At 74.5% G+C, this 43,340-nt stretch carries 40 protein-coding genes; 17 read left to right on the forward strand and 23 right to left on the reverse strand.

Annotated features, from left to right (window positions below):
* Nucleotides 1–71: 71 nt before the first annotated feature.
* Nucleotides 72–2,819 carry a M4 family metallopeptidase gene (locus tag ACFVHI_RS29735; RefSeq protein ID WP_380344550.1) on the reverse strand — a complete coding sequence of 916 codons (2,748 nt, stop codon included), beginning with the start codon at nucleotides 2,817–2,819 and terminating at the stop codon, nucleotides 72–74.
* A gap of 238 nt (nucleotides 2,820–3,057) precedes the next feature.
* On the opposite strand from ACFVHI_RS29735, the gene ACFVHI_RS29740 reads away from it, so the two are divergent.
* Complete coding sequence (locus tag ACFVHI_RS29740) at nucleotides 3,058–3,711, forward strand: class I SAM-dependent methyltransferase (RefSeq protein ID WP_063352855.1); 654 nt, start codon at nucleotides 3,058–3,060, stop codon at nucleotides 3,709–3,711.
* A 91-nt stretch (nucleotides 3,712–3,802) separates the two neighbouring features.
* Here the strand turns inward: ACFVHI_RS29740 and ACFVHI_RS29745 are convergent, their stop codons facing one another.
* The 6 genes from ACFVHI_RS29745 to tgmA all read right to left on the reverse strand — a co-directional run bounded on the left by ACFVHI_RS29745 (nucleotide 3,803) and on the right by tgmA (nucleotide 8,231).
* The gene (locus tag ACFVHI_RS29745) at nucleotides 3,803–4,279 is read right to left on the reverse strand and encodes a hypothetical protein (protein ID WP_380344553.1); all 477 of its coding nucleotides are present in this window, start codon (nucleotides 4,277–4,279) and stop codon (nucleotides 3,803–3,805) included.
* A 10-nt stretch (nucleotides 4,280–4,289) separates the two neighbouring features.
* Nucleotides 4,290–5,033, reverse strand: coding sequence for a helix-turn-helix domain-containing protein (locus ACFVHI_RS29750; RefSeq protein ID WP_380344556.1), 744 nt, complete (start codon nucleotides 5,031–5,033; stop codon nucleotides 4,290–4,292).
* Nucleotides 5,034–5,105: 72 nt separating this feature from the next.
* Nucleotides 5,106–5,759, reverse strand: coding sequence for a hypothetical protein (locus tag ACFVHI_RS29755; protein ID WP_380344558.1), 654 nt, complete (start codon nucleotides 5,757–5,759; stop codon nucleotides 5,106–5,108).
* Between the two features lie 107 nt (nucleotides 5,760–5,866).
* Nucleotides 5,867–7,009, reverse strand: a complete 1,143-nt coding sequence (gene tgmC, locus ACFVHI_RS29760) for an ATP-grasp peptide maturase system methyltransferase (protein ID WP_380344561.1) — start codon at nucleotides 7,007–7,009, stop codon at nucleotides 5,867–5,869.
* Nucleotides 7,006–7,971, reverse strand: a complete 966-nt coding sequence (gene tgmB / locus ACFVHI_RS29765) for an ATP-grasp ribosomal peptide maturase (RefSeq protein ID WP_380344563.1) — start codon at nucleotides 7,969–7,971, stop codon at nucleotides 7,006–7,008. Before tgmB ends, tgmC begins: the two co-directional genes overlap by 4 nt.
* The gene (tgmA, locus tag ACFVHI_RS29770; protein WP_380344565.1) at nucleotides 7,971–8,231 is read right to left on the reverse strand and encodes a putative ATP-grasp-modified RiPP; all 261 of its coding nucleotides are present in this window, start codon (nucleotides 8,229–8,231) and stop codon (nucleotides 7,971–7,973) included. The genes tgmB and tgmA overlap by 1 nt, the downstream gene beginning before the upstream one ends.
* A 338-nt stretch (nucleotides 8,232–8,569) precedes the next feature.
* Between tgmA and ACFVHI_RS29775 the strand changes: the two genes are divergently transcribed.
* From ACFVHI_RS29775 to ACFVHI_RS29785, 3 genes are all read left to right on the forward strand, one after another.
* Entirely contained in the window at nucleotides 8,570–9,403 is an 834-nt protein-coding gene (locus ACFVHI_RS29775) for a Scr1 family TA system antitoxin-like transcriptional regulator (protein WP_380344568.1), read from the forward strand.
* A complete protein-coding gene (locus ACFVHI_RS29780; protein ID WP_380344571.1) occupies nucleotides 9,396–9,596 on the forward strand; it encodes a DUF397 domain-containing protein in 201 nt (66 codons plus the stop codon). Before ACFVHI_RS29775 ends, ACFVHI_RS29780 begins: the two co-directional genes overlap by 8 nt.
* Nucleotides 9,597–9,813: 217 nt before the next feature.
* Nucleotides 9,814–10,275, forward strand: coding sequence for an SRPBCC family protein (locus ACFVHI_RS29785; RefSeq protein ID WP_380344574.1), 462 nt, complete (start codon nucleotides 9,814–9,816; stop codon nucleotides 10,273–10,275).
* A 44-nt stretch (nucleotides 10,276–10,319) separates the two neighbouring features.
* On the opposite strand, the gene ACFVHI_RS29790 is transcribed toward ACFVHI_RS29785, so the two are convergent.
* The 4 genes from ACFVHI_RS29790 to ACFVHI_RS29805 form a co-directional block, all read right to left on the reverse strand.
* The gene (locus tag ACFVHI_RS29790; RefSeq protein WP_380344577.1) at nucleotides 10,320–10,997 is read right to left on the reverse strand and encodes a response regulator; all 678 of its coding nucleotides are present in this window, start codon (nucleotides 10,995–10,997) and stop codon (nucleotides 10,320–10,322) included.
* Nucleotides 10,994–12,394, reverse strand: a complete 1,401-nt coding sequence (locus ACFVHI_RS29795; protein ID WP_380344580.1) for a sensor histidine kinase — start codon at nucleotides 12,392–12,394, stop codon at nucleotides 10,994–10,996. Before ACFVHI_RS29795 ends, ACFVHI_RS29790 begins: the two co-directional genes overlap by 4 nt.
* Nucleotides 12,395–12,594: 200 nt before the next feature.
* Complete coding sequence (locus tag ACFVHI_RS29800; protein ID WP_063352846.1) at nucleotides 12,595–13,446, reverse strand: ABC transporter permease; 852 nt, start codon at nucleotides 13,444–13,446, stop codon at nucleotides 12,595–12,597.
* Nucleotides 13,443–14,411, reverse strand: coding sequence for an ATP-binding cassette domain-containing protein (locus tag ACFVHI_RS29805; protein ID WP_380344583.1), 969 nt, complete (start codon nucleotides 14,409–14,411; stop codon nucleotides 13,443–13,445). Before ACFVHI_RS29805 ends, ACFVHI_RS29800 begins: the two co-directional genes overlap by 4 nt.
* 335 nt (nucleotides 14,412–14,746) lie before the next feature.
* Between ACFVHI_RS29805 and ACFVHI_RS29810 the strand changes: the two genes are divergently transcribed.
* The 4 genes from ACFVHI_RS29810 (at nucleotide 14,747) to ACFVHI_RS29825 (ending at nucleotide 18,641) form a co-directional block, all read left to right on the forward strand.
* On the forward strand, nucleotides 14,747–15,685 hold the full coding sequence (locus ACFVHI_RS29810; RefSeq protein WP_380344586.1) for a hypothetical protein: 939 nt from the start codon (nucleotides 14,747–14,749) through the stop codon (nucleotides 15,683–15,685).
* A gap of 87 nt (nucleotides 15,686–15,772) precedes the next feature.
* Entirely contained in the window at nucleotides 15,773–16,654 is an 882-nt protein-coding gene (locus ACFVHI_RS29815) for a hypothetical protein (protein ID WP_380344589.1), read from the forward strand.
* Entirely contained in the window at nucleotides 16,651–17,574 is a 924-nt protein-coding gene (locus ACFVHI_RS29820; RefSeq protein ID WP_380344592.1) for a hypothetical protein, read from the forward strand. The genes ACFVHI_RS29815 and ACFVHI_RS29820 overlap by 4 nt, the downstream gene beginning before the upstream one ends.
* Nucleotides 17,571–18,641: a hypothetical protein gene (locus ACFVHI_RS29825; RefSeq protein WP_380344595.1), complete on the forward strand. Its 1,071-nt coding sequence runs from the start codon at nucleotides 17,571–17,573 to the stop codon at nucleotides 18,639–18,641. The genes ACFVHI_RS29820 and ACFVHI_RS29825 overlap by 4 nt, the downstream gene beginning before the upstream one ends.
* Nucleotides 18,642–18,678: 37 nt before the next feature.
* Here ACFVHI_RS29825 and ACFVHI_RS29830 read toward each other — a convergent pair whose 3' ends face one another.
* Both ACFVHI_RS29830 and ACFVHI_RS29835 read right to left on the reverse strand, forming a co-directional pair.
* Nucleotides 18,679–19,722 carry an endonuclease/exonuclease/phosphatase family protein gene (locus ACFVHI_RS29830; protein ID WP_063352840.1) on the reverse strand — a complete coding sequence of 348 codons (1,044 nt, stop codon included), beginning with the start codon at nucleotides 19,720–19,722 and terminating at the stop codon, nucleotides 18,679–18,681.
* A gap of 75 nt (nucleotides 19,723–19,797) precedes the next feature.
* Nucleotides 19,798–20,448, reverse strand: coding sequence for a M15 family metallopeptidase (locus tag ACFVHI_RS29835; RefSeq protein ID WP_079136642.1), 651 nt, complete (start codon nucleotides 20,446–20,448; stop codon nucleotides 19,798–19,800).
* Between the two features lie 200 nt (nucleotides 20,449–20,648).
* Here ACFVHI_RS29835 and ACFVHI_RS29840 point away from each other — a divergent pair, with 200 nt between their 5' ends.
* Both ACFVHI_RS29840 and ACFVHI_RS29845 read left to right on the forward strand, forming a co-directional pair.
* Nucleotides 20,649–21,320: a response regulator transcription factor gene (locus ACFVHI_RS29840; protein WP_063353004.1), complete on the forward strand. Its 672-nt coding sequence runs from the start codon at nucleotides 20,649–20,651 to the stop codon at nucleotides 21,318–21,320.
* Nucleotides 21,317–22,450: a HAMP domain-containing sensor histidine kinase gene (locus ACFVHI_RS29845; protein WP_063352839.1), complete on the forward strand. Its 1,134-nt coding sequence runs from the start codon at nucleotides 21,317–21,319 to the stop codon at nucleotides 22,448–22,450. Before ACFVHI_RS29840 ends, ACFVHI_RS29845 begins: the two co-directional genes overlap by 4 nt.
* A 40-nt stretch (nucleotides 22,451–22,490) precedes the next feature.
* Here the strand turns inward: ACFVHI_RS29845 and ACFVHI_RS29850 are convergent, their stop codons facing one another.
* The 3 genes from ACFVHI_RS29850 to ACFVHI_RS29860 all read right to left on the reverse strand — a co-directional run bounded on the left by ACFVHI_RS29850 (nucleotide 22,491) and on the right by ACFVHI_RS29860 (nucleotide 25,248).
* Nucleotides 22,491–23,207 carry a hypothetical protein gene (locus ACFVHI_RS29850; RefSeq protein ID WP_380344601.1) on the reverse strand — a complete coding sequence of 239 codons (717 nt, stop codon included), beginning with the start codon at nucleotides 23,205–23,207 and terminating at the stop codon, nucleotides 22,491–22,493.
* A gap of 155 nt (nucleotides 23,208–23,362) precedes the next feature.
* Entirely contained in the window at nucleotides 23,363–23,968 is a 606-nt protein-coding gene (locus ACFVHI_RS29855) for an SGNH/GDSL hydrolase family protein (RefSeq protein WP_063352837.1), read from the reverse strand.
* Between the two features lie 176 nt (nucleotides 23,969–24,144).
* Nucleotides 24,145–25,248 (reverse strand): NADH:flavin oxidoreductase/NADH oxidase, encoded by a 1,104-nt coding sequence (locus ACFVHI_RS29860; protein WP_063352836.1) that lies wholly within the window; start codon nucleotides 25,246–25,248, stop codon nucleotides 24,145–24,147.
* Nucleotides 25,249–25,502: 254 nt separating this feature from the next.
* Here ACFVHI_RS29860 and ACFVHI_RS29865 point away from each other — a divergent pair, with 254 nt between their 5' ends.
* Nucleotides 25,503–26,828 (forward strand): cytochrome P450, encoded by a 1,326-nt coding sequence (locus tag ACFVHI_RS29865; protein ID WP_380344604.1) that lies wholly within the window; start codon nucleotides 25,503–25,505, stop codon nucleotides 26,826–26,828.
* 98 nt (nucleotides 26,829–26,926) lie between these two features.
* On the opposite strand, the gene ACFVHI_RS29870 is transcribed toward ACFVHI_RS29865, so the two are convergent.
* The gene (locus ACFVHI_RS29870) at nucleotides 26,927–27,202 is read right to left on the reverse strand and encodes a hypothetical protein (protein WP_063352834.1); all 276 of its coding nucleotides are present in this window, start codon (nucleotides 27,200–27,202) and stop codon (nucleotides 26,927–26,929) included.
* Nucleotides 27,203–27,556: 354 nt separating this feature from the next.
* Between ACFVHI_RS29870 and ACFVHI_RS29875 the strand changes: the two genes are divergently transcribed.
* A complete protein-coding gene (locus ACFVHI_RS29875) occupies nucleotides 27,557–30,967 on the forward strand; it encodes a BTAD domain-containing putative transcriptional regulator (protein WP_380344608.1) in 3,411 nt (1,136 codons plus the stop codon).
* Here ACFVHI_RS29875 and ACFVHI_RS29880 read toward each other — a convergent pair.
* The 3 genes from ACFVHI_RS29880 to ACFVHI_RS29890 form a co-directional block, all read right to left on the reverse strand.
* Nucleotides 30,950–32,218, reverse strand: a complete 1,269-nt coding sequence (locus tag ACFVHI_RS29880) for a serine hydrolase domain-containing protein (protein WP_380344611.1) — start codon at nucleotides 32,216–32,218, stop codon at nucleotides 30,950–30,952. The genes ACFVHI_RS29875 and ACFVHI_RS29880 overlap by 18 nt on opposite strands.
* A gap of 346 nt (nucleotides 32,219–32,564) precedes the next feature.
* The gene (locus ACFVHI_RS29885) at nucleotides 32,565–35,330 is read right to left on the reverse strand and encodes a M4 family metallopeptidase (RefSeq protein WP_380344614.1); all 2,766 of its coding nucleotides are present in this window, start codon (nucleotides 35,328–35,330) and stop codon (nucleotides 32,565–32,567) included.
* Between the two features lie 449 nt (nucleotides 35,331–35,779).
* Nucleotides 35,780–36,502, reverse strand: a complete 723-nt coding sequence (locus ACFVHI_RS29890) for a MarR family transcriptional regulator (RefSeq protein ID WP_380344617.1) — start codon at nucleotides 36,500–36,502, stop codon at nucleotides 35,780–35,782.
* Nucleotides 36,503–36,726: 224 nt separating this feature from the next.
* Here ACFVHI_RS29890 and ACFVHI_RS29895 point away from each other — a divergent pair, with 224 nt between their 5' ends.
* Nucleotides 36,727–37,914: a serine hydrolase domain-containing protein gene (locus tag ACFVHI_RS29895; protein WP_380344620.1), complete on the forward strand. Its 1,188-nt coding sequence runs from the start codon at nucleotides 36,727–36,729 to the stop codon at nucleotides 37,912–37,914.
* A gap of 72 nt (nucleotides 37,915–37,986) precedes the next feature.
* Here the strand turns inward: ACFVHI_RS29895 and ACFVHI_RS29900 are convergent, their stop codons facing one another.
* From ACFVHI_RS29900 to ACFVHI_RS29910, 3 genes are all read right to left on the reverse strand, one after another.
* Nucleotides 37,987–39,318: an RNA polymerase sigma factor gene (locus tag ACFVHI_RS29900; RefSeq protein ID WP_380344623.1), complete on the reverse strand. Its 1,332-nt coding sequence runs from the start codon at nucleotides 39,316–39,318 to the stop codon at nucleotides 37,987–37,989.
* Nucleotides 39,291–39,710, reverse strand: coding sequence for a YciI family protein (locus ACFVHI_RS29905; RefSeq protein ID WP_380344626.1), 420 nt, complete (start codon nucleotides 39,708–39,710; stop codon nucleotides 39,291–39,293). The genes ACFVHI_RS29900 and ACFVHI_RS29905 overlap by 28 nt, the downstream gene beginning before the upstream one ends.
* Nucleotides 39,711–39,856: 146 nt before the next feature.
* The gene (locus ACFVHI_RS29910; protein WP_380344629.1) at nucleotides 39,857–40,711 is read right to left on the reverse strand and encodes a LysR family transcriptional regulator; all 855 of its coding nucleotides are present in this window, start codon (nucleotides 40,709–40,711) and stop codon (nucleotides 39,857–39,859) included.
* A gap of 80 nt (nucleotides 40,712–40,791) precedes the next feature.
* On the opposite strand from ACFVHI_RS29910, the gene ACFVHI_RS29915 reads away from it, so the two are divergent.
* From ACFVHI_RS29915 to ACFVHI_RS29930, 4 genes are all read left to right on the forward strand, one after another.
* The gene (locus ACFVHI_RS29915) at nucleotides 40,792–41,298 is read left to right on the forward strand and encodes a cupin domain-containing protein (RefSeq protein WP_380344632.1); all 507 of its coding nucleotides are present in this window, start codon (nucleotides 40,792–40,794) and stop codon (nucleotides 41,296–41,298) included.
* A 42-nt stretch (nucleotides 41,299–41,340) separates the two neighbouring features.
* Nucleotides 41,341–41,703, forward strand: coding sequence for a DoxX family protein (locus ACFVHI_RS29920; RefSeq protein ID WP_380344635.1), 363 nt, complete (start codon nucleotides 41,341–41,343; stop codon nucleotides 41,701–41,703).
* 243 nt (nucleotides 41,704–41,946) lie between these two features.
* Nucleotides 41,947–42,249 (forward strand): hypothetical protein, encoded by a 303-nt coding sequence (locus tag ACFVHI_RS29925; protein ID WP_380344638.1) that lies wholly within the window; start codon nucleotides 41,947–41,949, stop codon nucleotides 42,247–42,249.
* A 102-nt stretch (nucleotides 42,250–42,351) separates the two neighbouring features.
* On the forward strand, nucleotides 42,352–43,257 hold the full coding sequence (locus ACFVHI_RS29930) for an aegerolysin family protein (protein ID WP_380344641.1): 906 nt from the start codon (nucleotides 42,352–42,354) through the stop codon (nucleotides 43,255–43,257).
* Nucleotides 43,258–43,340 lie beyond the last annotated feature (83 nt).

Below are 43,340 nucleotides of genomic sequence, written 5' to 3' on the forward strand. Positions count from 1 at the left end.
CCCGGCGCGGTTGGCTGTGAGCCGACCGCGCCGGGCCGGACCCCTGGGGGGTGGGGGTCAGGGAAAGGTGGTCAGCAGGTGCCCGCCGCGCGGTCGCGCACGACCAGGTCGGTGCGGCCGGGGGTGGAGTCCAGCCAGACGACCCGGGTGCCCTGGTCGGCGGCGGGCTGGTCCTGGCCGCCCCGGTCGCAGGAGAGGCGCTGCGGGGTGCCGCCGCCGGTCGGGAGCTGCCAGAGCTTGGGCAGCGCGGCGTTGGTCCAGCCGCCGGCGGGCTTGGTGCTCTGGACCTTGTAGGTGACGGCCTGGTCGGAGGCGGTGAGGTCGCTGCCGGGCGTCGGGGCGTTCGGCGAGTCGGCGGCCAGCACCTCGTTCACGCCGGAGCCGTCCAGGGCGCCGGAGCGGATGGAGGCGCGGGCGGCCGCGCCGGCCGGGGTGTCCAGCCACAGCAGCCGGCCGCCGGCGAGCCGGGCGGAGGAGGCGGTGGTCGCGGCGGCGCCGGGGGCGGCGTGCGCGGTGTACTGCGCGGTGACCTTGCCGGCGGCGATCGAGTAGACGGTCGGCGCGGTGACGTACTGCTTCCCGTCCTGCCAGGACTCGGTCCAGGCGAGGTAGCCGTCCTTGAGGGTGAGGTCGTCCGGGTGGTGCCCGTCGGCCAGCGGCAGTTCGACCGCGGGGGCCCCGTCGTGGGACAGCCACAGGCTGGTGCGGCCGGCGGCGGAGTCGTGCACGGTGAAGGCGATGTCGCCGCCGGAGACCTGCGGGTTGCCGGGCTCCTTCCCGTCGGCGCGGAACAGGCTGCGGACCGGGCCGGCGCCGGACAGCGGTGCGGTCAGCAGCTCCCGGCTGTGGTCCTTGGCGGTGGTGCCGATGGCCTTCCACACGGCGTTGGTGCCGTCGGTGGAGGGCCAGCTGTGGTAGCGGCCGTCGTCGGGGCTGAGCCGGACGGGGGCGCCGCGCCCGGTGGTGGAGCCGGTGTACAGCGCGGTGGTGCCGGGCAGGGTGCCGCCCGTGCCCTTGACCGGGTCGGGGGCGGGGGCCATCGCCACCCAGTGCCCGCCGCCGGCGGCCGGGGGCGCCATCGAGTAGGAGAGGTTGCGTGCCAGCGTGCGGCTGTCCATGCCGATCCGGCTCTCCCAGCCGGCCTTGATCCCGTGCGCGTCGAACGCGGCTGCCACGGTGCGCAGTTGGGCGTGGCTGAGGCCGAGGTCGCGGCCGGCCGCCAGTGCCGCGTTGCGCCCGGCCACGAAGTCGTCGAGCGGGGTGAGGTAGGCGGTGAGCGCCCGGTAGACCACCCGGTCGGCGGTGAGCGGGTCGAGGGTGCGCCGGATGTCCCACAGGGCGCCGCTGAAGATGGTGGCGTTGAGGTGCTGTCCGCCGTTGTCGACCGTGCCGCCGAGGTAGTCGTCCACGGTGGTGCGGTGGTCGTCCATCCGCCGGTCCGCGCAGGCCTGCGGGGTGCCGGTGCGGCACTTGCTCTCGCCGAGCAGCGCCGCCGCCGGGTCGTTCATGGACATGCCGCGGGCGGTGACCTCGATGGCGTTGCCGAAGTAGTCGGCGAGCCCCTCGTTCATCGCGCCGGCCTGGCCCATGCCGGCCAGGTCGGCGGTGTTCGATATGACGCCGTGGGTCATCTCGTGCCCGGCGATGTCGAGGGCGGCGGAGAACGGGTAGTAGTTGGGGCCCCCGCTGCCGTAGACCATCTTCTTCCCGTCCCAGTACGCGTTGGCGTAGGGGGCGCCGTCCTGGGTCACGTTGACGACGGAGGTGATCGCGCCGCCCTTGCCGTCCAGGCCGTTGCGGCCGAAGCGGTCGTGGTAGAAGTCGTACACGATACCGGCGTTGACGCTGGCGTCGGTGGCGCCGCTGGTGCCGGCGGAGGCCGGGAAGTCCGGGCCGGGGGAGTGGGCCGGGGGGAGGTCGGCGGGGATGCCGCCGCCGAAGTCCATCTCGTCCCGGCCGCCCGCGTCGTAGGTGGTGATGGTGGCGGGCCGGGTGAGGTCGGTGAGCTGGTAACTGCCGTCCGGCAGGCGGGCGATGTTCACCTTGGCGGAGTTGCCGCGGGCGTCCGGCGCGGTCCCGGTGGCGGGTTCGAGGCCGGCCGCGGCGGCGCGCTGGTCGGTGCCGCCCGCCGGGAGCGGGGCGCGGGTGTCGTAGGCGAGGGCGACCACGCCGACGGTGGCGTCCACGAAGACCTCGCGGGCCGCCGGGCCGCCGGTCGCCGGGTCGGCGGCGTGCACGGTGAAGCGCTGGGCGAGCCGGCCGGCGCCGTCCGGCAGGACGACCAGGCCGTGGTCCTCGGCGGTGGCCGCGGCCCGGGCCTTCGGGTCCTGGACGGAGCCGAGCGCCAGGTCCCGCAGGGCGGCGGCCGGGACGGTGGCGGTGGTCGGCACGGTCAGGCCGGTGAAGTACTTGCCGCCGACCGACTCGACGCGCTGCCCGGCGCCCTCGCCCGTCAGGTGCACCAGGTACTGCGCGCCGAACACGGGCACGCCGTCGTGGCGCTGCTCGAACCTGACGGTGCGCCGGCCGTCGGGGGTGCTCTCGGAGCCGACCTCGGCCAGCTCGCCGGGGTCGACGTGGTAGCGGTCGGCGTGGGCCGCGAGGTGGGCGCGGGCGGCGTCGGCGGGGCTGCCTACGGCCGGCTCGGCCAGGCCGGTGACCAGCTGCGGGGCGGCGGTGTCCTGACCGGCCACCAGGGAGGGCACCGGGTCGGGGGCGGTCGCGGGCCCGGCCAGCGCGGGCGGCGCGGCCAGGGCCAGCGCCACCACGGCGGTGGCGCTGATGCCGAGTGCTGTGGACGTGCGGGAACGACGGGGCACGGAGGTCCTCTCGCAGGGCCGAACGGTGGTCGCGGCGGACCGGCCGCGCCGGACCACCGCGACGATCACGATAAGTCATCCAACGTCATATGTCGATAGACTTTCTATGTGCCCTCGGAGGGCCGGAACCCGACCCCCGCAACCGGCCCGCAACCGGCCCCGGAAACCCCCAACCCGCCCCGCCCGGCGAGCGATTCGTTCAAGACGCCACCACACCCCCCGACCGACACTGACCCCCATGACCGATCGCGCCTTCACCCCCGCCGCCGGCCGCCTCGGCCCCGTACGCCTCTACGACCCCATCGTCTCCCTCACCCGCGAACGCCTGTGGCGCAGCCTGCTCGCCATGCACGTGGCCCCCCGCCCCGACGACGTGATCCTCGACGTCGGCTGCGGCACCGGCTCCCTGGCCGTCCTCCTCGGCCGCGTCGAACCACGCGCCCGCGTCATCGGCGTCGACCCCGACCCCACCACCCTCGAAGTGGCCCGCCGCAAGGCCGCCGCCGCCGGCGTCACCCCCGAATGGCACATCGGCATGGGCGACGCCGTCGCCGACCTCGTGGGCGCCGAAACAGCCGACACCGTCGTCTCCAGCCTCGTCCTCCACCAGTGCCCCATCCCCATGAAACAGGCCGTCCTCGCCTCCATGCACACCGCGCTGCGCCCCGGCGGCAAGCTCGTCATCGCCGACTTCGGGCGCCAGCGCACGGCCGCCATGCGCCTGGCGTTCCGCATCGTGCAACTGGCGGACGGCAAGGAGGACACCCAGCCCAACGCCGACGGCATCCTGCCCCGGCTGATCACCGAGGCCGGCTTCCACGGCGTGCGCGAGACCGAGACCGTCTCCACGCTCACCGGCTCGCTGTCGTTCTACGTCGCCCGCCGCGCGTAGGCCGCGCCCGCGCCGCCCGCCGGGTTCCCCGCCCGTTGGGTTCCCCGTGCGACCGGGGGAGATGACGCACCGGCAGGCCCGCACCTCCTGCTCAGCCGAGCGCCGTGTACTTCACCCGCTCCTGGAGCGGAGTCAGGCACTCCGTCAGCCGGCGTGCCTCGATGCTCTCCACGCGGTCGGGCGGTTCGTCCTCGTCCCCGGCCCAGCACATGTAGATGTCGACCGGCCCGTGCAAAAGGGCCGCGGACACCAGCGCCGCCAGGAACTCCCGTGAGTGCTTCTGCGCGAGGAACTCCTCGCGCTCCTCGTCCCGCATCGCGTCGACGAGCGCCATCGCGTCGGCCGTGTCGGTGAACCCCTCCCACTCGAACCGGGAGCTGTTGAACCCGCAGCCGCAGCCCTCGTGCGAGCCGACGCAGGTCACGTGCGGTGAAGTGAAGCGGGCTCGAACGGGCGCGTCGGCGGCAGTCTCGCGAACCCCGCAGTAGCAGGTCCCGAGCTGCGGACCGGCGGCGCAGGGGATCGGCAGCACGGGCTGTTCGGTTCCGATCCACACCATCAGACACATGCGGACGAGGCTACGCCCGGCCCGAGGCACCCGCCGGACTGCCTGCCCGGCCCGGGCCGCCCGCCGGGCCCGAGGCGCGCAGCACCGGGAGCACCGCCGACGGCGTCAGCCCCGTCATCTCCCGCATCTGGCGGCTGAAGTGCGCCTGGTCCGCGAAGCCGCCCGCCAGCGCCGCCTCGGCGAGCGTGCGCCCCTCGCCCAGCGCGTCGGCGGCGCGGGCCAGCCGCCGCCAGATCCGCCAGCGCGCCAGCGGCACCCCCAACTGCCGCCGTGCCAGCGCCCGCAGGCGCTGCGGCGACAGTCCCACCCGGGCCGCCAGCCCCGGCAGCGCGACCCGGTGGTCCGTCAGCGCCTCCATCGCCGCCCACAGCCGCACGTCCACCTCGGCCGACGGCAGCACCCCGGACGGACACAGGTCCTCCTCCGCCAGGTCCCGCCACTGGGGCGCCACGGTGACACCGTCACCGCACCCCGCCCGCAGCCGGTCCGCGAACGCGCAGTGCGGATCGACGAAGAACGCCGACACCCCCCGGACCGGCGCCATCCGGTGCCACACCATCGGCGCCACCACCACCGCCGCGCCCCGGTGGCGGACCCCGGCCCCGTCCACGATCGTCACCTCGCCGCCCGCCGCCGCGACGGCAACCTGGAACGCGGCGTGCCGGTGTGACGTACTGTCCGCCAACGGCCCCCGGTACAGCGCGTACCCCGCGCCCACGACGAAGCGCCGCCCGATCCCCTCCCACTGCCCCATCCGCCCGATGCTGCCAGAGCACCGCACCCGCCACCCCGGATTCCGGCCACCCCCGGGAACCGTCGGACCCGCCTACCGCCTCAGGCCCACGTCGCGGGCCTTCCAGGCCAGGAACGCCGAGAACCGGACCGTGCCCGCCAGCCCGGCCAGGGCGAGCACGATCCACAGCGGGATCCCGAACAGGCTCGGCCGGCTCGTGATCATCCGCTCGCCGGCGAGCCACACCCTGGTCTCGTGGCCGTCCGGATACAGCTTCCCGGTGGGCCGCTCCTCGCTGAACTCCCGGCCGCCGGCGCTCCAGTGGTACGTGCAGCCGTAGACGTCGTGGCCCTGGTTCTGGTCGTCCAGCTCCCGGCCCGTCGTCCGGCAGCCCGTCACGGTGGCCGTGACGCCGGGCGGCTCGTGCAGCCTGGTCCGGACGGCGTAGGCGGCCTGCGCCGCCGCGAACACCGTGCCCAGGGCGAGTACGAGCAGCAGCACCAGCGCCACGCAGGAGACGACGTAGTCGGTGGTGGAGACCCGACGCAGCAGCGGCAGCGAGGCGCCGACGGCCGCCACCAGCGCGATCCCGCACACCACCAGCCACCACCGCGGATTGCCTGGCAGGTCCTGCGACCCCGCCCACACCACCGGCCCGGCCGCGCCCCCCAGCACCACCACCCCCGCCACCACACCCACCGCACAACGTCGGTGCAGCGCCCCCCACGCCACGGAAGCCTCGCGCACCACCCCGCCCCCTCTGCCCGTTCACCCTCGCCACCCCGAGGACGCCCCCACCCGAAGCCACGGTTTCGGTCCGGTGCGACACGGCTCGGTGCGGGGCTGAGCCAGGCCTATACGGGCAGATCCCATCCGGGCCCGTCCTCGGTGCCGAGCCAGACCCGCTGTCCGGCCGCCGACACGGTGATCCCGAAGCGATCCTGGTGCGGCTCACCGGCCGCCTGCCAGGTCTCAACCGTCTGCTCGACCTGGTCCCACAGGGAGACGGGCCCGCGCTGAGTCACCGTCCACCCGCCGGCGGGGTCGGGCGCCGTCCGGGCCTGCGATCCGGTGGCCAGGTCCCAGAGGATCTGTTGAGCCCCCACACCCATGCGGATTGCCCCGGGTGCGGCAAGCTGGGCCACCCAAGCGCCCGTCCAACTGTCCAGCTTCGCCGGGTCGATGCGGGTCGGACGCTCCTTGCCGGGCAGGAGGTCCAGCGTCGGGCGGGGCGGTCGGTCGTGCGTGCGGGCGATCATGAAACCGGTTTGGCCGGTCAGGAACCGGCCAGCGGCCTCGCCAGGTCCGGTCACGTCGAGCAGCACGAGGGCGTTCGCGTAGCTCCACCCGGAGAGGGTGACCAGGATTCGACCGCCGGGCTTGACCTGGTGGAGCCAGGAGAGAGGGACGTACCGGACGGAACAGGTGGCGATGATCCGGTCGTACTGCCCGCCGTCCGGGTCGCCGCGCAGCCCGTCACCGATGATCAGCCGGGGGGAGAATCCCGCAGTCCTGATCGCCGCCGCCGCTGCCGCGCCGACTGCGGGGTCGTACTCGATGCTGGTGAGGTCGGCGTCCCCGAGGCGGTGCGCGCCGAGGGCGGTCGAGTACCCGGTGCCCGTACCGATCTCCAGTACCCGGTGCCCGGCCTCGGCGCCCAGCTGCTGCCACATGCGCAGTACGACGGACGGGAGGGTGGACGACGATGACGGGATACCTGTCACGGTCTCCCCAGCGGTGTCCTCGGGCCCGATGCGGCCGTCGAGTTGGGTCACCAGCGTCTGGTCGTCGTAGATCCCGGCCAGCCACCCGGGCTCGCCCTGACGGACGGACCGGTAGCTGGTCGGAACGCTGCCGGCGACCGGAGCGAAGTAGGTTCCGACGAAGAGCTCTCGCGGAACGGCCCTCGCCGCACTGTCCCACTCGCGTTCGGTCAGCGTGCCGTCCTCGGTGAGCCTGTCGGCCAGAGCGGTGCGGAGTTCAGCCGGCGTGCTCATGCGTCACGGCCTTTCTGTAGCTGGTCGGCGAGGGCGCGGGCAATCGCCTCGGTGGTCTCGGCCGGCTGCCATGCCCACTGGCCGTTCGGGTTGCATTCAAGGAAGTACCAGTCGCCCGAGGCGGTCACGGCGAAGTCGAACGCGCCGTAGACCAGCCGAAGTTCTCCGAGGTAGGCGGCGACCGAACGTGCGACCGGCTCGGGTACGCCGATCGGGGTGCACGTCATCCGGTCCTGGCGGCGCCGCCAGTCAAGGTCGGGGCTGTCGACCCGGACGCCGAACAGGCGGTTGCCGACGGCCGTCACCCTTGCGTCGAACAGCTTCGGCACCTTCGCCTGGAAGAGGTGCGGGCAGGCGGACACGGCGCCGGTGATGTCGGCCGGATCGACCTCGCGCACCCACACGGCGTGAGGCTGCCCGCCGACCGAGTAGGGGATGTTCCACAACGGCTTGTACACCGCCCCGGCGGCCTGGGCCGCCACGAACTCCCGTGCCTCGTCCGCGCTGTTCGTGATCACCGTGTCGGGGACCGGGAACCCGCAGCGCTGCGCGGCCGCCAATTGTGCCGGCTTGTGCTCGGCCGCACGGTTGGCCCAGGGGTGGTTCACGTAGTGCGCGGCGGGGAGCGAGGCGAGGATGCCGCCCGCACCCCACAGGGATTGCGAGGCGGCGAACCGGCGGTCCTGGCCGTCCAGTTCGGAGGGCCCTTCGTAGGGTGAGGCCCGGCGCACCCAGACGGACCGGACGGCGGAGAGGTCGAGCTCCCGGCTGGCCGTGCGCAGGGTGCCCCGCTGCTGGCCCGTGCGGTACGTGGCGATCAGCGAGGCACCCGTGTGCAGGTCGGCGCCGGGATCGAGCCGGACCGCCGGAACCCGGCGCTCGGCGAGCACCCGCAGTACCGCATCCGCGGTCACGTCAAGGGGATTGGTCAGCACCAGCACCGACCCGCTTCGGTCGTTCATCAGCCGTTGCTCTGGTCCTGGTCGTAGGACTCGGTGCTGTCGGCGTCGGTCGGCCCGCCCGGTTTTCCGTCGGGCGTGGTCGTGGTGGGCGTCAGGCCGCTCGTGCTGGTGCCGTGCCCGCCCAACTCGACCGTGCGCCCGTGCTCGTCCACGATCACCGCAATCTGCGTCTCGGGGTCGATGACGGGCGTGTGCTGCGGGACCGGGACGGTAGCCGTGAACGGCCCCATCCGGGTGGTACCCCACGGTGCGGTTGTCATCTGTACTGCGCCTCCATTTCGTGGTGGTGCTGACAGGATCAACAACTCGGCCGGTTGGCCGAGTTGTGCAATCCCACCCCGGTCGCTCGACCTGTCCGGGGTCGGGACGGCCGGGGTGGGGGCTTGGGAACCCGATCCGAGCGGAACGGACCTCAAGTCCGTGACGAGTTCGCCGACCTGCGGGCGGTATCGCGGCTTCGGGGACGCGGGGGTGCTTTTGAGCGCCACGACAGTGGCTCCGTTCCGTAGTTCGACGACTACCGGGGGTGCCAACTGTCCTCTAGGCTGCGGAGCTGTTCAACTTGTCCCACGGTGTCAGATTGGTAGGACGAACAGCCTTGAACAAGCGGGAACTTGCCCCCCCGACATCCCCGGCCGCCGAGTTCGGCGTACTGCTTCGCACGTCGCGCGAGCAGCGGGGCTGGACTCAGGAACACCTTGCCGAGCTGATCGGCTGTACATCGTCGTACATCTCCGCGCTCGAGCACGGCCGAAGGAAACCAAGTCAACAGATCTCAACGGCACTTGATCGAGTCTTCGAGTCGGGAGAGCAGTTCCTCAGGGAGTGGAGTACGTCCGGTCGGCGGGTCTTGTTCGAAGGCTTCGACGAGTACCTGCGCAATGAAGCGAAGGCCATCGCCCTGAGGCTGTTCGAGATCAACCTGGTTCCGAGTTTGCTCCAAACGCCCGAGTACAGCCGAGTTTTTCAGGAGGCGGCTGTCCTGCGGGGGGTTGCAACTCAGCAGCAGGCCGACGAACGAATCGAGAAGGTGCTGCTCCGACAGCAGGCCCTCGCCCGAGATCCGGCGCCGCACGTCCAGGTGGTGATGGACGAGGGGGCGCTACGGCGGCCGATCGGCGGTCGGGACGTCATGGTGGCGCAACTCAGGCACCTGGAAGCACTCGCTTCACGTCCCCGTTTCCTGGTGCAGGTGTGTCCTATCGCAGCAGGCGAGAACCGCCCGTTCGGGCATCCAATTACGTTGCTGACCATGCCGAACAGGGCCATCGTGGGGTACGGCGAGACGCAGCGGCGCGGCTACCTCGAACGCGATCCGGAGACGTTGGCTGAGTGGGCCGGTGAGTACGATCATCTCCAGGCCGAGGCGCTGCGCCGAGCAGCGAGCATCGAGTTCATTCGAAACGTGCGGAAGGGCTTTGAGCATGGATGATCGCAATGCCACCTGGCACAAGAGTTCCTACAGTACCCAGGGAGGGAACTGCGTCGAGGTCGGTGCGAACGTCGTCCACACTGTCCCGGTCCGTGACTCCAAGGATCCCCACGGTCCCGCGCTGGTCTTCCCGACCGACGCCTGGTCGAGCTTCGTCGCCGCCGTCCGTTCCGGACAGTTCGGCAACGCCTGACGTACGCGTGCCGCCCTGACGCCCCGCCACCCTGGAAACCGCCGGTAAGCCTGTCTCTCTCATGACCCGCACGCCCAAAGCCGAACGGTAGGCAAGCGGCATCGCCACCCCCGGGCCCGCCCCGCCCGATGTCACGGTTTCGGGCCGCGTCCGGTCTTCATCGGTGAACAGGGCGCGGCCGACACCCGCGCTCCCCGCTGCAGGAGAGGGACGAGCCATGGAAACCGTGACCGTGCGACGGGTCGTCGCGGCGCCGATCGCCGAGGTGTTCGACTGGTGCGCCACGAGCACCAACTACACCCGCTCCCCGTTCGTGCTCAGGGCGCGCCTGGCCCGGCCCGGGGAGGGCGCGCCCTACGGGGTGGGCGCCGTGCGGCTGCACACCTGGCTGATCGGCTGGTTCAACGAGCGGATCACCGCCTACAACGCCCCGCACGGCTTCGACTACACCGTCGACCGCAGCTTCCCGCCGGCCCGGCACGAGTTCGGCCGGATGACGTTCGAGGAGGTCCCCGAGGGCACCCTGGTCATCTGGGCGACCGGCTTCGCGATCCCCATCCCCCTGGTCGGCGCGGCCCTGGCCCGCAGGGTCGGCAAGCCCGTCATCGCCCACGTCTTCGGCGCCATCCTGGCCGCCGCCGCCACCGACCTCGAAGCCGCCCCGAAGAAGCGCCCCTGACACCGCGGCGCCAGGGGCGCCCCCCGCGGCAGGAGGGGGACGGCTCAGGCCGGCGGGTTCGGCCGGTTCAGGCCGCGGTCGTAGGCGAAGATCACGGCCTGCACCCGGTCCCGGGCGCCGATCTTCGCCAGCACCCGGCTGACGTGCGTCTTGACGGTCGACTCCGCGAGCACCAGGCGCTGGGCGATCTCGCCGTTGGTCCAGCCCCGGCCGACCGCGACCAGGATCTCGCGCTCGCGCTCGGTCAGGGCGTTCAGCCGCGGGTCGTCCTCGGCGGCCGCGCCGGGCGGGCGCACGGGCAGGTGGTGGGCGTAGGCGTCCAGGAGGCGCCGGGTGATGGCGGGGGCGACGACGGCGTCGCCCTCGGAGACGGCGCGGATCCCGGCCAGGAGGTCCTCCGGGCGGGCGTCCTTGAGGAGGAAGCCGCTGGCGCCGGCGCGCAGCGCGGCGTGGGCGTACTCGTCGAGGTCGAAGGTGGTCAGGACGAGGATGCGCGAGCGCCCGCCGGTGGCGACGATGCGGCGGGTGGCCTCGATGCCGTCCATGCCGGGCATCCGGATGTCCATCAGGACGACGTCGGGCCGCAGGTCGGCCGCCAGGCGTACGGCCTCGGCGCCGTGCGCGGCCTCGCCGACGACCTCCGTGCTGGGCTGGCTCTCCAGCAGCATCCGGAAGCCGTACCGCTGGAGCGGCTGGTCGTCGACGATGAGGACCGTGGTCACGTCAGGCCGCCTGTCGGGTCGGGGTCGGGGTCGGGATCGGAGGTGAAGGCGCCGGGTCCGCCGGGTCCGCCGAGGCCGTCGGGTCCGTCGGGCCCGTCGGGGGTGAGGTCGAGGACGGCCTCCACGGTCCATCCTGCCCCGGGCCCGGGCCCGGCGGTGACGGTGCCCCCGTACAGGGCCGCGCGTTCGCGCATGCCCGTGAGACCGTGCCCCTCCTCGCCCGCCGCACCGCCCCGCGCCGCCCCGCCGGGTGGACCGCCGGGCGGACCGCCGTCCCGCACCCGCACCCGCAGCCGGCCGCCCTCGGCGGCCAGCGTCACGTGCGCCCGGGTGTCGGGCCCGGCGTGCTTGAGGGTGTTGGTGAGCGCCTCCTGGACGATGCGGTACGCCATCAGCTGCACGCCGCGGTCCAGCCGCCCCACCTCGCCGCGCGCGGTGTACACGACCTGCGGCCCGGCGGCCCGGATGCGCGCGCACAGCCCGTCGAGGTCGGCGATGCCCGGCTGCGGCGTGAACTCGGGGCCCTGCTCGCCGCCCTGGTCGCGCAGGACGCCGAGCATGCGCCGCAGCTCGCCCAGCGCCTGGCGGCTGGTCTCCCCGATCAGCAGCAGCGCCTCCCGGCCCCGCTCGGGGGAGGCCTCGGTCGCGTACGCGCCGCCGTCCGCCAGGGTGATGATCACGGACAGGTTGTGGCCGATGATGTCGTGCATCTCCCGGGCCACCCGGGTGCGCTCGGTGGCGGTGGCCAGCCGGCTGCGCTGGTCGCGCTCGACCTCCAGCCGCGCCGCCCGCTCGCGCAGCCCGGCGAGCTGGGCCCGGCGGATGCGCACCGCGATGCCGACGGCCACCGCCGCCGTCGCCGCGCTGAACAGGAAGAACAGAGCGTCCCCGACCGGCAGCCCGCCGGACAGCTCCACCGCGACCAGCGCCGACGCGCCGGCCATCGCCGTGCACGCCCACGCCAGGTGCCGCAGGCTCCCGTGCAGGGCCAGGCTGTAGAGGGCGACGAGCAGCGCGACGTCCGCGCGCAGCGCCACCCCCAGCGACCACTGCAGGACGAACACGGCCGCGACCGCCGCGAACGCCGCCGCCGGTCGCCGCCGGCGCCACAGCAGCGGCAGCAGCAGCCCCGCCTGCAAGGCCAGCATCGCCGCCAGCGGCGGGCGGGCGAAGACGATCCGGTGCTCGCGCGCCCGCTCCCCGCCGTCGTGGAAGGGCAGCAGGTCCGGCAGGCAGAACAGCAGGAAGACCGCGGCCACCACCGCGGTGTCCAGCACCCACGGGTGGTCGCGGTCCGCCTGCCGCGCCCGCTGCCCCAGCCGGGCCAGGCGCGCGAACACCGGGTGCCCCGACAGCGGGTCGCCCCCCGCCCCCGCGGCGGTGTCGTGCTCGCTCACGGCGTCACCTTCGTCCAGCTCATCCGGAACAGTCGTCACCTTCGTCCAGCTCATCCGGAACAGTCGTCACCTTCGTCCAGCTCATCCGCAACGGACGTCACCTTCGTCCAGCTCATCCCGGAACGGATACGAAACGCGCCCGGTGCGGCACCCGACTCGAACGGGCACCGCACCGGGACGTCCACGCAGTCTCCCAGCCCTCAGGCGTCGCTGCGCACCAGCCGCACGGCCGCGCCCGCCAGGGCGAGCACCGTCCACAGCAGGAAGACCGCCAGCCCCGCGGCGGGCGACAGTGTGGTCGCGTCGTGGTGCAGGGCGAACATCGCCTCGCCCGCGTGGCTGGGCAGGTAGGGGCTGATGTGGTCCTGCCAGGACGAGGGCAGCAGCGAGATCAGGCCGGGGACCAGCATCAGCGAGGCCACCAGCACCGAGATGCCGCCCGCCACCGACCGCAGCAGCGCGCCCAGCGCGACGCCGATCACGCCCACCAGGGCGAGGTAGAGCCCGGCCCCCAGCAGGCCGCGCAGGACGCCGGCGTCGGAGAACGTCATCGCCGCGCGGGTGCCGGAGAGGATGCCGCTGTCGGCCGCGAAGGCGACGAACACCCCGACGGTGCCGAGCAGCAGTACCACCACGCCGTACACCGCCGCCTTGGACCACAGCACCGGCAGCCGGCGCGGCACCGCGGCCAGGGTGGAGCGGATCATGCCGGTGGAGTACTCGCCCGCGGCGACCAGCACGCCCAGGACGCCGAACGCCAGCTGCGCGAAGTTGGTGCCGAACAGCGACAGGCTCAGGGCACTGGCGTCGGCGAAGTCCCCCCGGTCCATCGGGCGCCCCGAGGTGATCCTCGACTTGAACTGGAACGCGGCGATCAGCCCGAACGCGACCAGGAACAGCAGGCCCAGGCCCAGCGTGATCCAGGTCGAGCGCAGCGACCACAGCTTGGCCCACTCCGAGCGCAGCACGCGCACGGGCGTCACCCGGTAGGCGGGGCGCGCGGGCCGCCGGTCGGCGGCCGCGGACGTCTGGTTCGGTGCGATGGTGCTCATGCCGCGCTCCTCGGGGACTCGGCGCCGGCACCCGCACTGGCGGCGGGCCCGGTCGCGGTGGTGGTGCCGTGGTACTCCACGGCGTCCCTGGTCAGCTCCATGAACGCCTCCTCCAGGGAGACCGTGCGGGTGGTGAGCTCGAACAGGGCGATGCCCTGCTCGGCGGCCCGCAGGCCGATCTCCCGCGCGGCCAGGCCGGTGACGAGGAGCTCCTCCGAGCCGGAACGGCCGGTGACCTCCACCCCGGGCCCGGCCAGCGCCGTGCGCAGCCGGGCCGGATCGGCGCTGGCCACCTTCACCACGTCGCCGCCGGCCTGGCGGACCAGGTCCTGCACGGTGGTGTCGGCCAGCAGCCGGCCCCGCCCGACGATGATCAGGTGGTCGGCGACCAGCGCGACCTCACTCATCAGGTGCGAGGACACGAAGACGGTGCGGCCCTCGGCGGCCAGCGAGGTGAGGAGGTTGCGGATCCACAGCACGCCCTCCGGGTCGAGGCCGTTGACCGGTTCGTCCAGCATCACCGTCGCCGGGTCGCCCAGCAGCGCCGTCGCGATCCCCAGCCGCTGGCCCATGCCCAGCGAGAACGCCCCGGCACGCTTCCTGGCCACCGACTGCAGCCCGGTCAGCTCGACGACCTCCTCCACCCGCGAGCGCGGGATGCCGTGGGTGTGCGCCTGGGCCATGAGGTGGTTGAACGCGGAGCGCCCCGGGTGGATCGACTTGGCCTCCAGCAGCGCCCCGACCTCCTGCAACGGCGCCGCGTGAGCCGCGTAACGGCGCCCGTTGACGCGCACCGAGCCGCTGGTGGGCGCGTCCAGTCCGACGATCATCCGCATGGTGGTGGACTTCCCGGCGCCGTTGGGCCCGAGGAAGCCGGTGACCGTGCCGGGCTTGACCGTGAAGTCGAGCCGGTCGACGGCGGTCTTCTCCCCGTACCGCTTCGTCAGCTGGTGCGCCTCGATCATCGCTCACCCCTACGCTCCGGGGCCGGACCGTCCCGGCCTCCCTCACACTCCACGCTAGGTGCGGCGCCGGCGCGATCCGTGGTACCCCGGACCGATCATCGGAAGGGGCACGGTACCGCGGTACCGTGCCCGGATCGCCTGTTGCGGTTACATCACGACGTGTCCGATTCATCGAGTATTGGACCGGAGTGCGGCGATTAACTTTGTTGGCAGCGGTGCGAACGGTCTCTCATAATGCCTGCTGAGACGCGTGATGGACGGTCCGGAGAACCGCCGGGGGAGCGGTTTGCGAGGGAGTCCGCGCGCGAGATCCCACATTCTCCCGGGGGAGTTCCTTGTCCGCGCCCGAAAACGAGACAGCCGCCGTTCCGGAGCAGCCCGACGCTGCGCCGCAACCGGCCGCCGTACCGCAGCACCCCGCTGCGCCGCAGCACCCCGCCGTACCGGAGCACGCCGCCGTACCGGAGCACGCCTCTGTACCGCAGCCCGACGCCGCGCCGCAGCACGCCGTCGCACCCGAACCGGCCGCGCGCCGGCTGCCGCGCGCCGTCGGCGTCGTACTGGCCACCGCCGGCCTGCTCGCCGTCACGGCGACCAGCGCCGCGGTGACCGTCGCCGTCGGCAGGCCGGACACCCGCCCGGCCGCCGCCGCACCCGCGCCGGCCACCACCACCGCCAGCCCGAGCCCGACGCCCTCCGCCACCCCGGTACCGGTGCCGACGCCCACCGCCGCCCCGACCACCCCCAAACCGGCCAGCACCGTCAAGGGGACCGTCAACGGCGGCAAGCACGAGGGCGACCTGCGCTACTTCCTGCTCCCGATCCCGGACGGCGGCGAGTCGTACGGGCCCGCGGACGGGATGACCATGACCAACGACGACGTCGCCGACCTGTTCGGCAAGCAGGACGGCATCATGGACATCCTCGGCTCGTACGGCTACCAGTCGGGCGCCACCCGGATGTACCGGACGGCCGACGGCAAGGCCGAGGTCACCGTCACCCTGCTGCGCTTCGGCTCCACCTCGATGGCGCGCGAGTTCGTCCAGGGATACACCCTCAAGTCGCAGGACCCGATCGACATCGACGGCGACCCGAACGCCCACGGCTACCTGCACAAGCCCAAGCAGCAGGCGTACACCGGCTCGATGACCGGCATCTCCAGCCAGGGCGACGTCCAGTACACGATCGACGTCGAGGTGAAGGGGACACCGGACAAGGCGCTGCTGAGCGGGCTGATGAAGCGCCAGCGCGAGTGGCTCGCCTCCGGCGGCTGAACGCAGCTGAACGCGGCTGAACGCGGTTGAACCCGCGCCGCCGCCCGCCCCGACGCCGTCCTCCCCACCCTCCTCTGGAGCCATCCCGTGACCACCGAACCCGCGCTGCCCCCGCCCGGCACCGCGCCGGCGCCCGCCGCCCCGCCGCGGCCCGCCGCCATGCCAGCCGAACCATCTTCCGCTGAACTTCCTTTCGCTGCACCGCAGTTCGCCACTGAAGTGCCGTCCGACGCGCCGGCCCCCGAGCTCCTGTCGGCCGGCCCCGAGCGGGCGCCCCGCGCCCCGCGCCGCCCGCGCCCGGTGCTGCTGGCGGTGTCCGGCCTGGTGCTGGGCACCCTGGTCGGCGGTGGTGTCGGCTACGCCGTCCAGGCCCAGCGCCCGCCGACGCCGCTGCCGCCGATCCAGGTCGCGCGCCCGTCCTACCCGGCCGCGGCGGTCGACCCGACCGCCTTCGCCGCCCAGCAGCCCAAACCGCTGGCCATCGACGGCGACCTGCTCAAACTGCTGATCGGTGCCCCGGACGGCAGCGCCGCCTGGGGAGAATTCCCGGACAAGCCGAGCTGGGTGTCGGTCGGCGAGCTCGCCGAGCACAGCGACAGCGCGGTCCGCGACTTCAAGGACCTGAACTCCCGGGGCTTCCGGCGCGCGGCCGAGGTGAACTGGAAGAAGGGCGACACCAGGTACCGCGTGTCGCTGGTCCAGTACGCGCCGGACCGCGCCAACGAAGCCGCCACGCACGCCGTCGGCACCACCCGCAACCTGAAGCCGTTCGCCGACGGCGCCAACGGCGGCTACCGGGTGGACGAGACACCCAGGTACTGGGCCGACAGCGCCGATCGGTACTACTACGGCCAGGCCGTGGCCCAACGCGGCACGGTGGCGATGGTGGTCGAGGTCTTCGACCCCAAGCCGGTGAACCCCGACGTCGTGAAGGACCTCGCCAAGCAGCAATGGGAGCGGCTGGTATGACCGACAACAGCATGACCGGGACCCCGGCCGCCACGCCGGCGCCGACCGCCCCCGAGGCGGCCCCGGCCGCCGCCGAACAGCCCGCCGCCGAACAGCCCGTCGCCGAGCAGCAGTTCGCCGCCGAGCCCGCCGCGCCGACCGCCGCCGCGCCCGCCGCGCCCACCGCGCCCACCGCCCCGCGCCCCGCCTCCCGCCGCCTGCTGCGCGCGGGCGCCGCGACGGCCGCGGCGGCGCTGGCCGGGGTGGCCATCGGCGTCGGCATCATCAAGACCCAGTACGACGACCCCGCCCCGGCCGTCGCCGCCGGGCCGTCCGCCGCGCCCGTCCCGACCGCGACCGCCACGCCGTTCGGCGCCAAGTCCAACGGCAACCACTTCGGTTCGCTGCGCGACCTGCTGCTGCCCGTCCCGGCCGGCTACGAACCCGGCCCGGACGAGGGCGGCTACGGCAACGACACCGAACTCGGCGCCGAGTTCCTGTCCGCCGAACTGGACGACGAACTCCAGCAGATCCCCAAGGACAAGCGCGACAAGCTGCGCTCCTACTGGGAGGGCCTGCACGTCAAGGCCACCGGCGTGCGGACGTACCGGACCAGCGAGGACGACCTGGTGGTCGGCCTGAAGCTGCGCCAGTTCAACCAGCAGGAAGTGCAGAAGCTCAACGAGTACACCGCGGTCTTCACCGGCGACACCGGCCTGTTCCGGATCGGCCCGGAGATCCCGGGCCACCCCGAGGCGCACTGCTACCTGATGCCGGCGCCGCCGTCCGCGCCGATCGACTACCTGGAGTGCTCGGCCGCCGAGGGCGACCTGCTGGTGGTCATGAACGTCGAGGGCGTGGCACCGCTGCCCAAGGACCGGATCGTCGCCCTCTTCACCCTGCAGCTCGACCGCCTCGCCCGCCCGGGAGCGTCCGCATGACCGACCACGCCACCCCGCACGAGCCCGCCGCCCTCGCCGAGACCCCCGCGGGCACCCCCGCCGAGGCCGCCACGGAGACCTTCGCGGAGACCTCCACGGGCACCCCCGCCGAGTTCCCCGCCGCTCCCGCCGCGGAGACCCCCGAGGAGCACGAGGCCCGCCTCGCCCGGCGCAGCGCCCGCCGCAGGGCGGCCGCACGCTGGGCCACCGCCACCCTGGTGTTCGCCCTCGCGGGCACCGGCGCCGCGCTGGCCGTCACCGCCCCCGAGCGCACCGACCTGCCCGGCCTGGCCACCCCGGGCGACGGCCGCTACACCTTCCCGCCGCTGACGCTGCCGCCGCTGCCCTCCGGCAGCAGCACGCCGGACCGTACGGGCGGCAAGAACGCCCTGCACGCCGCGGACCTGCGCTACCTGCTGCTGCCCGCCCCCAAGGAGGCCGGCGGCAGCCTCACCCCGGCGCTCTACCCGGTTCCCACCGCCTCGGCCACCGGCGCCCCGTCGGCGAGCGCGACCCCGACCCCGACCCCGACCCCGAGCCCGACCGCCTCCGCCTCGGCCTCGGCCTCGGCGTCGGCCTCGGCGGGCGCGAGCCCGTCCACGGCCCCCGCCGGCCAGGCCCCGGCCGACTGGGTCACCTGCGACGCGATCCTCGCCGACCAGCGGGACCCGGCCGAGCTCCGCGCACTGCTCCTGCAGGACGCCTGCCGGGCGGCCACCGTCCGGGAGTGGACGGCCTCCGACGGCACCCGCACCCAGATCCGGCTGTTGCGCTTCGGCGCCTCCTTCGAGTCCTGGAACGTCTTCTCCTCCCTGCGCTCCGACGCCAGGCCCAATGCCCTGCCCGGCGCGAAGAGCACCTCCCACAGCGCCTGGGACACCGTCGAGGGCGTCCACCTGGACGCCCAGGAGAGCTCGGCGAAGGGCGCCAAGGGCACCCCGAACGCCCGCGTCGCCTACCTCTGCGCCTCCGACCTCGTCGCCGTCGTCACCATGACCAACCCCGACGGCGTCCCGGACGCGGCCTTCCGCCAGGTGGTCACCCTCCAGTCCGACCTCCTGGCCTGACACCGGCAGCCCCCCGCCCCCGCCGCCCGCACGCCCCTCACGGCGTCAGCCGGGCGGCGGCGGGCAGGTGGTCGCTGGAGGTGGCGGGCAGGGTCCAGGCGGCGGTCGCGGACAGGCCCCGGGTCATGACGTGATCGATCCGGGCCAGCGGGAAGACCGCCGGCCAGGTGAACCCGAAGCCGCCGCCCGCGCTGTCCTGCGCGGAGCTCAGCCGGCTGGTGACCGGGGCGAGCGCGTGGTCCCCGGCGGCGGTGTTGAGGTCGCCCAGCAGCAGCACCCGGCGCAGGGGCTCCTCGTCCAGCGCGGCGCCGAGCGCGGCGAGGTTGCGGTCGCGGTGAGTGGTGGCGAAGCCGGTGACGTTGAGCCGGACGGAGGCGAGATGGACCACGTACACGGCCAACGGCCCACCGGGGGCCTGGACTTCGGCCCGCAGCGAGCGGCTCCAGCCCGGGTCGATGGTCAGCCGCCGTGCGTCGGTCAGCGGGTAGCGGCTCCACAGCGCGACGGTGCCGATCCGCGTGCGGTGCGGCAGTTCGGCGTCCAGCACGTGCTGGTAGACGGGCAGCGCGGCGTCGGTGACCTCCTCCAGGGCGACCAGGTCGGGGCGGGCGGCGAGCAGCGCCCGGGCCGTGCCGGCGGGGTCCGGGTTCTGCGCGCTCACGTTGTGGGTGACCGCGGTCAGGCCCGCACCGCCGGCCGGGCCCGCACCGCCCCCCGGCGGCGGGCCGCCGCCGGCGAGCACCGGCCCGAGCACGACGGCCCACACTGCGGCCAGCATCACCGCGGCGCACGCCGGCACCGGCGCGCGGCGCAGCGCGGCGACGAGCAGGACGGCGGGCACCACGACGCCGGCCCAGGGCAGGGCGCTCTCCCACAGGCTCCCCAAGTGGACGCCCAGGCTCGGCACCCGCCGGTGACCGGCCAGGGCGAGGGCGGTCAGCAGGGCCACGGCGGCGGCCACGCGGCCGCGCCGCCAGCGCCCGACCTGCGGGCGCCGCTGCCGACGGCGTCGACGGCCGGCCGGGCGGGCGACACCCGCCGAGGCGCCCCCCGCCTCCGGGCCCGCCTCCGCCTTCGCCACCGGCCCCGCCTCCGGCCTTGAGACCGCCCCCGCCCCCGGCGCGAGCCCCTCCTGCGATCGGGTCACGAACGCCCCCTACCCGGCCGCGTCGGGCAACTGGGCCGGACAGGTCCCGCCAGGGCTGGTCAGCAGCTCGAAGTGCCAGATCTCGTTGGCGTACACCTGGCAGAGCCCGTACCGCGCGCCGTGCTGGATCAGCCAGTAGTCGGCATTGGTCGGGCCGATGTCGATGGCCTTGCCCGAGACGTGCGCCGACTTCTCCGGAGTGTTCACGAACTGCCTGGCCCGCTCCAGACTCCCGTACCTGGCCACCCCCTTGTCGAGCAGCCGCTGCTGGTACTCCTTGCTGCGCCAGCCCGAGGTGACGGTCATCTCGATGCCCTGGGCGCGCGCGTCCCGGGCGGCCTGCTGGACGGCTTCCAGCAGCGGCCCGTCCAGGTTGCCCACCGCCGGTGCCCCGGTGTCGAACGGGGTCAGCGTCGTGCCGTCGGGAATGTCGCCGTCCGTCCCCGCCGAGGGGCCGGAGCCCGGAGCGAGGGAGGAGGAGAACGGCGCGACGGTGGCCGCCAGGGTCCGCAGCGCCGCCTCGGTCGCCGGCGGGTCGGCGGCCGCGCAGGCGCCGGCCAGCGCCAGCACCACCACCGCCCCGGTGCCCACGGCCACCGCCCGCCGGCCACCTCCCGCCGTCCGCCACCGCGTCGCCTCCTGGCGCGTCGTCCCGTCCATCGCTGCCTCCCGGCGCTCGTCATCTCGCCGCGACGGGGAAACCCGGCGGCCACACCATGGGAGGAAATGCGGTGTTACCAGGACGTCTGCACTAACCGATACGTTTTCGATAGGCCCGTTCGTGTCCAATGGACACCGACGGCAACGGCAACGACAACGACAACGGCAACGACAGCAAGAGCGGGACGGGAGAACAGCGCGTGCGGGTCCTGGTGGTGGAGGACGAGATCTACCTCGCCGAGGCGGTCCAGGCGGGCCTGCGCCTGGAGGCGATCGCCTGCGACATCGTCACGGACGGCGACGCCGCCCTCGAACGCCTCGCCGTCCACACCTACGACGTCGTCGTCCTGGACCGCGACATCCCCGGCACCCACGGCGACGACGTCTGCCGCACCATCGTCGAGCACCGCCTGGGCTGCCGCGTCCTCATGCTCACCGCCGCCGCCCGCCTCAACGAGAAGGTCGCCGGCTTCGAACTCGGCGCCGACGACTACCTGACCAAACCCTTCGACCTCGCCGAACTCGTCGTCCGGCTGCGCTCCCTGGCCCGCCGCCCCGCCCAGGCCGCGCCCCCCGTCCTCGAATACGCCGGACTGCGCCTGGACCCCTTCCGCCGCGAGGTCTACCGCGACGGCCGCTACGTCGCCCTCTCCCGCAAGCAGTTCGCCGTCCTGGAGGTCCTGATGACCGCACGCGGCGGCGTCATCAGCGCCGAGAACCTCCTCGAACGCGCCTGGGACGAGAACGCCGACCCGTTCACCAACGCCGTCCGCATCACCATCTCCGGCCTGCGCAAACGACTCGGCGAACCCTGGGTGATCCAGACCGTGCCCGGCGTCGGCTACCGCCTCACCGACGGCACCCCCACGTGAGCGCCCCGCCCCGCACCCGCCCCGCGCCGCGGCCGCGCCGCCTGACCGCCCGCCTGCGGCTCACCCTCAGCTACACCCTCTTCGCCGTCATCACCGGCACCCTCTGCCTGGCCGTCGTCTACATCGGCATGCGCTACATCCCCAACTACCCGCTCACCTCCTCCAACCCCCGCGACCGCCTCTCCGCCCCCTCCCGCCAGGAGATCCTCCGCTCCCTGCTCACCATCTCCGGCTACGCCCTGGCCCTGCTCACCGCCGTCGGCACGATCGGCGGCTGGTTCATCGCCGGCCGCGTCCTGCGCCCCCTCCAGGACATCACCAGTGCCGCCCACCGCGCCGCGAGCGGAGCACTCGAACACCGCATCGCCCTCGCCGGCCCCCGCGACGAGTTCACCGACCTCTCCGACGCCTTCGACGAGATGCTCGAACGCCTCCAGCGCTCCTTCGACGCCCAGCAGCGCTTCGCCGCCAACGCCTCCCACGAACTGCGCACCCCCCTGGCCATCACCCGCACCATGCTCCAGGTCGCCGCCGCCGACCCGGCCCGCCAGGACTGGACCACCCTCGTCACCCGCCTCCAGGACACCAACCAGCGCGGCATCGAGATCAGCGAGGCCCTCCTCCAACTCGCCGACCTCGGCCACACCGCCCCCGAACTCGAACCCCTCGACCTCGCCCGCACCACCCGCGACGCCCTCGCCGCCGTCCAGGAGGAGGCCGCCGCCCTGGGCGTCGCCGTCACCACGGACTGCCGGCCCGCCCCCGCCACCGGCAACCCGGTCCTGCTGCGCCAGGCCGCCGTCAACCTGCTGCAGAACGCGCTGCGCCACAACCTGCCGACCGGCGGATCCGTCACCGTCACCACCGGGGCGGACCCCGCCGACCCCGGCCGGGTCCGGCTCACCGTCACCAACACCGGCCCCCGCCTGGCCCCCGAGACGGTCCCCACCCTCACCGAGCCCTTCCTGCGGGGCCGCGGCCGCACCGCGCAGTCCGACCCCGCCCGCCGCGGTCACGGCCTCGGCCTGGCCATCGTCGCGGCCATCACCGACGCCCACCACGGCGACCTCGGCCTCACCCCCGCCCCCGGCGGCGGCCTGCGCGCCACCCTCAGCCTCCCGGCCCGCTGAGCCCCGGCGACTAAACCGCCGAGCCGCCGAGCCCCCGGCCTCACCCCGTGGGCTGCCCCGGCCGGCCCGGCACCCACAGCGGTACCGGGCCGCCGAGCGCCATGTACCGGGCCGCGTCCTCCTCCAGCCACCCGTCCACCCGGCCCGGATCGCCGCCGCACGACTCCACCAGGGCGGCGGCCGCGATCCGGGCACAGGCCAGCATCAGCGCCAGGGTGTCCCGGCGGTGGTGCCGCTCGCGGACGTAGGCCTCGCCCCGCTCGTCGATGCGCCGGCCGTGCGCCTCCCGGCCCTCGGCCGCCGAAACGCCCCCGCCCCCGTACCCGCCCCCGCCCCCGCCCCCGCCGTCGGCGTCGGCGGTGACCGCCTGGACGCCGTGCCACACCAGGGCGAGCGCGGCCGGTTCGGCCGGGTGCGTCACCTCCGCCCGGCCCGCCTGCTCACGGGCCTCCGCCGACCGCCGGCCCAGCCACTCCAGCACCGCCGGCACATCCCCCTCGCGGGCCTGGAGCACCAGCTCCGCCGCCCGGTACGCGAGCGCCCGCAGGACCTCCCCGGCCGGCACCCGCAGCCCCGGCGCCGGCGGCTCGCCGAACGCCAGCCAGGCGTCCGCGAACGACGCCGCCCGCATCCGCCCCAGCCACGCCGGAGCCCCGGCCGCGTCGCCCACCCACTCCTGCGCACCCAGCCGGACCAGGCCCGCCGCGGCAAGCCGCGCCGCGTCCCCGTCCAGCCCGCACAGCCGTCCACCCCTCACCGCGCACCCCCGTCAGCGCCCTCAAATCCCGTGACGGGCACATCCCACCACACCAGGACGCAAGCGAACTAGACAGGGACCCGACAAAAATTTCCGACGCCGCCCAGCCCCCGATCAGCGGCAACCGCCCCGACGGCCCGCCCGGCGCGGCCCGCTCACAGGGCGGTGAGTTCGCCCAGCCCCAGTGTGCGCAGCGTGTGGTCGGCCAGGTGCAGGTGGCCGACGCCGTTGGGGTGTGTGGGGTCGTCCAGCCACGGGATCGCCTCGCCGTCGGGGAACTCGGCGAGCCAGTACGCCTCGTGGTCGACGAGCAACGCGCCCGTCTCCGCGGCGAGTTCGCGCACGGCCCGGCAGTACGCGGGCAGCTCGGGGCGGGCGGCGCGCCCGGCGTGGCTGGCCACGAGCGGCGTGTGCAGCACGATCTGCGCGCCGGTGGACCGGGCGACGATCTCGCGCATGGCGTCGCGGAACTCCCCGAGCCCCTCCAACCCGGCGGGGGCGTCGTTGGTCCCCAGCGAGAGCGACAGCACGTCCGGTGCGAACCGCCCGATGACGAAGTCGTACGCCCCGAGGACGTCGGTGGCCCGCCAGCCGGACACGCCGGTGTTGACCACGACGTCCGTCAGCCGGCCGAGCTGCCAGCAGAGGCGTTCCTGCACGTGCTCCACCCAGCCGCGCGCGCCGTGGGTGTGGAGGGCGGCCCGGGTGATGCTGTCCCCGGCCGCCACCCAGGTCATCGCACCGTTCGACAGTTCGACCATGTGACCATCCCCCTTTGATGGTTCGTCCTGTGCCGCGGTCCCCGCCGCGGTACCCGAAGAGTTGATCACAGGTACGCGGGACCGGCGGGCGGCGGGGCGGGCCTCCACCGGGAACCGCACCGCCGGAACCGGGCCGCCGCAACCGCAGGGCCCCCACCGCCCGTACCGGGGCGCCGCTACGCGAGGTGGTACTGCACGGGGGTGGGGACCCGGGTGCCCAGTTCGGCGGCGGCGCGGCGCGCCCAGTACGGGTCGCGCAGCAGCTCGCGGCCGAGCAGGACGGCGTCGGCCTTACCGGCGGCGAGGATGTCCTGGGCCTGGACGGGGTCGGTGATCAGGCCGACGGCCGCCACGGGCATGCCGGCCCCGCTGCGCACCGCCTCGGCGAAGGGCACCTGGTAGCCCGGTCCGGCGTCGATCGTGGCGTCGGGGACGAGGCCTCCGGTGGAGATGTCCATCAGGTCCACGCCGTGGGCCAGGAGTTCCTTGGCGAGGCGGACGGTGTCCTGGGAGGTCCACCCGGTGCGGCCGTCCTGCGGGTTCTCGGTGAGCCAGTCGGTCGCGGAGACGCGGAAGAGGACGGGCAGGTCCTCGGGCCACGCCGAGCGGACGGCGTCGACGACCTCCAGGGCGAAGCGGATGCGGCCCTCGAAGGAGCCGCCGTACGCGTCGGTGCGGTGGTTGCTGTGGGGGGAGAGGAACTGGTGGATCAGGTAGCCGTGGGCGCCGTGGATCTCGACGGCCCGGAAGCCGGCGTCGAGCGCGCGCCGGGCGGCGTCGGCGAACTGCCGGACGATCCCGCGGATCTGCTCCTCGGTGAGTTCGTCGGGCCTGGTCCGGGCGGGGGCGAAGGGCAGGGCGCTGGGGGCGAGCGGCGTCCATCCGTGGGCTTCGTCCGGGGCGAGGGCGCGGCCGCGGTCGATCCAGGTGCGCTCGGTGGACGCCTTGCGGCCGGCGTGGGCGAGCTGGAGGGCCGGCACGGTGCCCTGCGCCGTCAGGAAGGAGGTGATCCGCCGGAAGGCCGCGACCTGGGTGTCGTTCCAGATCCCGAGGTCGTAGGGGGTGATGCGGCCTTCGGGGCTGACGGCGGTGGCCTCCATGATGATCATCCCCGTGCCGCCGGTGGCGCGTGCCGCGACGTGGGCGAAGTGCCAGTCCGTCGGGGCGCCGGCCGCGTCGCCGTCCGGAGCGGCGCTGTACTGGCACATCGCCGCCATCCAGACGCGGTTGGGGACGGTCAGGGTCCTCAGGGTGTAGGGGGTGAAGAGGGTGGTGCTCATGGGCGGACTCCTGTCGGCGGAGGCGGGGCCGGGGGCGAGGGGGAAACCTTCTCGAATGATTGCAGGTGCACTTTGCGTGACACCACAATAGTTGTGCGCGCCGATTGGTTGCAAGCGCTGGCAATTTCACCCGGCGTCGCCACTGCCGGCCGGACGCGCTCCCGCGCGATCCTGGTCCCCACGGCCGGCGGCGTTGCGCCGTCCGCGTCCACCGTCCGGGCGGCGGATCCGACCATGCGTCACCAGGAGGTCCGATGAAGATCCCCGGTCCAGACCCCCGGCCGGACGGCGGGGTCGGCGCCATCGCGCAGGCGGGCGGGCTGCACGCCTACCAGCTGCGGCTGCACGCCGAGTACGGCCCCGTGGCACGGTTCCAGCTGCCCGGCGCCGAGACGGCCGTGTCGGTCGCCGACCCGGTGCTGCTGGAGGCCACCGCGCATCTGGACCGCCGCCCCGAGCGCCTGTTCTCCTTCCTGGACCCGCTGTTCGAGGCCGGCAACCTGCAAGTGCTCCCGGCGGGCGAACACGCCCCGTGGCGCCGCACCCTGCTCTCGGTCCTGGCCGGCCGCCCCTCGCACGAGCAGGCCTTCGACCGCTTCACCGCGCTCGCGACCGGCCTCGCGGACCGCTGGGCCGCGCGGGGCGCGCGGGGCGAGGCCGTCGCGCTGCAGCAGGATCTGACCGCCCTGTCCCTGCGGATGATCTGCGCGTACGCCCTGGGCGGCGAGGTCGAGGGCCCGGACGTCGTCGCCGCCGCCTTCGAGGAGGTGCTCGCCGACTACCTGGAACGGCTCTACCAGGTGCCCCCCGCCGTCGACCCGCAGGAGCGCGCCGAGCGGACCGCGCGGGCGCTCGCCCTCCTGCGCGCGACGGTCGACCGGGTGATCGCGGCCCACCGCGACGGCGGCCGCGCCGACCGCGGCGACCTGGTCGGCGCACTGGTCGAGGCCGGCGAGCGCCCCGCCCGGATCCGCGACACCGTCCTCGCGACGATGCTCGCCGCCCACCACACCACCGGCGTGGCCGTCTCCTGGACCCTGCACCTGCTGGGCCGCCACCCCGAGGCGGCCGAACGCGTCACCGGGGAACTGGACCGCGTGCTCGGCGACCGCCCGGCCCCCGGGTACGCCGACCTGCGGCGCCTGCCGTACCTGCGGACGGTCCTCCAGGAGTCGATGCGCCTCTACCCGCCCGGCCCGTACGGCGCTCGCCAGACCGCCGAGGCGCTCACCCTCGGCGCGTACACGGTCCCGGCCGGGGCGGTGGTCTTCTACCCGTTCTGGGCCGTCCACCTGAACCCCGACCACTGGCCCGAGCCCGAACGGTTTCGCCCCGAGCGCTTCACCCCGGAGCAGGCGGCCGGACGCGCGCGGCTGGCCTGGGTCCCCTTCGGGTTCGGCCCGCGCAGCTGCGAGGGCGCCGCCCTGGCCATGGTCGAGTGCGAACTGCTGCTGGCCGTCCTCCTCAAGCGCCTGCGCTTTCGGCCCGTGCCGGGCCACCGGGTGGTCCCGGCCGAACGGTTCGTCCTCTGGGCGGCCGACGACATCCGCATGCTCGTCAGCCCGCGCCGGGCCGGGTGAGCGCCGCAGGGCCGGCGGCGCGCCCGGCCCGGCCCCGGGCGTGCGGGTGCCCCGGGACGAACCGTCCCGGGGCACCCGGCATGGGGGAGTGGCGGGGATCAGCCCGCGAGGCCGATGCCGGTCTCGGTGGCGTAGCCGGCGACACCGTTGGGGCCCACCGCGACGGCGGCGTCGAGGAACGAGGCACCGTCAGGACCGAACTGGACATCGGTGATGTGCAGGGCACTGCCGTTCGGGCCGACGGAGAACGCCCCGTGGTCGTAGTTCAGGGAGGGGATGTTGTTGGGCGTGTCGGCGGAGGCGATGGTCGCCCCGCCGAGAACGAGCGGGAGGCAGAGGGCGGAGACGGTCAGGACGCGGCGCGCAGTACGCATGGGGGAAGAGCCCTTCCAGATAAGGGTGGTGATGGTCGATCGGACTGCCACGAAATGGCGTCCTGTCACCATCCACACACATGCGTATGCGGAGCGCTACCGGGGATGGCTGTCCGGGGCTACCGGTTCACCCGGGCCCCCCATCGCCGCCCCGAGGACGTGACGGGCGGGCCCGCCCGGGGCGGGGGAGCGCCCCGCCCACGCGCCGCCGCAGCCCCGGTGACGGGCCGCCCGGCGACCGGCGAGGCCACCGGCCCCGCCGGGCCACCGCCCCGGACGCCGCCCACGGCCGGGGCGGGCGCGCGCCGGCCGGCGACTTGACGCTCGAACCGGTGCTGCTGCGATAGTGACCCGGTGCGCGTCGGCCTGCTCGGACCCCTGGTACTGGACGCCGGAGCGGGCCCGCTGCCGATCGGCGGCGCGCGGCTGCGGGCGCTGCTGGCCTACCTGGCACTGGACGCCGGCCGCGCCGTCCGGCCCCAGGCCCTGGTGGACGCGCTGTGGGCCGAGGCGCCACCGGCCGACCAGACGAACGCCCTGCAGTCACTGGTGTCCCGCCTGCGGGGCGTCCTGGGCGACCCCTCGCTGCTCACCTTCGGACCGGCCGGGTACCGGCTGGCCGTCGAGCCCGGTGCGGTGGACACCGCCCGGTTCGAGCAACTGGCCCTCTCCGGCAGGCACTTGCACACGCAGGGCCGGCCGGCCGAGGCCGCCGCCGCCCTGCGGGAGGCCTTGGCCCTGTGGCGCGGCCCCGCGCTGGCGGACGTGCGCGAGGCGCCGTTCGCCGACGCCGAGGCCCGGCGGCTGGAGCGGGCGCGGCTGGCCGCCCTGGAGGACCGGATCGAGGCCGACCTCGCGCTGGGCGCCGGACCGGAGCTGATCGCCGAACTCGAATCGCTGACCGCGCGGCACCCGCTGCACGAACGGCTGCACGCCCAGCTGATCCGGGCCCTGGCCGCCGGCGGCCGGGGCGCCGAGGCACTGGCCGCCTACCAGCGGCTGCGCGCCCGGCTGGCCGACACCTTCGGCAGCGACCCCGGACCGCAGCTGCAGGCGGCCCATCTCGCGGTCCTGCGCGGCGAGCTCCCGGCACCCCCCGACCACCGGCCGCCCCCCGGCCACCGCACGCCCGACGACCAGCCGCCACCCCAACAGCCGCCACCCCAACGGCCGGAGCCCCAACGGCCGGAACCCCGCCGACCACGGCCGCCCGGCAATCCGGACGCGCCGCTGACCAGCTTCGTGGGCCGCGAGGACGACATCCGCCGGGTGGCCGAGCTGCTCGGCCGAGCCCGCCTGGTCACCCTGGTCGGCCCCGGCGGGTCCGGCAAGACCCGGCTGGCCACCACCGCCGGCCGCCGCCTCACACCGCCCGGCGGGGTGTGGTTCGTCGCCCTGGCCCCGGCCGGCCCGGCGGACGTGCCCCGCGCGGTGCTCGACGCCCTGCGCACGCGCGAGGCCGACCTGCCCAAGAACGCCGCGGCCCCGACCCGCCGCCCCGGCACCCCAGAGGAGATCCTGGACCGCCTGACCGAGGTGCTCACGCACGACGACCCGGTCCTGGTATTGGACAACTGCGAACACGTGATCGACGCGGCGGCCACGCTGGCCGAGACCCTGCTCGGCCGGTGCCCCGGGCTGCGGGTCCTGGCCACCAGCCGGGAGCCGCTGCGGATCGACGGCGAGAACCTGCACCCGGTACTCCCCCTGGAACTGCCCGAGCCCGGCTCGACGCCCGAACAGGCCCGCGCCTGCGCGGCGGTCCGGCTGTTCCACGACCGGGCCACCGCCGTGTGCCCGGGCTTCGCCGAGGAGGACGGCTCGCTGGCGGCGGCGGTCGAGATCTGCCGCCGCCTGGACGGCCTGCCACTGGCGATCGAACTGGCCGCCGCCCAACTGCGCACCCTGCCCGCCGAGGTGGTCGCCACCCGGCTGGACGACCGGTTCCGGCTGCTCACCCGGGGCAGCCGCACCGCCCTGCCCCGGCACCAGACGCTGCGCGCCGTGGTGGCCTGGAGCTGGAAGCTGCTGGCCGCCGACGAACGGGCGCTGCTGGAACGGCTGTCGGTGGCGCCCGGCAGCTTCACCGAGGACGCGGCGCAGGCGGTCGGCGGGCTCGCCGCCCCGCACGCCGGCCACCACCCCGGCGACCGTGAGGCCCCCGATGTCCCCACCCCCGACGCCCCGGCCCGCGACGTCCGGGAACTGCTGGCGGCGCTGGTCGACAAGTCGCTGCTGCACCTGCTCGGAGCCGCCGCCACGGGAGAGCCGCGCTACCGGATGCTGGAGACCATCCGGGAGTACGGCCTGGAGCAGCTCACCCGCCACGGCGAGGCCGGCGCCGCCCGCGAACGCCACTGCGGGTTCTTCCTCGCCCTGGCCGAGACCGCGGAGCCGCGGCTGCGCACCCGCGACCAGCTGCGCTGGCTGGCCCGGCTGTCGGCCGATCGGGACGACCTGCTGGCGGCGATCCGCTGGGCGGTGGAGTCCGGGGACGCCGCGACGGCGGTCCGGTTCGGCGCCGCGCTGTGCTGGTTCTGGTCCATGCGGGGCTATCCGCCGGAGTCGCTGGACCTGCTCGAACGGGTCCTGGAGGTCCCCGGGCCGGCCGATCCGGCGGCCCGCGCGCTGGTGATCGCGACGTACGAGGTCGGCACCGAGTCCATCGGCCGGCCGGAGGACAGGGCGGCCGCCTTCGGCCGGATCGAGGTGGCGATGGCGGGCGTCGACCCCGGTGTCCACCCCCTGCTGGAGCTGGCCCGGCTGGCCGCGGCCATCGCCGGCCCGCAGCCGCCGCCGCACACGCCCGACCCTCCGGCCCCCGCGGATTCCCCGGACTTCCCGGACGGCGAGCGCAAGGACCCCTCCAGCGGCCCGTTCGCCCTGCTGGTACGGGGCCTGCTGACCCTGCACACCGGGGACGTCACCGAGGCGGCGGGCTTCCTCTCCCACGCGCTGGCCGGTTTCGAGGCGCTCGGCGAGCGGTGGGGCATGGCGACCGCCCTGAGCACCCTCGGTTCGCTGCGGCGGCGCTCCGGCGACCTGGCCGACGCGCTGGCGATGAACGAGCGGGCCACCCGGTACTTCCAGGAGCTCGGGATGCAGGAGGACACGGTCGACAGCGATGTCCAGGCCGCCCTGATGCGCGCCCAGGCCGGGGACGCGGACGGCGCGCGGCGGCAGCTGGAGGGCCTGCTCGGCCAGGTGGCGCAGGCCGGATGGGCCGAGCCCAGGGCCCTGGTGTGCCTGGGCCTGGCCCAGCTGGAGTGGCGGGCCGGGCAGCGGGAGCAGGCCCGCGCACACGCCCTGGCCGCCCTGGCCCAGGCCCCCGGCAGCCAGCCGGTGCCCTCGCACCTCACCGCCCTGCTGCTGGGCGTGCTCGCGCAGCTGGACGCCGCGGACGGCCTGCCCGACGCGGCGGTGCGCCGGCTCGACCACCCGGCGGTGCACCTGGTGCTGACCTGGAACTCGGCGGTCGCGGCCCGGATCGCGGTGGCGGCCGCCGACATCGAGCTGTGCCGCGGCCGGCCGGGGGAGGCGGCGCTCCTGCTCGGCGCCGCCGACCTGCTGCGGGGCTCGGACGACCTCGGCGACACCGACGTGCACAGGATCGCCGGGCGGGCCACGGCCGACCTGGGAGCCGCCGGGTTCGCGTCCGCGCACGCCGCGGGTGCGGCGATGGCGCGGACCGAGGCCAGGGACCTGCTGTCCGCGATCATCACCGCACCCGCGGCCGGGCCGCCCCCGTCAGTGAGCCGGAACTGAAGCCGGACCCGGAGCAGGGGCCGGAGCCGGGGTCGGCTTGCCGAACATGGCGCAGGTCACCGCACTCTGCAGGGCCTGGCCGGCCGCGGTGAGCTTCGCGTCGGCCCCGAACTCGAACAGGAACTCGGTCGCGATCAGGACGGTGGCCGTACGGCTGCCGGTGCCGTCGGTGAGGTTGGTGCTGGAGTAGCCGGTGATCCCCCCGTCATGGGCCCAGACGGTGCCGCAGGGGGTGCGGCCCGTCTCGATGCCCAGGCCGGAGCCGGGCCCGTCCACCGGGTTCTGCGGGTCCATCGGCACGGTGGTGCGCAGCTGCGCCAGCTGGGCCGCGGGCAGCAGCCTGCCGGACATCAGCGCGTTGTAGAAGCGGGACCAGTCCTGCGCGGTGGACACCACGGCCCCGGCCGCCCCGCCCCAGCCCGGGTCGTTGCCGGAGACGTCCACCCGGCCGTCGCGGTGCACCCCGGCCACGTCCCGGAACGCGGCGGGCACCCCCGCCGGCATGTGGGCGGAGTCCGGCTCGTAGCCGCGGACGTGGCGGCCGCGCCAGCTGCCGTCCGTGGCGAGGTAGGTGTGCTTCAGGTTCAGGGGCCGGGCGATCCGGTCGCGGACCAGGTCGGCGAGGCTCGCCCCGGTGACCCGCTCCAGGACGGCGCCGACCGCCGCGTAGTCGGTGTTGCTGTAGGACCACCGGGTGCCCGGCGGGAACAGCGCCGGGCGCTTGAGGCCCACGGCGAGCAGTTCGGCGGAGGTCCACCGGTGCGGGTCCTTGCCGAGGATCGACGGCAGGACGGCGGGGTCCTCGGTGTAGTCGGCCAGGCCGCTGGTGTGGTTCAGCAGCATCCGCAGCGTGATCGCCCGGCCGTCGGGCACCTGGCCCGGCAGCCACGCCTCCACCGGGTCGGTCAGCGCGAGCCGCCCCTCGGCGGCCAGTTGCAGGGCGATCACGGCCATCATGGTCTTGGTGTTGGAGCCCATCCGGAACTCGTCCCCCACCGCGAGCCGCTGGTCCGCCGCGGCCCAGGGGGCCTGCTCGGCGATCTCGACGGGCCGGCCCCGGCCGTCGTCCACCCGCACCACCACCCCCGGCGCCCCGGAAGCCACCAACTGCCGTGCCAACTCCTCCAGTTGAGCCCGCTGCGCCTCGGCCCCGCCCCGGGTCGCGGAGGGCGCGGACCCGGCGGTGGTCAGGGGGGCCGGGAGCGCCGGACCGGCGGCCAGCCCCACGGTGAGGGCCGACGCGGTCAGCACGAGCGGCGCCAGCCGCAGGCGGCGCGACCGCCCCGCGCGGGACGGCGAAGGGGCAGTCGAAGAAGGAGGAGAAGAAGGAGAAGTGGCTGGCGACATGGATCAGTTCCCTCTGGTTGCCGGGTGACCTGGACGGCCCCAGCCTGTGGCCCGCCGCTGGCAAACCGCGCACAGCGCGCTGGCACCCGCCGTCCACCCCGGATCCGCTGTCCGCCTCGCCGTCCGCCCCGCCGCTGCCACCCCCCCCACCGCGCCCCGCCCCCCCCGCCCCACCGCGTAGCCGTGGTCCCCCGCGCCGCCCCCCCGGGGGCCCGCCTCCCGGGGGGGGGACGACGCGGCCGCGCTCGGATCAGCAGGACCCGGCCGGGCGGTCGCGGACCACGAGGTCGTTGCGCCCGGCGGTGGCATCCAGCCAGACCGTCCGGGTGCCCTGGTCGGCGGCGGCGTGGAACTGGCTGCCCCGGTTGCAGGAGACCCGCACGGGGGTGCCGCCGCCGACCGGCAGCTGGTACAGCTTGGGCAGCGCGGCGTTCGACCAGCCGCTGCTCGGCTGGGCGCTGCGGTGCAGGAAGGTGACGGCCCGGTCGGTGGCGGTGAGCTCCATGTCCGCCGGGGTGTACGGCGAGTCGGCGGAGAGCAGGTCGCGCACGCCGGAGCCGTCCAGGGCGCCGGAGCGCAGGGCGGTCGGGCGGGTGCGGTCGGCCGGGGCGGCCAGCCAGAGCAGCCGGTCGCCCGCGAGCAGCGGGGAGGCGAGGTACGGCGGGTCGGTGCCGTTCGGGGTGCTCACCGGGTACTGGGCGGCGACTTTGCCGGTGGCGGTCGAGAAGACCGTCGGCGCCTGGACGCCGGCCCCGTCGGCCGTCCAGGACTCGATCCAGCCGAGCAGGCCGTCCTTGAACGCGAGGGACGTGAAGGACGTGAGGTTGTGGCCCTCGGGCAGCGGGAGTTCCACGGGCGGGGCGCCGTCGTGGGAGAGGCGGACCCGGGTGCGGCCGGTGTCGTTGTCGGTCACCGTGAAGGCGATGTCCCCGCCGGACACCCGGACGCTGCCGGGCGACTGGTCGGGGGAGTGGAACACGCTGCGCACCGGGCCGCCGGACAGCGGGCGGGTCAGCACCTCCGTCCCCCACGTGCCGGTGGCGTCGGGCCCGATCGCCAGCCAGACGGCGGACGTGCCGTCGGTGGCGGCCCAGCCGTGGATCCGCCCGTCGTCCGGGCTGAGCCGGGTCGGGGTGCCGGGGGAGGTGGTGGAGCCGGTGTACAGGGCCGTCGCGCCCTTGCCGTTCGGGTCGGTGTTGCCCATCACCCAGTGGCCTCCGCCCGCGGCCGGTCCGACCGGGGCGGAGGTGCCGGGCAGCAGCGGGCGGGTGTCCGTCCCGAGCCGGTTCTGCCAGCCGGCCTTGATCCCGTGTGCGTCGAACGCGGCCGCCACCTTGCGCAGTTGGGCTCCGCTGAGTTTGAGGGCCCGGCCGGCGGCGAGCACCGCGTTGCGTCCGTCGACGAAGTCGTCGAGCGGGGTGAGGTATTCGGCCATCGCCCGGTAGACGAGGCGGTCGGCGGTGAGCGGGTCGAGGGTGCGCCGGATGTCCCACAGGGCGCCGCTGAAGATGGTGGCGTTGAGGTGCGCGCCGCCGTTGTCCAGGTCGAGCCCGGCGCCGAGGTAGTCGTCCACGGTGGTGCGGTGGTCGTCCAGGCGGCGGTTCGCGCAGTCCTGCGGGGTGCCGGTGCGGCACAGGTTCTCGCCCATCAGCGCCGCCGCCGGGTCGTCCATGGACATGCCGCGGGCGGTGACCTCGATGGCGTTGCCGAAGTAGTCGGCGAGTCCCTCGTTCATCGCCCCGGACTGGCCGTCGCCGACCAGGTTGGCGGTGTGCTGGATGACGCCGTGGGTCATCTCGTGCCCGGCCACGTCGAGGGCGGCGGAGAACGGCAGGAACCTGGCGTTGCCGTTGCCGTAGAGCATCTTCTGCCCGTCCCAGGCGGCGTTCGGGAAGGGCTTGCCGCGGTTGCTCACGTTCACCACGGAGGTGATCGCGCCGCCCTTGCCGTCCAGGCCGTCGCGGCCGAGCCGGTCGTGGTAGAAGCCGTACACGGCGGCGGCGTTGAGGTGGGCGTCGGTGGCGCCACTGGTGCCGGTGGAGGCGGGGAAGGCCGGGCCCGGGGAGGCGACGGGGAGGCTGCCGTCGGGCAGTCGGCCGCTGAACTCGTTGTAGTCCCGTCCGGTCGCGTCGTAGGTGGTGATGGTGACGGGCCGGGTGAGGTCGACGAGTTGGTAACTTCCGTCCGGCTGGCGGGAGATGTTCACCGGCACGGTACGGCCCAGGAGGTCGGGGGCGGTCCCGGTGGCGGGCTCGGCGGCGGCCGCGCCACGGGCGGCGCCGGCCCCTGTGTCGTCGGCGCCGCTGACCTGGTAGGGGGCCGAGGAGTCGTGGGCGAGGGCGACCACGCCGAGCGTGGCGTCCGCGTAGACCTCGCGGACCAGCGGCTCGCCGTTGCCCGGGTCGGCGGTGTGCACGGTGAAGTGCCGGGCGAGTCGGCCGGTGCCGCCCGGCAGGACGACCAGGCCGCGGTCCTCGGCGGTGGCCCCGGCCCGGGCGCGCGGGTCGGGGAGCGAGCCGAGCGCCAGCTTGCGCAGCACCGCGTCCGGCACGGCGGGGGCGGTCGGCGCGGTCAGCCCGGTGAAGTACTTGCCGCCGACCGACTCCACCCGCTGGCCGGCCCCCTCGCCGGTGAGGCGGACCAGGTACTGCCCGCCGAGCACCGGTATGCCGCCGTGGTACTGCTGGAACCTGACGGTGCGCCGGTCGGCGGCCGTGCGCTCGACCGCGAGCTCGGTCAGCTGCCCCGGATCGACCCGGTACCGGTCCAGGTGGGCCGCGAGATGGGCCCGGGCCGCCTCGACCGGACCGCCGGGCGCCGCCTCGGACAGCCCGGTCACCAACTGCGGGGCGGCGGTGCCCTCACCGGCCACCAGGGCGGGGACGGGATCGGACTCGGCGGTCGGGCCCGGCGGCGCGGCCAGGGCGGGGGAGGCGGTCACGGTGAGCGCCAGCGCCAGACTCAGGGCGGCGCCCGAGCCGAGCACCCCGGCCACTGGACGGGAACGGTGATGCACTGCGGTCCTCCACGGAAATCGGCAGTGACGGCAGCACGACAGAGCTGCCTTCCACGGAGGAACGGGGCACCGGACAGGCCCGGTTCAGCCGGTCGCCGCCCTCCGGCCGCCCCCGCGGGGCCGCGCCCTCCCGCCGGGTTCGCCGCCCCCCGCCCGGCGCACCCGCCCCGGACGAACGCTTTCCCGGGGCCCCCCGGGGCGTCGCCCGGCAGCGCCGAGACGCAACTGCGCACCCGGCTCTACCCCGTCGGTCGGCCTCCGGCCCCCGGCCTGAACCAGCCCCCACCGGGCCGCCGGCACGCCCCGGGGGCCGACGGCCGGCCCACCGCGACCGCCTTTGCCGAAGACCCGCCGCGTATCCGCGGATACGGCACCCGATCGGGTGTGGAGCCCCACCCGCCCGGACCATTGCGCATCTCACCCGACCGCCCCGCAGGGGGCGTCCGGGATCAGCCGGTCCGCGATCCGGGTCGGCTCTCCTCCCGCCACTGCCGCACGGAGCGCACGATGTCCTGGCCGATCCGGTCCAGGAAGGCTGCGGCGTCGTCCATCCGGGCGCCGGCCGGTGTGCCGGGGCCGAGCGTCTCGGCGCCTTGGCGGGCGACGCCGGCGAGCATCGTGTTCCGTTCGGCGCTGGCCAGCAGTGCCCGGTACCAGACGTCGTCGTCGATGACGTACCGCTCCCGGCGCTGCTGTTCGCCGCGTTCGCGGCGGATCAGCGCCTGGCCCTCCAGGTAGCCGACGGCCTTGGAGACGGCGGCCGGGCTGACCTGCAGCCGTTGCACCAGTTCGCCCGCGGTGAGGCTGCCGTCGTCGGTGACGTACAGGCAGGCGAGGACCCGGGCGACCATGCGGGGCAGGCCGCTGTGCACCAGCAGTTCGGCCAGTTCGTCGGCGAATTCGCTTACCGCCTGCGGGTCGCGGCCCTCGGCCGGCGGCGTGGCGGCGGCGGCCGGTCGGGCGGTCGTGCCGCTGCGGCGGGAGCGCTGTGCGGTGGCGCGCTGGGCGTGTTCGGCCCGGTAGTCGGAGGGCCCGCCGTTGCGGGCGATCTCGCGGGTGACGGTCGAGGTCGGCCGTTCGATCTGCCGGGCGATCTCGCCGTAGCCCAGCCCTTCGGCCAGTCCGGCGGCGATCCGGTGGCGGTCCTGCGGGGTCAGCCTGGCTCCGGGCATCCGTCCTCGTCTCCTTCCGTCGCGTGAACAGTATCCGTCCGGCTCGCCCACTGTTGCAATGGAGTTGCGACGTTCTGTTGCATTAACCGGGAGGGTCATTGCAAGAATATTGTGGTATCTAGCTGCGAATACATCCACCATCGGCAGGTTTCGTATTGACCATTATGTGAATTTGCTCGTAGCTTCTTCCCGAACCGCGACACCACATCGAGGGGGAACACGCCATGGGAACCACCACGCGCGCAGCCGTCGCCACCCTGCTCGCCGGGGCCGTGCTGGCCGGCGCCGCCGCCACACCGGCGTTCGCCGCGCCCGCGCCGGACGGCAGGGGCGGGCACCCGGGGGTCCAGCGGGTGCTGGACCGGGCGGTGGCCACGGGTGGCCTGCCCGGCGCGGTCGCCGAGGTCCGGGACGGCGACCGCCGGTGGTTCGGCAGCGCGGGCGTCGCCGACCTCGCCACCGGGCGGGCCCGTCTCGCGCAGGACCGGTTCCGCATCGGCAGCACCACCAAGACCTTCGTCGCCACCGTCGTCCTCCAGCTCGCCGCCGAGGGGCGGCTGAGCCTCGACGACAGCGTGGAGCGCTGGCTGCCCGGCCTCCTCGACGCCCCCGGCTACGACGGCGAGCGGATCACCGTGCGCCAGCTCCTCAACCACACCAGCGGCATCTACAACTACGCGATGGACGAGAAGGTCCGGCAGGAGGCGAGCGGCCTGCCCTTCCTGCGGCACCGCTTCGACAGCTACACCCCCGGACAGCTCGTCCGGATCGCGCTCGCCCATCGGCCCGACTTCGCGCCCGGTACCGGCTGGACCTACTCCGACACCAGCTACGTCCTCGCCGGCCTGATCGTCGAACGGGCCTCCGGCGGCACCCTGGCCGCGCAGATCGAGCAGCGGATCACCACCCCGCTGGGCCTCACCGGCACCTACGAACCCTCCTCCGACGACATCGCCATCCACGGGCCGCACGGGCGCGAGTACTCGCGTCTGGGGCTCACCGGGCCGAACGCCACCGCCTACGACGTGACGGAGCTGAGCCCGTCCTGGGGCTGGGCCGCCGGCGACATGGTCTCCGACGTCCGCGACCTGAACACCTTCTTCGCCGCCCTGCTGGGCGGACGGCTCCTGCCGCCCGCCCAGCAGCGGGAGATGTTCACGATGATCCCGACCGGGCACCAGTGGATCGACCAGGCGGAATACGGTCTGGGCGTCGCCGGCGTCAGGCTCGACTGCGGCCCCACCGTCTGGGGTATGGGCGGCGCCATCAACGGCTCGTGGTCCTACGCGTTCGGCACCCGCGACGGCCGGCACCTGCTCGCCACCAACGTCAACGGCGACTGGGTCGAGGGGAGTTGGCCGATCGCGGTGTTCACCTCCGAGCTGGAGGCGGAGTTCTGCCCCCGCTCGTGACGGCCCCGGCTCGCGACGCCCCCGCTCGTGACGGCCGGGCACGAGTCGTCCCCGCCCGCCCGGGCGGGGGCGTCATGGCAGCGCGGCCGCCTTGCGCAGCAGTACCGACCGCTCGCGGGTGTTGCGGCACAGCCGGGCGGCGAGTTCCAGCTCGGCGCGGGCCTCGGCGGTGCGGCCGAGCCGGGTCAGGAGTTCGCCGCGTACGCCCGGGAGCAGGTGCGATCCCGAGAGCCGGCCGGAGGCGGCGAGTTCGTCGACCAGGTGGAGCGCCTGCTGGGGTCCGTTGGCCATGGCGACGGCCACGGCCCGGTTGAGTTCGACGACGGGGGAGGGGGCCACGCGGCCGAGTGCCTCGTAGAGGAGCACGATGTGTTCCCAGTCGGTCTCCTGCACCGAGGGCGCCGCCGCGTGGCAGGCGGCGATCGCGGCCTGGAGGCCGTAGGGGCCGAGGCCCCGTCCGGTGGCGGCGGCGCGGCCGAGTGCGGCCAGGCCGCGGCGGATCGCGGAGCGGTCCCACCGGCGCCGGTCCTGGTCCTCCAGGAGCACCGCCTCCCCATCGGGTGCGGTGCGGGCCGCAAAGCGCGCGGCGGTGAGTTCGAACAGCGCGAGCAGTGCGCACGCCTCCGGTTCGGCGGGCAGCAGGGCGGCCAGCGTCCGGGCCAGCCGGAGCGCCTCGTAGGCGAGGTCGGGGCGCAGCAGGTGGTCGCCGGCGGTCGCGGTCGAGCCCTCGGTGAAGATCACGTACAGGACGCTCAGGACGGCGCCGAGCCGTTCGCGCCGTTCCTCGGCCGGCGGCAGTTCGAACGGTACGTGCGCCGCGGCGATCGTCTTCTTCGCCCGGGTGATCCGGGCCTGGACGGTGGCGGTGGGTACGAGGAACGCCCGGGCGATCTCCTCGCTGGACAGGCCGCCCACCACGCGCAGCGTGAGCGCGACCCGGGCCTCGGGGGAGAGCACGGGGTGGCAGGCGGTGAACATGAGCGCGAGGACGTCGTCGTCGACCCGGTCGGGGTCCCAGGGCAGTTCGTGCGGCGGTCCGGAGGCGGTCGCCGGGCCGGAGCTGAACTGGCCCTCGGCGAGTTGGCCCGCGAGCAGGGTGTAGCGCTCGTCGAGGGCGGAGGCGCGGCGGAAGGCGTCGATGGCGCGCCGGCGCGCGGTCGCCAGCAGCCAGCCCACCGGGCTGGTGGGCACGCCGTCGCGCGCCCAGCCGACGAGTGCTTCGGCGAGCGCCTCCTGGGCGACGTCCTCGGCGAGCGCGAAGTCCCCGGTGTAGCGGGCCAGTGCGCCGACGATCCGGGCGGACTCGATCCGCCAGAGGGCCTCGGCGGCCCGCCGGGCCGATTCGGTGCTCGGCGGGCCGTCGGGGGTGGTGGGCATCAGTGCTGGCCGGTCCGCTCGCGCCACGCCCGCTCCTTGGCGATCCACTCGTTGTCCTGCGGGAACTCCTCGATGCCCGGCACGCGGCGGATCTCGACCTTCGAGCCGGTGATGGCCGGGAGCCGCTTGGCCCACTCGACGGCCTCCTCCTTCGAGGCGACGTCGATCACGTAGAAGCCGCCGAACAGTTCCTTCGTCTCGCCGTAGGGGCCGTCGGTGACCACCGGGCTCTGTCCGCTGAAGTCGACCACCACGCCCTGGGAGGGGTCGTCCAGGCCCTCGGCGGCGACGAGCACGCCCGCCCGGATCAGTTCCTCGTTGAAGCGGCCCACCGTTTCGAGCATCTCCTCGAAGGGCGTCTCCATCATCTTCGCGACGCTCTCGTCCGTGCCCCGCATGATCAGCATGTACTTCGACATCGTCACTCCTTGCTCGGGGGCCGCTTTCCGGCCCTCTCCATCCCAGGTCGAACGGCGTGGCCGCGGATCGACACGGCGGGCGGATCCGGGACCACTTTTTTTCGACGGACGCCACCCTCTCGCAGGGCGGCCTCCTCTCACACCTGTCACACCTGGCGGTACGCGGCCGTCGCGATCTCGGCGAACGAGCGGACCAGCGGGTTGGTGTCGCCGTCGTTCCACACCGCGACCACCGGGCTGGGCGCCATGTCGGCCAGCGGGACGGTGGTGAGGTTCTCGGGCAGGTCGTGTCCGAGCGGGGCCAGGCCGACCGTGCTGTTCCAGAGCACGGCCTGCAGGCATTCCTGGACGCCGCGCACCACGGGGCCCTCGCGCGGGGTGCCGCCGTTCCAGTACGACTGCCACCGGGGGTCGGTTCCCGGGGGGAACTGGAACCAGCGGCGCCCGGCCAGGTCGGCCAGTTCCAGGCGGCCGCGCCGGGCCAGCGGGTCGTCGGCGCGCAGGACCGCGCCGACCGGGTCGGTGCGCAGCACGCGCACCGCCAGGGCGGTGTCGTCGAACGGCGCGCGGGTCAGGGCGACGTCGACCAGTGCGGCGCGCAGTCCGCAGGTCGGGTCGGTCAGGTCGGTGTCGCGCACGCGGATCTCGACGCCGGGGTGGCTGCGGCGGAAGGCGGCCGCCAGCCTGGTGATGCCGGGGTCGGTGCCGTCGCCCAGGATGCCGACGGTCAGGGTCGCGGCGCCGGCCGCCGCGGCCACGCGCGCGCGCAGGCGCTCGGCCCGGTCGAGCAGGGCCCGCGCCTCGTCGAGCAGCACGGTTCCCGCCGGGGTGAGGGTGACGCCGGCGGGGGAGCGGGCGAACAGCAGGGCGCCGCTCTCCTTCTCCAACTGCTTGATCGCCCGGCTCAGCGGCGGCTGGCTCATGTGCAGGCGGGTGGCGGCCCGGCCGAAGTGGAGTTCCTCGGCGACCGCCACGAAGTAGCGCAGGGTACGTAGCTCCACGCTGCGACGATACCCCCCGGGTATCGGCGTGGTGGAACGGGTCTTGGACACCCGCGGTGCCCCGGCGGTGCACTCGGAACATGACCGACACAGCGAAGACCAGTGAACCGCAGGCCGGCCCCACCGTATCGGTGGTCGCCCCCGGCGAGGGCGAGACGATCGTCATGGGCACCACGCGCATGCGCGTCCTGGAGGACGGCAGCCACACCGGGCACCGCCTGGCGATGACCGAGTCCCTCCTCGCCCCGCACACCCCCGGACCGCCGCAGCACCGCCACGCCCGCCACGACGAAGGCTTCTACATCATCTCCGGTACGGTGCGCTTCACCGTCGGGGACCAGCACCACGACGCGAGCGCGGGCACGTTCGTGATGGTCCCGCCCGGCGCCCCGCACACCTTCGCCAACGTGAGCGACCACAGCGCCGTCATGCTCAGCGTGTTCACCCCCGACCTGTACCTGCAGTACTTCCGGGACCTGCGGGACATGGCCGCCGACGGCGGGCCGCCGACCCCCGAGGCCGGCCTGCGCACGATGAGCCGCTACGCCACCGAGCCCGCCACTGGGTCCGCCGCCGACCTGGCCTGAAGCCGACCGGCCACCCGCCGGCGGTGACCGTGAAAGGACGTCATGACCATCGCCTACTGGTTCCTCGCCACACCGCTCGCCGCCTTCTACCTCTACGCTGGCGCACTCAAGGCGACCCGTGACCGCGACCGGCTGCGCCCGATGATGGCCTGGGTGGACCGCGTACCGCTGCCCGCCGTCAGGACGCTGGGAGCGGTCGAACTCCTGGGCGCGGCAGGCCTGTTGCTGCCGCCGGCGGGCGGTGTCGCGCCGGGGCTGGCCGTGGCCGCGGCCGTCGGGTTCGTGCTCCTGCAGACCGGTGCGATCGCCGTGCACCTGACCGGCGGGGACCGCCGCGTCGCGCTCAACGCCGGGCTCCTCGCGGTCGCGGCCGCGACCGTCTGGCCGGCGGCCGCCGGGATGTGACCGGACGCCACCCCCGTCCGCGCCCCGCCCCTTCGTTCAGCCCCCGCTCCGCCCCCGTCCCGTCCCGTCCGCAGGCCCTCGGTACGTACACCGTGCCAAGTTCGCGGTTTTCCACGATGCCCGAGCGTGGTGGTCACGTGTCAGCCTGTGACTGCCACCGCATCCCGCAGCCGGGTCGGGGCGGGGTCGATCCGCCGCAGGTGGCCGGCCGTTCACGTGGAACGCCCAGAAGGGATATTTGTCATGCACAGGCAAATTCGTTCAGCTTCGCTCTGCGCCGCGATCGCCGCCGCGGTCCTGGTCGGCGGCACCGCCCAGGCGTACGCCGCCGTGGCCTCCCCCGCCCGCGTACACGCCTCCGCGTCGCCCGCCGCCCAGGACGGCGCGTCGGCGTCCGCGATCTGGCGCTGGGCCGGCCGGTACGACTCGTTCGTCGAGGCGCAGGCGGCGTACTACGTGCTGTACGGCCTCGGGAGCGCCGTCGCCCAGCTGATCGAAGAGGTCATCGTCGACGGCGCGAAGCGGTGGGAGCTCTACATCCAGTGAGCCCCCCGGCGCTGGCATCGAGCCGCGACGCCCCCCGGATGAGAACACGGCGGGCGCGACCCGGCGCCCGCTCGTCCAGCCTTGAAGAGAGTTGGTAGACCCATGCGACGCACGACTCCCAAGCGCGGCCTGTCCCGCACGGCCGCAGGCGTTCTGACCGCCGTGCTGATGGCGTCCGGAGCGCTCACCCTCGCCCCGGCCGCGCAGGCCGCGACCGGGCAGAGCGGCCCGCAGGCGACCGCGGACGGCCTGGCGGGGATCACCGCGGCCCGCTCCACGCAGGTCACCCTGTCCAACCACACCGCGTACGGCCTGACCAAGACGTGGGAGAAGCTCGACCACGGCTGCTGGACGAACAACATGCTGCCGCCCGACTACATCCCCACCGGCAAGGAGCCCAGCTTCGCGAGCGAGTCCTGCGGGGCCGGCACCGGGACGGAGGGGAACATCACCTACGGCTTCGCCGGCGGCGAGATCAAGATCTACTGGAACAACCCCTACGTGGGCAGCAACGGCTACAGCTGCTCCGTCCCGGCCGGGTACGCCTGCTACAAGAGCGGCGGCAGCGGGAACAACGCCGGCGTCAAGTTCGACGTCTGGCCGGCGTCCCGGTCGGCCGGGGCCGACACCGCCGACGCGGTGGTGCCCGGCGTCACCGCCGCCCGCAGCACGAGCATCAACCTGACCAACAACTCGGGCAAGCTGCTGGTCCGTTCCGGCTCCAGCCTGCGGTGGGGGATCTGGTCCGACAACATGCTGCCCCCGTCCATGGTCCAGCCCGGTGTCACCGCGAAGTGGGCCAGCGAGTCGGACGGCTTCATGACCGGCACGGAGGGCGAGGTCACCTTCGACGTGTCCGGGGAGAGCAACAAGGTCAGGGTGTACTGGAACAACCCCTACACCGGCAGCAACGGCTACAGCTGCTCCGCCCCGTCCGGGTACAAGTGCACCTGGCAGGGCGGCAGCGGCGACAACGCCGCGATCTCCTTCAACCTGTCGAAGTCCTGATCACGCCGGGCCGAACCAGCGCCCCCGCCCGGGTCACGTCCATCCGTGACCCGGGCGGGGGCGCTCGGCCCCGGCCCGCCGCC

Origin of the sequence: Kitasatospora sp. NPDC127121 (genome assembly GCF_042677305.1) — a bacterium.
Classification (GTDB): Bacteria; Actinomycetota; Actinomycetes; order Streptomycetales; family Streptomycetaceae; genus Kitasatospora.

Excerpts from the sequence above, each read along its gene's own strand:
- ACFVHI_RS29740 (WP_063352855.1), top strand. The coding sequence starts at position 3,058 with ATGACCGATCGCGCCTTCACCCCCGCCGCCGGCCGCCTCGGCCCCGTA.
- ACFVHI_RS29745 (WP_380344553.1), bottom strand. The coding sequence starts at position 4,279 with ATGTGTCTGATGGTGTGGATCGGAACCGAACAGCCCGTGCTGCCGATC.
- ACFVHI_RS29750 (WP_380344556.1), bottom strand. The coding sequence starts at position 5,033 with ATGGGGCAGTGGGAGGGGATCGGGCGGCGCTTCGTCGTGGGCGCGGGG.
- tgmC (WP_380344561.1), bottom strand. The coding sequence starts at position 7,009 with ATGAGCACGCCGGCTGAACTCCGCACCGCTCTGGCCGACAGGCTCACC.
- tgmB (WP_380344563.1), bottom strand. The coding sequence starts at position 7,971 with ATGAACGACCGAAGCGGGTCGGTGCTGGTGCTGACCAATCCCCTTGAC.
- tgmA (WP_380344565.1), bottom strand. The coding sequence starts at position 8,231 with ATGACAACCGCACCGTGGGGTACCACCCGGATGGGGCCGTTCACGGCT.
- ACFVHI_RS29780 (WP_380344571.1), top strand. The coding sequence starts at position 9,396 with ATGGATGATCGCAATGCCACCTGGCACAAGAGTTCCTACAGTACCCAG.
- ACFVHI_RS29785 (WP_380344574.1), top strand. The coding sequence starts at position 9,814 with ATGGAAACCGTGACCGTGCGACGGGTCGTCGCGGCGCCGATCGCCGAG.
- ACFVHI_RS29800 (WP_063352846.1), bottom strand. The coding sequence starts at position 13,446 with ATGAGCACCATCGCACCGAACCAGACGTCCGCGGCCGCCGACCGGCGG.
- ACFVHI_RS29805 (WP_380344583.1), bottom strand. The coding sequence starts at position 14,411 with ATGATCGAGGCGCACCAGCTGACGAAGCGGTACGGGGAGAAGACCGCC.
- ACFVHI_RS29820 (WP_380344592.1), top strand. The coding sequence starts at position 16,651 with ATGACCGACAACAGCATGACCGGGACCCCGGCCGCCACGCCGGCGCCG.
- ACFVHI_RS29825 (WP_380344595.1), top strand. The coding sequence starts at position 17,571 with ATGACCGACCACGCCACCCCGCACGAGCCCGCCGCCCTCGCCGAGACC.
- ACFVHI_RS29835 (WP_079136642.1), bottom strand. The coding sequence starts at position 20,448 with ATGGACGGGACGACGCGCCAGGAGGCGACGCGGTGGCGGACGGCGGGA.
- ACFVHI_RS29855 (WP_063352837.1), bottom strand. The coding sequence starts at position 23,968 with ATGGTCGAACTGTCGAACGGTGCGATGACCTGGGTGGCGGCCGGGGAC.
- ACFVHI_RS29860 (WP_063352836.1), bottom strand. The coding sequence starts at position 25,248 with ATGAGCACCACCCTCTTCACCCCCTACACCCTGAGGACCCTGACCGTC.
- ACFVHI_RS29865 (WP_380344604.1), top strand. The coding sequence starts at position 25,503 with ATGAAGATCCCCGGTCCAGACCCCCGGCCGGACGGCGGGGTCGGCGCC.
- ACFVHI_RS29870 (WP_063352834.1), bottom strand. The coding sequence starts at position 27,202 with ATGCGTACTGCGCGCCGCGTCCTGACCGTCTCCGCCCTCTGCCTCCCG.
- ACFVHI_RS29890 (WP_380344617.1), bottom strand. The coding sequence starts at position 36,502 with ATGCCCGGAGCCAGGCTGACCCCGCAGGACCGCCACCGGATCGCCGCC.
- ACFVHI_RS29895 (WP_380344620.1), top strand. The coding sequence starts at position 36,727 with ATGGGAACCACCACGCGCGCAGCCGTCGCCACCCTGCTCGCCGGGGCC.
- ACFVHI_RS29905 (WP_380344626.1), bottom strand. The coding sequence starts at position 39,710 with ATGTCGAAGTACATGCTGATCATGCGGGGCACGGACGAGAGCGTCGCG.
- ACFVHI_RS29915 (WP_380344632.1), top strand. The coding sequence starts at position 40,792 with ATGACCGACACAGCGAAGACCAGTGAACCGCAGGCCGGCCCCACCGTA.
- ACFVHI_RS29920 (WP_380344635.1), top strand. The coding sequence starts at position 41,341 with ATGACCATCGCCTACTGGTTCCTCGCCACACCGCTCGCCGCCTTCTAC.
- ACFVHI_RS29925 (WP_380344638.1), top strand. The coding sequence starts at position 41,947 with ATGCACAGGCAAATTCGTTCAGCTTCGCTCTGCGCCGCGATCGCCGCC.
- ACFVHI_RS29930 (WP_380344641.1), top strand. The coding sequence starts at position 42,352 with ATGCGACGCACGACTCCCAAGCGCGGCCTGTCCCGCACGGCCGCAGGC.